Origin of the sequence: Mesorhizobium sp. WSM4307, from assembly GCF_007003945.1 — a bacterium.
Classification (GTDB): domain Bacteria; phylum Pseudomonadota; class Alphaproteobacteria; order Rhizobiales; family Rhizobiaceae; genus Mesorhizobium.
Window position 1 is genome coordinate 1 of sequence record NZ_VFTB01000021.1, and the last position, 54,098, is coordinate 54,098.

At 65.3% G+C, this 54,098-nt stretch carries 59 protein-coding genes (1 of these 59 running past the window's edge); 21 read left to right on the forward strand and 38 right to left on the reverse strand.

Translation table 11 applies throughout. The annotated features are described in order from the left end of the window. Positions 1-218: 218 nt before the first annotated feature. The 12 genes from FJV83_RS34160 to FJV83_RS34215 all read right to left on the reverse strand — a co-directional run bounded on the left by FJV83_RS34160 (position 219) and on the right by FJV83_RS34215 (position 13,198). Positions 219-545 (reverse strand): MocE family 2Fe-2S type ferredoxin, encoded by a 327-nt coding sequence (locus FJV83_RS34160; protein ID WP_095776197.1) that lies wholly within the window; start codon positions 543-545, stop codon positions 219-221. Between the two features lie 177 nt (positions 546-722). Continuing rightward, positions 723-1,733 carry a sterol desaturase family protein gene (locus tag FJV83_RS34165; RefSeq protein ID WP_095787814.1) on the reverse strand — a complete coding sequence of 337 codons (1,011 nt, stop codon included), beginning with the start codon at positions 1,731-1,733 and terminating at the stop codon, positions 723-725. An 8-nt stretch (positions 1,734-1,741) separates the two neighbouring features. Continuing rightward, entirely contained in the window at positions 1,742-2,533 is a 792-nt protein-coding gene (locus FJV83_RS34170) for a 3-methyl-2-oxobutanoate hydroxymethyltransferase (protein ID WP_142886730.1), read from the reverse strand. A 73-nt stretch (positions 2,534-2,606) separates the two neighbouring features. Continuing rightward, positions 2,607-3,611 (reverse strand): LacI family DNA-binding transcriptional regulator, encoded by a 1,005-nt coding sequence (locus FJV83_RS34175; protein WP_095776194.1) that lies wholly within the window; start codon positions 3,609-3,611, stop codon positions 2,607-2,609. Positions 3,612-3,849: 238 nt separating this feature from the next. Further along, positions 3,850-4,830 carry an ABC transporter permease gene (locus FJV83_RS34180; RefSeq protein WP_095787594.1) on the reverse strand — a complete coding sequence of 327 codons (981 nt, stop codon included), beginning with the start codon at positions 4,828-4,830 and terminating at the stop codon, positions 3,850-3,852. 88 nt (positions 4,831-4,918) lie between these two features. Continuing rightward, on the reverse strand, positions 4,919-5,887 hold the full coding sequence (locus tag FJV83_RS34185; RefSeq protein ID WP_095787595.1) for an ABC transporter permease: 969 nt from the start codon (positions 5,885-5,887) through the stop codon (positions 4,919-4,921). Continuing rightward, positions 5,884-7,443: a sugar ABC transporter ATP-binding protein gene (locus FJV83_RS34190; RefSeq protein ID WP_142886739.1), complete on the reverse strand. Its 1,560-nt coding sequence runs from the start codon at positions 7,441-7,443 to the stop codon at positions 5,884-5,886. Before FJV83_RS34190 ends, FJV83_RS34185 begins: the two co-directional genes overlap by 4 nt. 248 nt (positions 7,444-7,691) lie before the next feature. Further along, positions 7,692-8,726 (reverse strand): ABC transporter substrate-binding protein, encoded by a 1,035-nt coding sequence (locus FJV83_RS34195; protein WP_044548142.1) that lies wholly within the window; start codon positions 8,724-8,726, stop codon positions 7,692-7,694. 128 nt (positions 8,727-8,854) lie between these two features. Further along, positions 8,855-9,772, reverse strand: coding sequence for a sugar phosphate isomerase/epimerase (locus tag FJV83_RS34200; RefSeq protein WP_246691953.1), 918 nt, complete (start codon positions 9,770-9,772; stop codon positions 8,855-8,857). Between the two features lie 139 nt (positions 9,773-9,911). Continuing rightward, complete coding sequence (locus FJV83_RS34205) at positions 9,912-11,447, reverse strand: mannitol dehydrogenase family protein (protein WP_142886729.1); 1,536 nt, start codon at positions 11,445-11,447, stop codon at positions 9,912-9,914. Continuing rightward, positions 11,444-12,226: an SDR family oxidoreductase gene (locus tag FJV83_RS34210; RefSeq protein WP_142886728.1), complete on the reverse strand. Its 783-nt coding sequence runs from the start codon at positions 12,224-12,226 to the stop codon at positions 11,444-11,446. The genes FJV83_RS34205 and FJV83_RS34210 overlap by 4 nt, the downstream gene beginning before the upstream one ends. Positions 12,227-12,304: 78 nt before the next feature. Further along, the gene (locus tag FJV83_RS34215) at positions 12,305-13,198 is read right to left on the reverse strand and encodes a MurR/RpiR family transcriptional regulator (RefSeq protein ID WP_142886727.1); all 894 of its coding nucleotides are present in this window, start codon (positions 13,196-13,198) and stop codon (positions 12,305-12,307) included. Positions 13,199-13,316: 118 nt separating this feature from the next. On the opposite strand from FJV83_RS34215, the gene FJV83_RS34220 reads away from it, so the two are divergent. Next, positions 13,317-14,504 carry a Gfo/Idh/MocA family oxidoreductase gene (locus FJV83_RS34220; RefSeq protein WP_142886726.1) on the forward strand — a complete coding sequence of 396 codons (1,188 nt, stop codon included), beginning with the start codon at positions 13,317-13,319 and terminating at the stop codon, positions 14,502-14,504. 45 nt (positions 14,505-14,549) lie between these two features. On the opposite strand, the gene FJV83_RS34225 is transcribed toward FJV83_RS34220, so the two are convergent. Continuing rightward, positions 14,550-15,020: an NUDIX domain-containing protein gene (locus tag FJV83_RS34225; RefSeq protein WP_142886725.1), complete on the reverse strand. Its 471-nt coding sequence runs from the start codon at positions 15,018-15,020 to the stop codon at positions 14,550-14,552. A 186-nt stretch (positions 15,021-15,206) separates the two neighbouring features. Here FJV83_RS34225 and FJV83_RS34230 point away from each other — a divergent pair, with 186 nt between their 5' ends. Then, positions 15,207-15,737 (forward strand): sterol desaturase family protein, encoded by a 531-nt coding sequence (locus tag FJV83_RS34230; protein WP_095776186.1) that lies wholly within the window; start codon positions 15,207-15,209, stop codon positions 15,735-15,737. Positions 15,738-15,755: 18 nt separating this feature from the next. On the opposite strand, the gene rsgA is transcribed toward FJV83_RS34230, so the two are convergent. After that, entirely contained in the window at positions 15,756-16,796 is a 1,041-nt protein-coding gene (gene rsgA / locus FJV83_RS34235) for a ribosome small subunit-dependent GTPase A (RefSeq protein ID WP_142886724.1), read from the reverse strand. Between the two features lie 183 nt (positions 16,797-16,979). On the opposite strand from rsgA, the gene FJV83_RS34240 reads away from it, so the two are divergent. Next, positions 16,980-17,312, forward strand: a complete 333-nt coding sequence (locus FJV83_RS34240) for an excalibur calcium-binding domain-containing protein (protein ID WP_095776188.1) — start codon at positions 16,980-16,982, stop codon at positions 17,310-17,312. A gap of 1 nt (position 17,313) precedes the next feature. Here the strand turns inward: FJV83_RS34240 and dinB are convergent, their stop codons facing one another. Then, entirely contained in the window at positions 17,314-18,561 is a 1,248-nt protein-coding gene (gene dinB, locus FJV83_RS34245; protein ID WP_142886723.1) for a DNA polymerase IV, read from the reverse strand. Between the two features lie 208 nt (positions 18,562-18,769). Between dinB and FJV83_RS34250 the strand changes: the two genes are divergently transcribed. Continuing rightward, positions 18,770-19,483 carry a thioredoxin family protein gene (locus tag FJV83_RS34250; protein WP_179300935.1) on the forward strand — a complete coding sequence of 238 codons (714 nt, stop codon included), beginning with the start codon at positions 18,770-18,772 and terminating at the stop codon, positions 19,481-19,483. Positions 19,484-19,550: 67 nt separating this feature from the next. Here the strand turns inward: FJV83_RS34250 and FJV83_RS34255 are convergent, their stop codons facing one another. After that, a complete protein-coding gene (locus FJV83_RS34255; RefSeq protein WP_095773744.1) occupies positions 19,551-19,973 on the reverse strand; it encodes a helix-turn-helix domain-containing protein in 423 nt (140 codons plus the stop codon). A 107-nt stretch (positions 19,974-20,080) separates the two neighbouring features. On the opposite strand from FJV83_RS34255, the gene FJV83_RS34260 reads away from it, so the two are divergent. From FJV83_RS34260 to FJV83_RS34280, 5 genes are all read left to right on the forward strand, one after another. Continuing rightward, positions 20,081-20,668 carry a dihydrofolate reductase family protein gene (locus FJV83_RS34260; protein WP_095790689.1) on the forward strand — a complete coding sequence of 196 codons (588 nt, stop codon included), beginning with the start codon at positions 20,081-20,083 and terminating at the stop codon, positions 20,666-20,668. A 122-nt stretch (positions 20,669-20,790) separates the two neighbouring features. Continuing rightward, on the forward strand, positions 20,791-21,672 hold the full coding sequence (locus FJV83_RS34265; RefSeq protein ID WP_095774006.1) for an SDR family oxidoreductase: 882 nt from the start codon (positions 20,791-20,793) through the stop codon (positions 21,670-21,672). Positions 21,673-21,776: 104 nt separating this feature from the next. Next, a complete protein-coding gene (locus FJV83_RS34270) occupies positions 21,777-22,709 on the forward strand; it encodes an alpha/beta hydrolase (RefSeq protein WP_095787606.1) in 933 nt (310 codons plus the stop codon). A 2-nt stretch (positions 22,710-22,711) separates the two neighbouring features. Beyond that, complete coding sequence (locus tag FJV83_RS34275; protein ID WP_095773747.1) at positions 22,712-23,242, forward strand: dihydrofolate reductase family protein; 531 nt, start codon at positions 22,712-22,714, stop codon at positions 23,240-23,242. After that, positions 23,239-24,168 (forward strand): sigma-70 family RNA polymerase sigma factor, encoded by a 930-nt coding sequence (locus tag FJV83_RS34280; RefSeq protein WP_142886722.1) that lies wholly within the window; start codon positions 23,239-23,241, stop codon positions 24,166-24,168. Before FJV83_RS34275 ends, FJV83_RS34280 begins: the two co-directional genes overlap by 4 nt. 45 nt (positions 24,169-24,213) lie before the next feature. Here FJV83_RS34280 and FJV83_RS34285 read toward each other — a convergent pair whose 3' ends face one another. Both FJV83_RS34285 and FJV83_RS34290 read right to left on the reverse strand, forming a co-directional pair. Beyond that, positions 24,214-24,975 (reverse strand): alpha/beta hydrolase, encoded by a 762-nt coding sequence (locus FJV83_RS34285; RefSeq protein WP_142886721.1) that lies wholly within the window; start codon positions 24,973-24,975, stop codon positions 24,214-24,216. A gap of 107 nt (positions 24,976-25,082) precedes the next feature. Beyond that, a complete protein-coding gene (locus FJV83_RS34290) occupies positions 25,083-25,997 on the reverse strand; it encodes an alpha/beta hydrolase (RefSeq protein WP_095790693.1) in 915 nt (304 codons plus the stop codon). Positions 25,998-26,117: 120 nt separating this feature from the next. Between FJV83_RS34290 and FJV83_RS34295 the strand changes: the two genes are divergently transcribed. Beyond that, positions 26,118-27,020, forward strand: coding sequence for a LysR family transcriptional regulator (locus tag FJV83_RS34295; RefSeq protein ID WP_142886720.1), 903 nt, complete (start codon positions 26,118-26,120; stop codon positions 27,018-27,020). Between the two features lie 9 nt (positions 27,021-27,029). On the opposite strand, the gene FJV83_RS34300 is transcribed toward FJV83_RS34295, so the two are convergent. The 4 genes from FJV83_RS34300 to ada form a co-directional block, all read right to left on the reverse strand. Continuing rightward, a complete protein-coding gene (locus tag FJV83_RS34300) occupies positions 27,030-27,773 on the reverse strand; it encodes a 2OG-Fe(II) oxygenase (RefSeq protein ID WP_142886719.1) in 744 nt (247 codons plus the stop codon). Next, positions 27,770-28,321, reverse strand: coding sequence for a methylated-DNA--[protein]-cysteine S-methyltransferase (locus FJV83_RS34305; protein ID WP_142886718.1), 552 nt, complete (start codon positions 28,319-28,321; stop codon positions 27,770-27,772). The genes FJV83_RS34300 and FJV83_RS34305 overlap by 4 nt, the downstream gene beginning before the upstream one ends. Positions 28,322-28,466: 145 nt before the next feature. Then, positions 28,467-28,676 (reverse strand): hypothetical protein, encoded by a 210-nt coding sequence (locus FJV83_RS34310; protein WP_245437606.1) that lies wholly within the window; start codon positions 28,674-28,676, stop codon positions 28,467-28,469. Positions 28,677-28,694: 18 nt separating this feature from the next. After that, positions 28,695-29,822, reverse strand: coding sequence for a bifunctional DNA-binding transcriptional regulator/O6-methylguanine-DNA methyltransferase Ada (gene ada / locus FJV83_RS34315; protein WP_142886717.1), 1,128 nt, complete (start codon positions 29,820-29,822; stop codon positions 28,695-28,697). Positions 29,823-29,907: 85 nt separating this feature from the next. On the opposite strand from ada, the gene FJV83_RS34320 reads away from it, so the two are divergent. Then, positions 29,908-30,129 (forward strand): transcriptional regulator, encoded by a 222-nt coding sequence (locus tag FJV83_RS34320; protein WP_095773755.1) that lies wholly within the window; start codon positions 29,908-29,910, stop codon positions 30,127-30,129. Positions 30,130-30,195: 66 nt separating this feature from the next. Here FJV83_RS34320 and FJV83_RS34325 read toward each other — a convergent pair whose 3' ends face one another. Continuing rightward, positions 30,196-30,888, reverse strand: a complete 693-nt coding sequence (locus FJV83_RS34325; protein ID WP_095773756.1) for a helix-turn-helix domain-containing protein — start codon at positions 30,886-30,888, stop codon at positions 30,196-30,198. A 176-nt stretch (positions 30,889-31,064) separates the two neighbouring features. On the opposite strand from FJV83_RS34325, the gene FJV83_RS34330 reads away from it, so the two are divergent. After that, positions 31,065-31,391: a DUF1330 domain-containing protein gene (locus tag FJV83_RS34330; protein ID WP_095774007.1), complete on the forward strand. Its 327-nt coding sequence runs from the start codon at positions 31,065-31,067 to the stop codon at positions 31,389-31,391. Positions 31,392-31,512: 121 nt separating this feature from the next. Next, positions 31,513-32,049, forward strand: coding sequence for a hypothetical protein (locus FJV83_RS34335; protein ID WP_185973441.1), 537 nt, complete (start codon positions 31,513-31,515; stop codon positions 32,047-32,049). A gap of 83 nt (positions 32,050-32,132) precedes the next feature. Here the strand turns inward: FJV83_RS34335 and FJV83_RS34340 are convergent, their stop codons facing one another. Both FJV83_RS34340 and FJV83_RS34345 read right to left on the reverse strand, forming a co-directional pair. After that, the gene (locus tag FJV83_RS34340) at positions 32,133-33,203 is read right to left on the reverse strand and encodes a phosphatase PAP2 family protein (protein ID WP_095773757.1); all 1,071 of its coding nucleotides are present in this window, start codon (positions 33,201-33,203) and stop codon (positions 32,133-32,135) included. A gap of 265 nt (positions 33,204-33,468) precedes the next feature. Beyond that, entirely contained in the window at positions 33,469-33,918 is a 450-nt protein-coding gene (locus FJV83_RS34345; protein ID WP_095773758.1) for an ester cyclase, read from the reverse strand. A 228-nt stretch (positions 33,919-34,146) separates the two neighbouring features. Here FJV83_RS34345 and FJV83_RS34350 point away from each other — a divergent pair, with 228 nt between their 5' ends. Continuing rightward, positions 34,147-36,246 (forward strand): EAL domain-containing protein, encoded by a 2,100-nt coding sequence (locus tag FJV83_RS34350; RefSeq protein ID WP_142886715.1) that lies wholly within the window; start codon positions 34,147-34,149, stop codon positions 36,244-36,246. Here FJV83_RS34350 and FJV83_RS34355 read toward each other — a convergent pair whose 3' ends face one another. After that, complete coding sequence (locus FJV83_RS34355) at positions 36,247-36,438, reverse strand: hypothetical protein (RefSeq protein ID WP_179295858.1); 192 nt, start codon at positions 36,436-36,438, stop codon at positions 36,247-36,249. It abuts the gene before it with no gap. 189 nt (positions 36,439-36,627) lie between these two features. Here FJV83_RS34355 and FJV83_RS34360 point away from each other — a divergent pair, with 189 nt between their 5' ends. After that, positions 36,628-37,353 carry a 3-keto-5-aminohexanoate cleavage protein gene (locus tag FJV83_RS34360; RefSeq protein ID WP_142886714.1) on the forward strand — a complete coding sequence of 242 codons (726 nt, stop codon included), beginning with the start codon at positions 36,628-36,630 and terminating at the stop codon, positions 37,351-37,353. A gap of 13 nt (positions 37,354-37,366) precedes the next feature. Here FJV83_RS34360 and FJV83_RS34365 read toward each other — a convergent pair whose 3' ends face one another. Next, positions 37,367-38,881: an AMP-binding protein gene (locus FJV83_RS34365; protein WP_245437607.1), complete on the reverse strand. Its 1,515-nt coding sequence runs from the start codon at positions 38,879-38,881 to the stop codon at positions 37,367-37,369. Between the two features lie 38 nt (positions 38,882-38,919). Beyond that, a complete protein-coding gene (locus tag FJV83_RS34370) occupies positions 38,920-39,735 on the reverse strand; it encodes a p-hydroxycinnamoyl CoA hydratase/lyase (protein WP_095790702.1) in 816 nt (271 codons plus the stop codon). A gap of 122 nt (positions 39,736-39,857) precedes the next feature. Between FJV83_RS34370 and FJV83_RS34375 the strand changes: the two genes are divergently transcribed. Next, positions 39,858-40,298: a MarR family transcriptional regulator gene (locus tag FJV83_RS34375; protein WP_142886713.1), complete on the forward strand. Its 441-nt coding sequence runs from the start codon at positions 39,858-39,860 to the stop codon at positions 40,296-40,298. 7 nt (positions 40,299-40,305) lie between these two features. Here the strand turns inward: FJV83_RS34375 and FJV83_RS34380 are convergent, their stop codons facing one another. From FJV83_RS34380 to FJV83_RS34390, 3 genes are all read right to left on the reverse strand, one after another. Beyond that, a complete protein-coding gene (locus FJV83_RS34380; protein ID WP_095773764.1) occupies positions 40,306-40,989 on the reverse strand; it encodes a YoaK family protein in 684 nt (227 codons plus the stop codon). After that, positions 40,986-42,119 carry an FAD-binding oxidoreductase gene (locus FJV83_RS34385; RefSeq protein ID WP_142886712.1) on the reverse strand — a complete coding sequence of 378 codons (1,134 nt, stop codon included), beginning with the start codon at positions 42,117-42,119 and terminating at the stop codon, positions 40,986-40,988. The genes FJV83_RS34380 and FJV83_RS34385 overlap by 4 nt, the downstream gene beginning before the upstream one ends. Before the next feature lie 148 nt (positions 42,120-42,267). Continuing rightward, positions 42,268-43,263: an ornithine cyclodeaminase family protein gene (locus FJV83_RS34390; RefSeq protein ID WP_185973440.1), complete on the reverse strand. Its 996-nt coding sequence runs from the start codon at positions 43,261-43,263 to the stop codon at positions 42,268-42,270. 128 nt (positions 43,264-43,391) lie between these two features. On the opposite strand from FJV83_RS34390, the gene FJV83_RS34395 reads away from it, so the two are divergent. Continuing rightward, positions 43,392-43,853 (forward strand): Lrp/AsnC ligand binding domain-containing protein, encoded by a 462-nt coding sequence (locus FJV83_RS34395; RefSeq protein ID WP_019859344.1) that lies wholly within the window; start codon positions 43,392-43,394, stop codon positions 43,851-43,853. A 33-nt stretch (positions 43,854-43,886) separates the two neighbouring features. Here the strand turns inward: FJV83_RS34395 and FJV83_RS34400 are convergent, their stop codons facing one another. Continuing rightward, positions 43,887-44,396, reverse strand: coding sequence for a DUF2867 domain-containing protein (locus tag FJV83_RS34400; protein WP_095773767.1), 510 nt, complete (start codon positions 44,394-44,396; stop codon positions 43,887-43,889). Positions 44,397-44,561: 165 nt separating this feature from the next. Then, a complete protein-coding gene (gene gcvA / locus FJV83_RS34405) occupies positions 44,562-45,461 on the reverse strand; it encodes a transcriptional regulator GcvA (protein ID WP_095790705.1) in 900 nt (299 codons plus the stop codon). 127 nt (positions 45,462-45,588) lie between these two features. Here gcvA and FJV83_RS34410 point away from each other — a divergent pair, with 127 nt between their 5' ends. Beyond that, positions 45,589-46,293 carry an SDR family oxidoreductase gene (locus FJV83_RS34410; protein ID WP_095773769.1) on the forward strand — a complete coding sequence of 235 codons (705 nt, stop codon included), beginning with the start codon at positions 45,589-45,591 and terminating at the stop codon, positions 46,291-46,293. Between the two features lie 168 nt (positions 46,294-46,461). Next, positions 46,462-47,454 (forward strand): adenosine deaminase, encoded by a 993-nt coding sequence (add, locus tag FJV83_RS34415; protein WP_142886711.1) that lies wholly within the window; start codon positions 46,462-46,464, stop codon positions 47,452-47,454. A gap of 38 nt (positions 47,455-47,492) precedes the next feature. On the opposite strand, the gene FJV83_RS34420 is transcribed toward add, so the two are convergent. The 3 genes from FJV83_RS34420 to FJV83_RS34430 form a co-directional block, all read right to left on the reverse strand. Continuing rightward, entirely contained in the window at positions 47,493-49,928 is a 2,436-nt protein-coding gene (locus tag FJV83_RS34420) for an EAL domain-containing protein (RefSeq protein ID WP_246691954.1), read from the reverse strand. A gap of 160 nt (positions 49,929-50,088) precedes the next feature. Next, positions 50,089-51,369: a cytochrome-c peroxidase gene (locus tag FJV83_RS34425; RefSeq protein ID WP_142886710.1), complete on the reverse strand. Its 1,281-nt coding sequence runs from the start codon at positions 51,367-51,369 to the stop codon at positions 50,089-50,091. Between the two features lie 67 nt (positions 51,370-51,436). Next, on the reverse strand, positions 51,437-51,919 hold the full coding sequence (locus FJV83_RS34430) for an Lrp/AsnC family transcriptional regulator (RefSeq protein ID WP_095774013.1): 483 nt from the start codon (positions 51,917-51,919) through the stop codon (positions 51,437-51,439). 108 nt (positions 51,920-52,027) lie between these two features. On the opposite strand from FJV83_RS34430, the gene FJV83_RS34435 reads away from it, so the two are divergent. Further along, positions 52,028-52,561 (forward strand): alpha/beta hydrolase, encoded by a 534-nt coding sequence (locus FJV83_RS34435; RefSeq protein WP_095773771.1) that lies wholly within the window; start codon positions 52,028-52,030, stop codon positions 52,559-52,561. A gap of 6 nt (positions 52,562-52,567) precedes the next feature. Here FJV83_RS34435 and FJV83_RS34440 read toward each other — a convergent pair whose 3' ends face one another. Then, the gene (locus tag FJV83_RS34440) at positions 52,568-53,161 is read right to left on the reverse strand and encodes a DUF922 domain-containing protein (protein WP_095787822.1); all 594 of its coding nucleotides are present in this window, start codon (positions 53,159-53,161) and stop codon (positions 52,568-52,570) included. A 141-nt stretch (positions 53,162-53,302) separates the two neighbouring features. On the opposite strand from FJV83_RS34440, the gene FJV83_RS34445 reads away from it, so the two are divergent. Next, the gene (locus tag FJV83_RS34445) at positions 53,303-53,761 is read left to right on the forward strand and encodes a hypothetical protein (RefSeq protein ID WP_246691955.1); all 459 of its coding nucleotides are present in this window, start codon (positions 53,303-53,305) and stop codon (positions 53,759-53,761) included. 4 nt (positions 53,762-53,765) lie between these two features. Here FJV83_RS34445 and FJV83_RS34450 read toward each other — a convergent pair whose 3' ends face one another. Continuing rightward, positions 53,766-54,098: the 3' end of a PLP-dependent aminotransferase family protein gene (locus FJV83_RS34450; RefSeq protein WP_246691956.1), read on the reverse strand. Its footprint extends 1,041 nt past the window's final position; only the last 333 of its 1,374 coding nucleotides appear in the window; the start codon falls outside the window, past its right edge — the gene reads right to left on this strand; its stop codon occupies positions 53,766-53,768.

A 54,098-nucleotide genomic window follows, 5' to 3' on the forward strand; every position in this document is an offset into this window, starting at 1 on the left:
GAGCAGAGGGCGCTGCTGGAGGGGATTGCGGGGATGGTAAGGGGTGGGTGAGGGGTGGCGCAGGCTCGGCATTGTCCTTCGAATGTCTCGATAGGGCCGCAAGCGGGTCGGCAGCTTTGAGGTATAAGCAGCCAGAAGCGGACGATGAGGCACGCCGCTTGCCTACCAGTGAACTGACCCAAGGCAGTCAGGCGCAAGTGGATCGGTCCGCGAAGTCTTCAGACAGCTGCCACCGGCATCGCAACCAGGACGGAGCCGCCTTCCACCTTTGCAGGATAGGTTCGCAGATTTATGCAGGGCGGTGGGCGCGTGGCCGCGCCGGTGCGGTAGTCGAAGGCGCCAGCATGTTTGGGGCATTCGACCTCGTAGTCTATGACTAGCCCATCGGCGATATGGACGGCCTCATGCGTGCACAGGCCGTCAGTGCAGAACACCTCGTCGTCGGGCGAGCGGAAGACGGCGTAGGTCCGGCCTTCATGGTCGAAACGTCGGGCACCCTCCTGTTCGATGTCATCGAGGCCGCAAGCCCTGATCCAATTGGTCATTTTTCCCATCCGTAAAATTCGATCGCGGCGCACCTCCGCATAGCCTTCATAGCCGCCCGGAGACCCCGCCTTGGGATCAGTTCTTGGTAGTCGGCGGCGCCACCTGGCCGACCTTGTCGCTGTGGTGAGCGGAAGTACTGACTTCCACACCGTCGCACGCGGCTGTGCGTGCAGATGTCATTTGATGGCCGCCGCGTTGGCACGTGCTTTCTTCTTCTCGTAGCGGGCCTGCATGCGGGCCTCGCCTTCCTTGCTGCCGTCGTGGAAGGTGCCGAACCAGCGGTCGAACGGAATCAGGCCGTCGCCGTAGTTCACCTCGAAATATCTGTGGTGGAGGTAATGGATGTAGGCCTGGCTATCGACGCCGGCGCGTTCGGTAAGCTCGATCTTGTCGAAGCCGACATGGCCAGGAATGGCGCCGAAGCCGGCATAATGGAGCTGGTAGAGCGCCAAGAGCGGGTTCGACGGGATGATCAGGTGCCAGAAAGCGACGCCGAGATAGCCGAGCTGCTCCACCGGGTGCATCGACAGCGACGACCAGGGCGACGGGTTGACTGAATTGTGGTGCACCGAATGCACCCATCTGTAAAGCGGTCCCCAATGGATAGCGCGGTGCAGCAGGAAGAAATGCGTCTCGTGGATCACCGGCACCACCAGCGCCAGCAGGAAGAGGTAAACCGGGTGCTCGGCGAAGGTCAGCCACGGCACGTAGCCATTGGCGTACGCGTAGAGGATCGCCACCTCGATCGCGGTCCAGATCGGCATGCCGGTGCCGAAGGTGCGCAGCATATTGTCGATGTTCTGGTTCTCGAAGAAGAAGGCCCTGTTCTTCTGCTCCGAGGGCCATTTTCCGTTGTATTTGAAGCGGTTGCCCTGGGCTTTCAAAATGTAGAGTCGAAGCTCGAAGGCGCCGAAGAAGACGAGCAGCGCCAGGCAGTTGACGATGAACAGGCGCAGGATCCAGCCGGCGGAGAGCGTCTTCATCACCTCGACGTCGGGCAGCACGAAGCGCCACCATGCCACCGCCGAGACGGCGAAAAGCAGATTATAGGGCAGGAAATAGCTCGGCAGCCATTTCAGCACCGCCAGCGGGCGCGGCGGAAAGACGAACAGCGGCGCGGTGCCGGCCGGTTCGTTCGGAGCCCAGTCGCCTCGCTTGTTGCGCGTGCCGAATTGCAGGTCGTCCATGACGGGCCTCACAGAGACTGAGAGAGGGTGAGTAAGCGGTCATAGGCGGCATCATCCATGTCCACCTGGTGCTTGGCTTCGGGATAGCTGCCTTCGGCGACGTCGCGGGCGAAGGCGCGGAAGGCGCTGATGCGCTTTTCCTGCAGCTCGGCTTCCAGCGTGACGAAGTCGGCATAGCGCTTTGCGTGGCGCGGATAGTGGCCGGTGTGGGTACCCAGCACATCGCAGGAGAACAGGTATTGCGTGTCGCAGGCGCTGCCGCAACTCATGCCCATGGTGATCAGCGGGGTCGAGCGCGTGATGTGATCGGCGAGTCGCACCGGTACGACCTCGACCTCGATGCAGGCGGCGCCCGCATTCTCGAGGTCCTTCGCCGCGCGCAGCACGTTGAGCGCTTCCTCGGCTGTGCGGCCGATGGCGCGGAAATTCGTCCAGGTCGCGCGGTTAGGCACCAGGCCGACGTGGCCGGTGACGGGAATGCCTTCCGCCGCCATTGCCTCAATAAAGCGCGGCGAGTGTGATGAATAGACCGCATCGGCGCCGCGCTTCATCATAGCGAAGCCCAACCGCACGGCCTCCTCAGGCGAGGCGACCGCGCCATGCGGCATGCCGACGGAGAGGAACGCGTAAGGTGCCGCCTGGCGGATGGCTTCCAGATTGTGATCGGGCTCACAGGAGAGGATGACGATATCGCATGCCGCTGCGGCAGCGGCCTCGGCCGGCGTGTCGACATGGAGCTGCAGCCATTTACGGCTGCCTTTGGCGCTCTGCAGGTCGTATGTCGTCAGCCGCCTTGCCACTGGTCATCCTCCCGTTTCGCAAGGGATAGCACCGCGTGCTCGCTGTCGCCGCTTATTCCTTGATCAAATCAGATCAGACGTTTTCGGCCGTGAAGGTGATGAAGCGGATCGGCGGGTTTTCGACGGGCAAGTCATGCAGGTTGAGCGCGGCGAGCACCAGGTCAATGGCGCGGCGCGCCTGCGCTTCTGGCGCCTGGTCGAGCACGACATCCATCGTGCCCTCGCGCAAGGCCTTGGTGCTGCGCTCGGTGAGTTCATGGCCGACGAAGAAGATATCGCGGCCTCTGCCGTGCTTGCGCAGCACCTTGTTCAGCGCGGTGTTGGCGCCGCCGGCGTTGTAGAGGCCGGCAAGGTCGGGCCAGCGCTTCAACGCCTCGTGCAACTGCTCGGCATTACGATCGCCATCGTCAAAGCCGAAAAGGGCCGCGACCGGCTCGAAGTCGCTGCCCTCTTCGATCAGATAATCGAAGAAGCCGCGCACGCGGTCGCGGTGCACGCGGTAGATCTGACTATGGCAGATCGCGATCACCTTGCCCGGCCGCCGCTGCATCTTGGCCATGAGCAGCCCGGCCATGCGGCCAGCGGCGTAATTATCGATGCCGACATAGGTGCTCTTGGTACGGGAGATCTGGGTGACGATCTGCACCGTCGGGATGTTCTCCGCCTCGAGTTTCCGCAAGGCGTCGCTGACCAGCGGATGGTCGGGCACTGCGAGAACGAGCGCCGCGCGGCGCAGATCGGGTTCCAGGATGCGTTTGGCGATCGCCGCCGGCTTCGCCTCGTCGAGAAAGGTACGGTGCACGGCGATCGAGCGATCGAGCGTCGCGGCGATGCGCTCGAAGGCATCGGAAAGACGGGCGAAGAAGGTCGCGTCCGGCCTGACCAGTATCACCTCGATGCGAATGACGCCGCGATGCGCCTCCGGCAGCCGGCGCGGATAATCGAGCGAACGCGCCGCCGCCACCACCTTCTCGACGGTCTGCGGCCGCACTCCGCCCCTGCCGTTCAGGACACGCTCGACCGTGGCCGTGCCAACACCGGCCCGCCGCGCAATCTCAAGGAAGGTGGGCTTAGGAATCTTGATCCTCCGCTGTCCGTACGCCGGAGCCTAGCCGGCTGCACATGCTTTTTCCAAGACATGTGCCTCCCTTCGGCATCGAATGCGCGTGTGCGACCCTCAGCATAGTCAGCCAAAACGTCGGCTTTCGGGGTGCGGTAAGGGCCGCCTCGGTGGCCGACATGAGGCGCAAATCAGCCCTCCAGAGTTCGGGCGGCGATAGTCGACTTTGGATCAGAAGCTCTGCCACATGGCTCCGCTACCGCTCCTCCACGATCCTTAAATAAGCCGCCGTCACGAACAGCACGATCAGTCCGAACAGGATGCGCCTTGCCCCCTCCGGCATCTGCAGGATTGTCAGCAGCGTCGTCAGCACGGTCAGGATGAGCGCGCCGATGATGGTGCCGGTGTAGCCGCCGCGGCCGCCGAAGATGGAGGTGCCGCCGATGACGGCCGCCGCCACCGAGGGCAGGACCAGGGGTTCGGCGAGCGAGAGCGATGGGGCCTTGATCAGGCCGATATAGAGCAGGCCGGTGATGCCGGCGAGCAGGCTCGAGGTGACGTAGAGCGCCGTGATGACCTGCCAGTATTGCACGCCCGACAGGCGCGTCGCGCGCTCATTGTCGCCGACGGCGTAGAGCAGGCGGCCGAAGCCGGTGCGGGCCAGTGTGAAGACGATGAGCACGGCCAGCGGTATGAACAGCAGCAGCGCGTTGGGGAAGCCCCATGTCACGCCGGTGCCGAGCCAGGCGAGGAAGTCGGGGATTTTCGCGCCCGACGCGATCACCGTGCGCTGGTAGACCTGCAGGCAGCCGGTGCCGATCAGGCTGGTGCCCAGCGTCATGATCAGTGGGTGGACGCGGAAGACGCCGACGCCGATGCCGTTGATAAGGCCGATCAACACCGCCGGCATCATCGCCAGCAGGAAGGCGATAACAGGGTCCTGGTTGACGATCTGCGTGGCCATGATGAAGGCGCTCATCGTCGCCACCGTGCCGACCGACAGGTCTATGCCGCCGGTCAGCATGGTCATGGTCTGGCAGCCGGCGAGGATGGCCAGCGGAATGGCGAACTTTATCGTGTTGGCGATCCAGCGCTCGTTGACGATGCCGGGGCGCAGGATCTGCAGGATCACCACCAGGATGACCAGCAGGATGATCAGCGGCACGAGCGGCCGGTCGGCCATGAAGCGTTTCAGGCGGCGGCCGAAGGGGACGGGGGTGATCGCTGACGTGCTCATGGGGTGGGTCCGGTTCGCGATGGGGGAGATGTCCGGCAGGACAGAGGGGGGCGCCGTCGAGCGCTACGCGCTATTTTATGCCCACCCATCACTGCCGCCCTCGCATCGTGATAAACGCGCCGAACATCACGACCGCGACCATGATGGCGCCTTCGATGATGGCGGTGACGTTGGGGTCGATGGCGAGCAGGGTGAGGTCCGTGCGCACCAGCCGCAGCACGAAGACGGCGACGATGGGGCCGAGCAGGCCGCCCTTGCCGCCGCCGAGCGCGACGCCGCCCAGCACCACGGCGGCGACGCTGGCGAGCAGATAGGGGCCGGGGATGGGCGCGCCTATGCCGGTGCTCATGGTCAGCGCCAGGCCGCCAAAGGCGGCGAACAAGCCCGACAGCGCATAGGCGATGATGCGGGTGCGCTTGACCGGCACGCCTGAGCGGAACGCCGCCAGTTCGCTCGAGCCGATGGCGTAGATGGACAGGCCAAGGCGCGAGCGCCTGAGCGGTATCCAGATGACGCAGAGGCAGATGAGCACCAGCAGTGCCTTTGGCAGCCAGGCGTCGATGGCGTCGGGCAGGCCGGGGATCGGCACCGTGCCCGAGATCAGTGCCTTCAGCCATTCGGCGGCGCCGCCGCCCGGCGCGTCGAGCACCAGCAGGGCCGCCCCCTGCAGCACGAACAGCATGGCGAGCGTGACGACGATGTCGGGCACGCGGGTGACGACGATCAACAGGCCGTTGAGCGCGCCGAGGACAAGACCCATGGCCAGCACGAAGGGCACTACGAACAGCGCGTATTCTTCGGAAGCGCCAGCCATCATCGAGGCGGCGGTGACGCTGGTCAGCGCCATCATGGCGGCGACCGACAGGTCGATGCCGCCGGCGATGACCACCACCGTCTGCGCGGCGACGGCGAAGGCATAGGGCAAGACTGCCCGCGCGAGCGAGCCGAAATCGCCGCTGCCATAGCCGGGCTGGATGATCCTGGTGGCGATGAACAGCACGATGAGCAGGGCGAACAGGCCTGACACCCAGCCCTGGCGGCGCAGGAAATGGCTCATGGCTTCGTCCCCAAGGCGTCGGAAGAGGGCGCATCGGAGGCGGTGGGGTCGGCCAATATGCCGATATCGGCCTTGGCGCCGCGCGGCAGGCCGTAGGCGGCGCGCATCAGCGCCGGCTCGTCGGCCTCCTCGACCGGGAAAATGTCGACCAGGCGGCCGCCGAAAATGACGATGACGCGGTCGCAGACGCGCTGCACCTCTTCCAGTTCCGAAGTGTAGAACAGCACCGACTTGCCGTGGCCGGCGAGCTCGCGCAGCAGCTTGTAGATCTCCTGCTTGGTGCCGACATCGATGCCGCGCGTCGGGTCGAAGCACAGGATGGTGCGAGCATCCGCCGCGATCCAGCGGGCGATGGTCACCTTCTGCTGGTTGCCGCCGGACAGGCGCTGCACCTCGCCCTGGGCGCGCGTGTCGATCTGCAGCCGCTCGATGGCCCCGAGCACCTTCGCGCGCTCGCGGCGCATGGGGATAGGTCCCCAATTGCGCAGCGCCGCGCTGAAGGGAAGCGCGATGTTTTCACGCACCGAGCGCTGCATGGCGAGCGCCTCGGAGCGGTCGCCCGGCACATAGGCGATCCCGGCTCTGATGGCGTCGATCGGATGCGAAAACTTCGCCGGCTGACCGTCGACCTCGATCGTGCCGCCCGAGGGGCGGATCGAGCCGGCAAGGGCGGCGAACAATTCGTCCTGGCCCTGGCCTTCGAGCGCCACGACGCCGGCGACCTCGCCATCGCTGAGATCGAAGGAGACGTCGCTGAGCTTGGTGCCGACGCGCAGGTTTCGCACGGCAAGCCGCGGCCGGGCAGGGGCTGATACCGCCTTCTCGGCGGCGCTGCGGGCGGCGACATGGGTCTTGACGATGCGGGTGCCGAGCATCAGCTCGACGATCTTTTCCTCGACGCCCGGCACGATGTCGACGACGCCGACGGTCTCGCCGTCGCGCAGCACGGTGGCGCGGTCGCACAGCGCCGAGATTTCGACGAAGCGGTGCGAGATGAAGATGACGGCGCGGCCGGCATCGCCCTGGCGGCGCACCACTTCCAGCACTTTTTCGGCGAGGTTGGCGGGGAGCGCGGCCGTCATCTCGTCGAGCAGCAGCACGTCGGGCTCGACGGCGAGCGCACGGGCCAGGTCGAGCACGCGCAGCACGGCCAGCGGGATGTCGCGCGCGGTGTCGCGCAGGTCGAGGTCCGCAATACCCAGTTCGCGCACCCAGGCGCGGAACGGCTCGACCGGCGTGCCGGTCAGCCGCAAATTGGAGAGAACGTCGAGATCGGGGATCAGCGACGGCTCCTGGTAGACAGGAAGCAGCCCGGCGCGGCGGGCGGCGGCGGGCGAGCGTATGTCGCGCGCCTCGCCCCGGATCAGGATGCGCCCGGCATTGGCCGATATCGCGCCGGTCAGGATCTTCACCAGTGTCGACTTGCCGGCGCCATTGGCGCCCATCAGCGCGTGCACCTCGCCCGGCAGCACGGAGAGCGACGCGTTGCGAAGTGCGGCAACCGCGCCGTAGTTCTTGGCGACGCCGGAGGCGTCGAGGAGGGGGCTTTGCGGCAACGGGTTTGTTGTCAAGACGTGTTGTTCTCGATCTCTGCGGCGTGCGGCAAGCCGGACGATGTCGGCCGGAACGGCGGTTATCCCTTCTCCCCTTGTGGGAGAAGGTGGCCTCGCGAAGCGAGGTCGGATGAGGGGTGCTCCAGGGAATGCCAGCGTCTCGCTCCGCTGGAGCACCCCTTATCCGTCTCGGCGCAGCGCGCCGATCCACCTTCTCCCGCAAGGGGAGAAGGCAGAAGCGCGTCCGGCCCTTACTCCCCAGGCCCCTTGCAGGCCACGATCTGGTCCTTCGTGTACGTCGTCCAGTCCGGGATCGAGATCGAGACCGGCCATTCGGGGCTGAGCGAGGGGTCGGCGGCGGCCTTCAGCTTGGCCTTGCCTTCCTCGGTGGCGTTTTCCCAGAGCTGCGGCTGCACCAGCACGGTCTGCTGGGCCGGCTTCTTGCCGTCGAGGATCTGCAGCGCCAGCGTTACACCCGCGCCGCCGATCGAGCCGGGGTTGGTGACGGCGGCGCCGACGAGGCCCTTGACCGAGCTCAACTGGCCGACGAAGCCGGCATTGTCGGCACCGACGATCGGCACCAGCGGCGCCTGCGATTCCACCAGCGCGTCGACGATGACGTTGTCGATGCCTGAGGTCCAGATGCCGTTGATCGGCGTTCCCGTCGACAGGAAGGAGAGGATCTGCTGCTTGGCCTGGTCCTGCTGCCAGCCGGTGAAGACTTCCTGCGCCACCTTCACGTCGGGGAATTCGGCCAATGCCTTCTTGAAGCCCTTGTCGCGATCGCTATCGGCCGAAGCGCCGGCGGCGCCGCGCATGTAAAACACTTCGCCCTTGCCGCCCATCTGCTGGAACAGCCATTTGGCGCCGAGATAGGCGTATTCTTCCTGGTTGTTGGAGATGATGTAGGCCGACGGCTCGGTGACCGCCTGGTCGACGGCGACGACGACGATGCCAGCCTTGGTGGCTTCTTCCAGACCCGCCTTGATGCCGGCCGGATCGGCCGGGTTGACGACGATGGCGTCGACTTTGGCGCTGATCAGGTTGCGGATGTCTTCCAACTGGCCGGCGGCATCGGTGTTGCGGTGGGCGATGTTGAGCTTTGCCACCTCGCCGGAGGCCAGCGCCTGCGCCTTCATGGCGCACACCATCTCCTCGCGCCAGCCATTGCCCTGCACGGTGTTGGAAATGCCGATCGTGTATTTGCCGGCGGCCGACGAGACGCCGACCGAGGCCAGCAAGGCAGCGCCCGCAAGCAGCGGGACCATGGTCAGGATTTTCTTCATTTCAGTCTTCCTCCACATTGTTTTTCAGTTTCAGTTCCAAGTCGTTGAACCAAGTCGCTCGGAAAGAGATTCAGGCGGCCCGCTTCAACTCGTTGTCCTCCGCATGTCGTTGCCGACATGCTTCTTCCTCACTTGACCAGGGGACGCAGAACGTCGCGGGCGAGCAGAAAACCGCGCTTCACCTGCTCGTCACCGCCTTCAAACCGCCTGTCCTCGTGTTCGATGATGACCGACCCGTCATAGCCGGCGCGGTAGAGGCCGGAAAAGAAGCCGCTCCAGTCGACATCGCCCAGCCCCGGCATGCGCGGCACCTGCCAGCCTATCCCGGCCGAGAGGATTCCGCGCTCGTACAAACCATCATGATCAATCATCAAATCCTTGGCGTGGACATGCAGCATGTAGGGGCCGAATTCCCTGATGAAGCGGGCCTGGTCGATCATCTGCCAGACCAGGTGCGAAGGGTCGAAATTCATGCCGACATCGCCGCCCCAGCTTTCCAGGATGCGGCGCCAGACCAGTGGCGAATAGGCGATGTTGTGCCCGCCCGGCCACTCGTCATGGCTGAAGATCATCGGGCAGTTCTCGAAGGCGAGCTTGACGCCATGGCCGCGCGCATAAGCGACGATTTCGGGCCAGATTTTCAGCGCGTCCTGCCAGTTGACGTCGACCGTCTTGGCGGCGTCGCCGCCACAGAAAGTGTTGACGACGGGCACGCCCATATTGGCGGCCAGCACGATCACCCTCTTCAGATGGCCAATGACAGCCTCGCGGTGCGCGGCGTCGGGATGCAGCGGATTGGGATAGTAGCCGAGGCCTGAGATGGTCAGGTGCCTTTCCGCCAGCGAGGCGGCGATTTCCTTCGCCTGCGCGGGAGAAGTCGAGGCGGCGTCGATGTGGCTGGTACCGGCATAGCGCCGCGTCGCACCGGAGGTTTTCGGCCAGCAGGCGATTTCCAGCGCCTCGAAGCCGGCGGAGCTGGCCCAGTCGGCGACATCGGCAAGCGGCGTCTCCGCGAAGGGTGCGGTGAGCAGTCCAAGTTTCATCATGCCTCCCCTGATCTCTTCATCGTTTCGCGGAAACGCTGAAGAGATCTTCCTTTGTTTTCGCGCAATTCCGGACGCAAAACCGTTTCACACTTTCCTGGAATTGCTTGTGCCGTGTCTTCACGGCCGATGTTCATAATGCCTATTGTTTGGATCGTTTCAACCTTGCGACCTCATCCTGTTCGAGACTGTGCCGGACAGCCGCCATCGGATCGTCCGAAAGCAGCTCGCCCAGCGCCGAAGTGACGGCCGCGCGAAACGTCTCGTTCGCGGCAAGGCCGCGGTCGAAAATCGTGTCGATGGCGAGGATGGCCGAGGCCAGAGCCGGCGCATCGCGCCCGGTGGCGTCGGCGATCCCGGCAACCTTGCCGGCATAGGGGTCCGATACCGGCCAGCGTTTGCCGAAGCGGTCCGAGGCCTGGATGAGATAGGCCATCCAGCCGGCGACCGGCACCGACAGCAGGCCGATGGTATGGCCCATGGCGAGGCGGTCGCGGATCGGGTTGAGCAGGCGCTGCACGATCTTCTGCGATCCGTCGGTGGCGATCTGGTGGTTGCGGTGGCGGATCGCCGTGTTCTTCAGCCGGCCGAGGCTCTGCTCGACATAGGCCGATGGATCCATGCCGGGCACCGGCATCAGCGTCGGCAGCGTTTCCTCGACCAGCATGCGCCTGACGAAGGTGGACAGCAGCGGGTCGGCGATGGCGTCCGATGTATGCTCCAGCCTGGCCAGCACGCCGAGTGTGGCGAGCGTCGTCTGGGCGCCGTTCAGCACCCGCATCTTGAGATGCTCGAACGGCGTGACATCGTCGACGAAGGTCGCGCCGACCAGGTCCCAGCGCGGCACGCGGCCGGCGAATTTCTGCTCGATCACCCATTGCCGGAACGGCTCGCCGACGGCGACGGCGGCGTCGCGGTAGCCGAACCATTGCTCGACGCTGTCGAGATCGTCCTGCGTCACCGCCGGCGCGATGCGGTCGACCATGGCCGAGGGGAAGGCGGCGTTGAGGGCGATCCAGTCGGCAAGGCCATCGCCCCGCCGTTCGGCAAAGCGCCGCACGACGGTTTCCAGGATGACGCCGTTGGTCGGAATGTTGTCGCAGGAGAGCAGAGTCAGGGGCCGGCCATGCGTGGCCCGGCGCAGTTCCAGCGCCCGCGCGAGGATGCCGGGCACGCTGCGCGGCGCATGAGGGTTGGCGAGATCATGGAGGATGTCGGGATGATCGAGATCGAGCGCGCCGCTCGACGGGATGTGGCAATAGCCTTTCTCCGTCACCGTCATCGTCACCAGGTCGATATCGCGCGAGGACAGCACCGTGAGCGCCGGTGCGGCGCTTGCCTGGCTGTCCACCACCTTCACGATGCTGCCGATGATGCGGGCCTCGATGTGGCTGTTTTCTCGGATCAGCCTTGTATAGAGGCCGCCCTGCCGGCCGAGCGTGTCGGCAAGGGTGGGCGGACGGATGTTGATGCCGACAACGCCCCAGCGGTCGAACTGACGTGCCAGCAGGTCATCGGTGTATTCGGCCTGGTGGCAGCGGTGGAACGCGCCGACGCCGAGATGGGCCATGCCGGGGGCAAGGGTTGTCCGCTCATATCCAGGCGTCCGGACAGCTGCCGGAAGCTGGTCCAGCAAGGCCGGCCCCAGCATTTCCGGCGCTGTCGAAGCGGCGTTCACCGGTTTGCCCCGATCACCGACTGCTCCTGGTCGATCACGGCGCCGGTCATCGGCCCGGCCGCGTCGGACAGCAGGAAGACGGCAAGGTTGGCGATGTCGTCCGGCTCGAGCAGCCTGCCGAAAGGCCGCGCGGCATTGGCGGCGTCGAGCCAGCCCGGGCCATGGCCCAGCGTGTCGGCCTGCATGACGCGTTCGGCCGGCGTGTTGGTCCAGCCGACATTGATGCCGTTGACGCGGATGCGGTCGAAACGGTGGGCGTTGGCCGCGTTCTTGGTCAGCGTCGCCAGCGCACCCTTGGTGGCTGAATAGACGGCGAGTTCGGGGGAGCCGCAATGGGCGTTGATCGACAGGATGTTGACGATGGCGCCGGGCTCCCGGCGCTTCCTCATGTCGGCGATGGCAGCCTGCATCAGGAAGAACGGCGCCCGCGCATTGACGGCGAACAGCGAGGCCCAGTCATCGAGGCTGGCATCGAGGAAAGAAGCGCGGTCGGTCAGCCCGGCCGCGTTGACGAGGCCATCGATGCGGCCGAAGCGGTCAATGCAGGCCTGCGCCAGCAAGGCAGGGGTCTGCGCGTCTCCAAGGTCGGCGGCGACGAAGATGGTCGGCGTGCCGATGGCCGACAGTTCCGCCGCCACGGCTCCGCCGCGTGTGCCGTCGCGTCCGGTGATCAGCAGCCCGCCGGCGCCGGCCCGCGCGAGCGTCTCGGCGATGGCGCGGCCGATGCCTTGCGTCGCGCCGGTGACCAGCACGACCTTGCCTTGGAGATGAAGCTCCATTCCTCCTCCCGGAACAAAGTTTCTATTTTTTAAAATATGGAACGGCAATTCCCGATAGTCAATTGTGCCAGCGGCGCCTCATGCGCCGCGTTTTGCCGCCACGCCTCGGACCAGCGCCATGCCGACCGCCAGCGATGCCGCCAGCGAGCGGAAGCCGGCGAAGTCGGATTCCACAACTTCCAGCCAGCTGTCCGACAAAGCGATCAGTGGGCTGAAGGTGCTGTCCGTGATGGTGACGATGCGGGCCTTTCGTTCATGCGCCACCGCGACCAGGTCGGGCGTGATCGAATTGTAGGGGCTGAAGGAAACGGCCAGCACCGCATCCTGCCTGCCGATGCAGCCGACCTGGTCGAGTGCCGAGGAGCCGACATTGTCGACCAGCACGTTGCGCACGCCTTGCTGCGACAAGGTCAGCGACAGATAGGCGGTGACCGGGAAGGCGCGCTTGGAGCCGATGACATAGATCAGCTCGGCGGCCGCGAGCAGGGCCACCATCTTTTCGAATCTCTCGACGTCGAAGCCCGCCTCGATGCGTCCGAGCGAGGCCTGCGAGGCGCCGACCATGCCGTGCAGGAAATGCATGGCGGCATTCGGCTCCGCCTCGGTGCGCGGCTCGCCGCGCGCTTCCGGCCACGAACCCTTGACGTGCTCCTTGAACAGGCCCTGGAAATCGGAAAAGCCGGAATAGCCGAAGATCTGGGCAAAGCGCACCAGCGTCGAGGGCTGTACGCCGGCCTGCGCGGCCACCTGCGCGATGGTGCCGAGCGCGACATCGCTCGGATGCTGCCACATGAAGATCGCTACCTGGCGCAGCCGCTTGGGAAAATGCACTGTGCCGGAGGAAAGCACCGCACGCAGTTCCTCGTAGGTCTGCGGCTGGGTATAGCCCAACGCCGCCAGCGAGCGCCCGCGCTTGCGCGTCGCCGCCTCGTCGGCAAGAGATCGTCCCGAAGATTTGCCCGCCCCACTCATGATCTCAGGCTAACGTGGCACAATCGTATTACAATACAGAAATTGGAAATTATGTTCGAAAGTGGTAGCCGGGCTTGAGGCTTGGCGCGTCGCCAAGGATCTGCTCGGAGGAGAAAACATGGTCTACGCAACATCGGATGGGTCGGCGGGCAAGCGGCTGAGGGTCGGTATGGTCGGCGGCGGCCGCAATGCCTTCATCGGCGCCGTGCATCGACTGGCCATGCGCCTCGACGACCAGATCGTGCTGGTGGCCGGCGCGCTGTCGTCGGACCCTGAAAATGCCGCCGCCTCGGCCGCCGAGATCGGCATCGCGCCGGAGCGCAGCTATGCCGATTTTCACGCCATGGCGCTGGCGGAAGCCGCCCGGACTGACGGCATCGAGGCGGTCGTCATTGTCACGCCCAACCATCTGCACGCGCCGATCGCCACCGCCTTCCTCGAGGCCGGCATCGACGTTATCTGCGACAAGCCGCTGTCGACCACGCTCGGCGACGCCGAAGCGCTGGTGACGCTGGCGCGCGCCAGAAAACGCCGCTTCGTCGTCACGCTGAACAACACCGGCTACGCCATGGTCCGCCAAGCGCACGAAATGGTGGCGGCGGGCGAACTCGGCCGCATCGTCTCGGTGCATGGCGCCTACATCCAGGACTGGCTGACCAGGCCGATCGACGCCGAAGGGCAGAAGCAGGCGGAGTGGCGCACCGATCCGGCGCGGGCGGGGCAATCGGCGGTGCTGGCCGATATCGGCGTGCATGCCTTCAACCTGGCGAGCTATATCTCAGGCTGCGAGGCCGAGGCGGTGTCGGCGGACCTGTTCACCGCGGTGCCGGGACGCCGGCTCGACGACAATGCGCATGTCATGGTGCGCTGGACCGATGGAGCGCGCGGCACGATCCTGGCCAGCCAGACCTCGCCCGGCCACTACAATGATCTGTCCGTGCGCATCTATGGCGACAAAGCCGGGCTCGAATGGTCGGGCGGCCGGCCGGAGGAACTGCGTTTTTCCGTCTATGGCGAGGAAACCCGCACGCTGGTGCGCGGCGGCTATGGTTCGACCGAAGAAAGCCGGCGCGTGTCGCGCATGCCGGCGGCGCACCCGGAAGGCTATATCGAGGCCTTCGCCAATTTCTACCGCGACGCCGCCGACATCATCCGCGCGCATCGCTCCGGTGGCGTGGTCGATGCCGCGCGCGCGGCGCGGGTGCCGGATGTGGTCGACGGTGCGCGCGGCGTGAAATTCGTCGCCGCGGCGGTGGCGTCGAACGCGGCGGGCGGTGCGTGGACGGCGGCACGGTTTGCGGGGTGACAGCCGATCTCCACACGAGGAGATCGCCAGTTTTGCCACCGGCAATCACCCGGTCCCCAGCCGCTTCGCCAGATCCGACAGCATCGGGCGCTGGCCCTGCAGAATTTTTGGCGCCGCCTCGGGCAGGCTGAACCAGCCGGCCCTGTCGACCTCAGGAAATTCTTTCATCGACCCGGACCTTGGCGGCCATTCCATGGTGAAGCTGTTGCTCTTGATGGCGGCCACATCGATCTCGGTGCTGGCCTCGACCGACCAGGCGATGACGATCTTGCCGCCTGGTTGCTTGTAGTCGCCGAGGCGCGCGAAGGAGCCGTCGACCGTGATGCCGAGCTCTTCCCCGGCCTCGCGTTGCGCCGCCTTCAGTTCGTCCTCGTCCTCGTCGATGAGGCCTTTCGGGATCGACCAGGCGCCTTCATCCTTCCTTGCCCAGAACGGGCCGCCGGGATGAACCAGAAGCACCTGGATATCCCCGTCGCTTCGACGATAAATCAGCAGGCCCGCACTGCGTTTTGCCATTTTTGCATGTCCGTTTGCAGCGCCGGTGCGAGGTTTGCCGATTCTTGAGTCGATCATGCGTGCTGAACTTGCACCGGGAAATTGCGACGCTACGTCAGATGCATCTGCATTGCACCTCGTCTGCGAGTTCGGCAATCTGATAGCATCGTTTTAGGGGCGGCGTCGAAATCAGATGGGGCGTCCGGTATGCAACTCGGTCTGATCGGTTACTACAGCGATTTCGTGGTCTATCCGCTGGCGATCGCCCTGTTGGGCGTGGCCGGGCTGATCGAGGCAGGGGAAGAGAGCGCGCCGGACTGGATCGGCACGGTGCTGATCTGTCTCGGCCTGTGGACGTTGATCGAATACGTCCTGCACCGCTTCGTCCTGCATCACGTCCCCTACATCAGGGATCTGCACGACCGTCATCATATCGAGGAGCGCAGTCCGGTGGGCACGCCGACCTGGCTCAGCCTGGGCGTGCATGCGCTGATCGCGCTGCCCATCTGGCTGCTCTCGGATTTCGCGACCGCCAGCGCGGTCGGCTGCGGGCTGATGCTGGGCTATCTCTGGTACATCAGCGTCCACCACATGATCCATCATTGGCACCCCGCCCATCCCAGCTATCTCTACACGCTCAAGCGCCGCCACGCGGTGCACCACCATATCGACGACAACGCCAATTTCGGCGTGACGTCGCTGTTCTGGGACCGGATTTTCGGCACGGCGCGGCTTTGAGGGCAGTAGGGCGGTCGTTCAGCGCCGCTTGCCGCGGCCGGCGGGAGACTTGGCGCCGCGAGGTCCTGTCAGCACTGGCGTGTTGTGCTGGTTTTCGTCGGACAGTTTGCGCCAGCGGGCCAGGCGGTCCGGATCGAGCGTGCCGGCCTTTAACGCTGCCTGCACCGCGCAGCCCGGTTCATGCACATGCGTGCAGTCGCGGAATTTGCAGAGCGGAGCCAGCTCGGTGATTTCGGCAAACAGCATGTCGATGCCGTAGGCGACGTCGCTGACTTGCAGCGTGCGCATGCCCGGCGTGTCGATCACCCAGCCGCCACCGGTAATGGCGTGCAGCGACCGCGCCGTGGTGGTGTGGCGTCCCTTGGCATCGTGTTCGCGAATGGCTCCGGTCTGCTGCGCCGATCCGGCCAAACTATTGACCAGTGTCGATTTGCCAACGCCGGAGGAACCGATTAGCGCCACCGTCTGCCCCGCGCCGCACCAGGCAGCGAGTGCGCTCGCGGCGCCCGATATGCGCGGGTTCAGCGTCACGACGGCCAATCCGCGCTGCAGCGCGGCGGCCTGGCTTTGGTACGCCTCGGCGTCCTCGGCCGTATCAGCCTTGGTCAGCAGGATCACGGGGGTCGTTCCGGCCTCGTTGGCCAGCGCCAGATAGCGTTCGAGCCGGGCGATGTTGAAATCGGCATTGCAGGACGTGACGATGAACAGCGTGTCGACATTGGCCGCGGCCAGCTGTGGCCCCCTGCCGCCCTGGACGCGGCGCTCCAGAACCGTCTTGCGGGTCAGACGACGCCGCACGAGGTGGCTATGCGGCTCGACCAGCGCCCAGTCGCCGACGGCGTAGTCGCCGGTGGTGGCCTGCGGCGCCAGGGACAGATCGGTTTGTCCCGTCTGGGACAAGCCGCTCAGCCGGTCTCGATGCACCATGGCAATGCGGGTCGGGATGAGGTCTGCATCGCCCGGCTCGAGCTGGTCGCCGAAGAACTCCGACCATCCAAGGCCGGCAAGCGATAGGGATGGGGCGGAAGAGGAGGCCGTCACGGCTTCGACCGAGGGCATGGCGTCGCTGACATCGGACAGTATCCTCGGGAAAGATAGGAGAGGCGCCGACCCCTCGGAACGGGCGATCCGCCCACGCCGCTGTATGGGCGGCACGGCGAGGTTTGGCAAGCGTTGCCGGTTGTCGCGGCAGCCCGGTGAAGATAGATTTGTGTCGGGCCTGAAGCTGGGGGTGCGCCGGGAATGCTTCTGCCATTCTTGCATTGGCCTGCAACTCTTCGCCACGGCAGGCTGAAATACCTGGCTCTTTTCGCGCCATTCATCCTCTTGTCCGGCTACATCGCCTACGGCTTTGTCGGCATCCAGATTGACTCGCCGCTCGCCGCCTTAAGGCACTTTGCCGCGTTCCCCAACTGTGCTGCCGCCCGCGCCGTCGGGCTTGCCCCCGCGCGCAAGGGACAGCCGGGCTATTGGCCGACGCATGATGCCGACAGGGACGGTATCGCCTGTGAACCTTGGCATGGGGGAAGCGGTAGCGGCGTCAGAGTGCATCGCTATTCGCGGACAGGCAGATAGCTCACAATTCCTTTTCCGCCAGTTCCCTGAACTCGTCGGGCACGGAGCGTGCCGCTTCCAGCGCCACCGTGCCGTAGCCGACGGCCTGCTTGCCGAAGCGTTCGCGGATCTTGTCGATGGCGCGGTCGGCGCCGAAGCGGGCGAGGCCTTTTTTGCTGCCGGGGCGGCGCTTCTCGTCGGCCAGGCCAAGCGGCAGGTCGAGCTGCAGCTCCGCGCTCTCCTCCAGGTGCGAGACCGAGATCGCCAGCAGCGAGATGGTCTTTTCGCGTGGATGGTCGCCGAGCACGCCGCGCACCAGGTCGCCGGCAATCTCGGCCAGCATGGTGGTCGCCGAGATCGGCTGGTCGAGCGTGATCGAGCGCGTGACGGCGCTGAGATCGGCAAAGCGCACGCGCACCGTCACCGTGCGGCCCGGCCGCGCCTTGGCGCGCAGCCGGCTGGCGACGCGGTCGGCCAGATGCAGCAAGGTGGGCACGATCACCGGCGCCACGGCGGGTTTCTGGCCAAGGGCGGATTGCGCGCCGGCCGAATGCGCCCGGCGCCTGGTCTCCAGTTTCCTCGGGTCGCGGTTCCATGACAGAGCGGCGAGCTTTTCGCCGGCGGCGGGACCAAGCAGCCGCGTCAGCGCGCCGCTATGCGTTCTGGCCAGCTCGCCGATGGTCTCGACGCCGATTTCCGCCAGCCTTGCCTTGGTCGCCGGACCGACGCCCCACATCAGCGAGACCGGCAGGTCGTGCAGGAAGGCCAGCTCGGTGCCGGGATCGACGACCACCAGCCCGTCGGGCTTGGCGACCTGCGAGGCGATCTTGGCCAGATGCTTGGTGCGGGCGACGCCGATGGAAATCGGCAGGCCGAGTTCGGCCCGCACGCGGCGGCGGATCGCCGTGGCGATCTCCCGCGGTTGCCCGAACAGATGCGTGCAGCCTGCGACATCGGCGAAGGCCTCGTCGATGGAGATGCGCTCGACCACCGGCGTGAAATCGTCGAGCACCTTGATCGCCGCATCCCCCAGCCGCTGGTAGTGGCTGAAATTGCCGCCGACGAAGATCAGTTGCGGGCAAAGCTCGCGCGCCTTGCGCCCCGGCATGCCGCCGCGCACGCCGAAGGCGCGCGCTTCATAGGAGGCGGCGAGCACCACGCCGCCGCCGACCGCGATCGGCTTGCCGCGCAGCGACGGGTCGAGCAGCTGCTCGACCGAGGCATAGAAAGCATCGAGATCGGCATGCAGGATGGTGGCTGTCGTTTCCATCCGGCTGCATATCCACGTTTGCTGATGGACCGGAACAAATAGAGAACATAACATGTACATCTGTCAAGCGTCATGTCCGCGCCCGGCTGCATCGCCTGTGCTCTTCCCGCGAAAATGGCACAGCCAATGTCGGGTCGCGGTTTTCAACAACGTCCTAGAGACGGGCAAACGGGCCTGTCAGCATGGCTGAATGCGGAAGGAGCACGACATGACCGATCACATCATCGCGCCTTACTCGGACTGGTTTGAAGCGCACAAATCGCATCTCGCAAAAGAGAAGGCGCTGACGCGCCAGCGTCAACAACTCGCGGCGGAGCGGCGCGCACTGCCGTGGCTGCGCATCGACAAGCTCTACGAGTTCGACACGACCCAGGGGAGGAAATCGCTGGCCGATCTCTTCGAGGGTCGCAGCCAGTTGATCATTTATCACTTCATGTTTCCGCCCAATGCGGACTATCGCTGCACTGGCTGTTCATTCCTTTGCGACCATATCGACGCCGCCAACCAGCATCTCAGGCATCACGACGTCTCCCTGGTCGTCTGCGCGCGCGCTCCTCTGGCCGAGCTCATGGATTTCAAGGCGCGGATGAATTGGCAGTTCGATTGGGTTTCGTCATTCGGCAGCGATTTCAATTTCGACTTCCAGGTGTCGTTCACCGAGGACCAGATCAAAGCGGGCAAGGTGCTGTTCAATTTCGAAGAGGTCGCGATGAAAGGCAGGGATCGCGGTGGCGCGACCGTTTTCTACAGGGATGACGATGGCACGATCTACTGCACTTTCCAGGTGCGGAGCCGGGGCGGCGAGAACCTGATCGGGACTTATAGCTATCTCGACCTCACACCCATCGGCCGCAATGAAAACGGGCCATCGCATACGCTGGGCGATTGGGTCCGCCTTCACGACGAGTATGATGGTCGATGATGAACCGATATCGCCGCGCCGTTAAGCCCCGCCTCGGCCTTGCGGCGTCCATCAAGAGCTTCGGCGATCATGTGTTGGCCAGATGCTCGGCCCGCAACGTCGCCTTCATCCGTTCCAGCGCCGGTTCGCCGCCGGCCGCCAGTTCGTCGGCGATGCGGGCGAGCTGATCGTCGGCCTTGCGGTGCTTGCTGCCCCAGGCGCCGAGCGCGGCCAGCACCGGCAACAGGTCGATGCCGGCTTCCGTCAGCCGGTAGATCGCCTTCAGCCCGTGGCTCGGATCGTCGCTGCGGGTGAGGATGCCTTCGTCCTGGAGCGTCTGCAGCCGCTCGGCCAGCGTGCGCGAGGAGATGCCTTCATCCGATTGCAGGAATTCGCGAAAATGCCTTTTCCCGGCGAAGACCAGGTCGCGGATGATGAGCAGCGTCCAGCGATCGCCAAGCAGTTCCAGCGACAGGCTGATCGGGCAGCCGGACCTTTCGCGCGTCGACATGCCTATGGTTCCATTTTTAAATCACTTTACTCTTGACATCGTTTTTGCCTCGCGTCAATGGTTCCAAAAGTAAAGCAATTCCTTTGAGCGGAACAAATGAGGAGACGATGAAGAAGCTCATCTTGCAGATGCAGATGTCGGTCGACGGTTTTGTCGGGGCGAACGAGGACCATCGCTGGCAGCTCTGGGAATGGGGCGACGACATCGGCTGGGACGAAGAGCTGAAGCGCGATTTCAACACCGTCTTCGCCGGCATCGACACCATCCTGCTCAGCCGCAAGATGGCCGAGGAGGGCTATCTCAGCCATTGGGGCAATGCGGCGAAGAGGTTTCCGCGCGATCCCTTCTACGCCTTCGCCCAGCGCATCGTGGAGGCCCTGAAGGTGGTGCCGAGCGACAGGCTGAAAACCTCGCGATGGGAGCGCACGACGGTGGTGAGCGGCGACCTGCCGCGGGAGGTCAACGCGCTGAAGGCGGGCGAGGGGGCTGATATCGCCGTCTTCGGCGGCGCCGGCTTCGCCTCGTCGCTGATCGCCGCCGGGCTGGTCGACGAGTTCCAGCTGTTCATCAATCCGGCCGTGCTGGGCGCCGGCCGCCGCATCTTCGACCAGGGCGGTTTTCGTAACCTCCGGCTGCTCGGCTCGAAAGCCTATGCCTGCGGCATGGTGGTCAACCGCTACGCCCCGGCGCAGTGAGTGGAGCACGGCGAAGGTTCCTGTCAAAAAACCGTTTGGGCAGAATCCTTTGCCCTCGTCTCTTCGTCTTCAAGGTGCGGTCGCCGGCGTGGCGGCCGCCTCAATCCCAGACGGAGATGACGATGATCCTGGTGACAGGCGCCACGGGGCTGAACGGCAAGGCGATCATGCGCGAGTTCGCGCGGCAAGGGCATGAGGTGAGGGCGCTGGTGCGCGATCCCGACCGGGCGTCGGCGGCAGGGCTCGGCGGACTTGCCGGCGTCGAACTGGTCGCGGGCGACATGCGCCGGGCGGAAACGCTGGGCGCGGCACTTGATGACATCGACCGCGTGCTGATGATTTCGACCGCGGCCGACGACATGACGGAAACGCAGTGCCGCTTCATCGATTCCTGCAGGCAGGCCGGTGTCGCGCATGTGGTGAAGTTCTCGGGCGCCGAATCCAACATCGGCTACGACGCGACGAAGTTCCGCTTCACCCGCATGCATGAGGAGGTCGAGCGCTATCTGGAAGGGGCCGGCATGGCATGGACGCATCTGCGCCCCAGCCAGTTCATGCAGGTGTACCTGCGCGACGCGCCGACCATTGCCGCCGAGGGCGCATTCCATCTCGCGCTCGGCGAGACCGAACTGTCGCCGGTCGATGTCGAGGATATCGCCAAGGTGGCCTTCCGGCTGCTGCGCGATGGTGGCCATGAAGGCGAGAGCCTCGATATGACCGGGCCGCAGGCGCTGACGATGAGCGATATCGCCGTGCTCATATCGCAGGCGATCGGCAAGCCGGTTCGCTATGTCGACGTCAGCCCCGCAGAGCGGCGGCGCAACCTGCTGGCCAGCGGCGTTCCGGCCGGCTTCGCCGATGCGCTGGACGAACAACTGGCCGAGCGGTTGCGACGGCCGAAATCGCGGGTGCACCTGGCGACGCACGACATGTTCGGCGTGCGGCCGACGCCATTCCTTGAATTTGCCCAACGCCACGCCGCGATGTTTCGGGGTGAGGGCTAGCCGGGGCGGAAAATCGTCCGCGGCGACGTATCCTTTTTGTCGGCCCATTCGTCTTTGCTTCTCGAAAGGTCGCGCGGTCCGCGATCCGTAACCAGGAGACCATCATGGCGAGCATCGAGAGCGAGGCAAACAGGAACCACTACGCGGCGATCGCCGCCAATGCCGGCAAAATGGGTCCGCAGGCGTTCGTCGAGTTCAACGATGCCAGTTGGACGGCGCTGACCGGAGAACCCGGCGGCGTCGACTATATCGAGGTGGATGCCGGCGGCGTGCCTGCGTTGTGGGCTGTGCCGAAGGGCGCCGACGAGCGGCGCGTGCTGTTTTATGCGCATGGCGGCGGCTTCGTCGGCGGCTCGATCTACACCCATCGCAAGCTGGTCGGCCATCTGGCCAAGGCCGTCGGCTGCCGGGCCTTGCTCTATGGCTATCCGCTGGCCAGCCAGGCCAAGTATCCGGCCCAGCTCGATGCGGCGATGGCCGCCTGGAACTGGCTCATCGACCAGGGCTTCGACACCAGGCGGATCGTGCTTGCCGCGGATTCCTGCGGCGCGGTGCTGACCTATGGCGTCCTGCAGCGGTTGCGCGCGCAAGGGCGGCCGCTGCCGGCCGCCACGCTGATCATCTCCGGCTGGTTCGACATGGCGCTGACCGCTGCCAGCTATGAAACCAACCGCGAAAAGGATCCTTTCTTCGCCAAGGGCGGCGTCGACTGGCTGGTGACCAACTTCATCGGCGACCGCGACCGGCTGGATCCGGAGGTCAGCCCGCTCTATGCCGATTTGAGCGGCTTTCCGCCCGTCTTCCTGCAGGCCGGCGCCGATGAGACGCTGGTCGACGAAAGCCGCATGTTCGCCGAGCGCGCGCGGCAGGCTGGCGTCGAGACGCGGCTCGACGTCTTCGACGACATGCTGCATTCCTTCCAGATGATGGCCGGCCGGGCGCCGGAAGCCGACGACGCGATCGGCCGCCTCGCCGCCTGGGTGCGGCCGAGGTTGGGGTTGCCGGCTGCCGGGAAGACCGGCGAAAAGGCGGCGTGAGCATGCGGCGGCTGGTCGTATCGAGTTTTGTCTCGCTGGACGGTGTCGTTGAAGGACCGATGGTGTGGGCGTCGCCCTTCTTCGACGGGCAGAACCAGGCGCACGCCTTGCAGGCGTTGTCCTGCGTCGACTTCTTCCTGCTCGGCCGCGTCACCTACGAGATGTTCTCGGCGCGCTGGCCTGACCTCAAGGGGCCCTACATGGACCGCATCAACGGCATGAAGAAGCTGGTCGCCTCGACGACGCTGAAATCGGTAGGCTGGAATGCCACGCTGCTTGACGGCGACGTCGCCGAATCACTCGCCGCGCTGAAGCGGCAGCCGGGCGGCGACATCTTGAAATACGGAGTGTCGCAACTTGACCGCACGCTGCTTTGCGCCGGGCTGGTCGACGAGTATCATCTGTCGATCGTGCCGACCCGCGTCGGGCACGGCAAGCGTGCCTTCGAGGATGTCGGCTCGATCAGCCTCGATCTGGCCGGCACGCATCGCTTCGACAATGGCGTGGTGACCCTGACCTATGTGCCGCGATGAACCAGCAGATCCGCAATCCCCCTGAGACGAGGCAAGGCATCGAGCTGCGGCTTGACCCCGAAGGCCTGTTCGACCTTCGCTATCGGGCGTTCCTGGAGACGGTCTCGCATCTGCGCGTCCGTCTCCACCGCTATTGCGCTCGCATGACCGGCTCGGCTCTCGACGGCGAGGACATCATGCAGGAGGCGCTGTTCGAGGCCTATCGCAAGATCGGGCTGCTCGACGATGCGCAGGCGCTGCGGCCGTGGCTGTTCCGCATCGCGCACAACAGGTGCATCGACTTTATCCGCACCCGCCGCACGCGGCTCAAGGCCGAAGCAGGCTATGCCAGCGATGAGATCGTGCTGCCCGTCGAACCCGCCGGTGCGGGCGCCGGCCGCGCCGTCGAACGGCTGGTGGTGCACCTGCCGCCGAAGGAGCGCGCCTGCGTGCTGCTCAAGGATGTCTTCGACCATTCGCTGGAGGAGATTGCCGGCCTGGTCGGCTCGACATCGGGTGGCGTCAAGTCGGCGCTCAATCGCGGCCGGGCCAAGCTCGCCGCCTTGCCGGCGCAACCGGTCGCGGCACCCAGGCACGACCCCGAACTGGAGCGGCTGCTGAGCCGCTATGTCGAGCTCTTCAATGCAAGGGACTGGGACGGGGTGCGAGCGCTGACCAGCGCCGACGCCCGGCTGCGGGTTTCGGACTGCTACGATGGCCTGCTCTCCGACTCGCCCTATTTCGTCGAGTATGAGCGTGGCGAGCCCTGGCGCATGCGGCCGGCTGTGGTCCAGGAGGAGGCAGTGCTGGTCGTCGACAGGCTCCATGGCGAGCTCTGGCGGCCAGCCTATTTCGTGCGCATCCATGCCGACGGCGGTGTCATTGACCGCATCGCCGACTATTATGCCTGCCCGTGGATCCTGGAGATGGTGGCTGCCGAAGGATGATGGATTTGTGGGGCAGCGTCTTCTCGCTGGGATCGGCTTTCCCGTTTATTTCACCGAGTCCGCGGCCGCCAGAATGACATCGGCCACTTCGCGCGGTTTGGAGAGCATGGGGACATGGCTGGTCGCAAGCTCGGTCACCTTGGCGCCGATCGCCTTGGCCATCGCTGCTTCAGCAGCCGGCGGTATCATCCCGTCATGCTTGGCGACGATGTAAAAGCTCGGCTTGGTCTCGTAGGCCGCCACGGCGAGCTTCTCATCGAAAATACCGGCAAAGGGCGGACCTTGCGTGGCTGCGATCACGCTGATCTCCTGCGGCGGCAGGTCCTGCGCGAAATATTTGGCGACGCCTTCGGCGCTTAGCCTGACATAGCCGCCGCTGTCGGGTTGCAGGGCGCTTGCCCAGGGCAGCGCCGGTTGCCCCTTGCCAAGATCGTTCACCGACAGGCCCTTCGGCAGCGCGAAGGCGGCGACGTAGACCAGCGCCTTGACCTTGTCGTCCACGCCCGCCTGGCTGATGACGACACCGCCCCAGGAATGGCCGACCAGGATGACCGGTCCCGGCTGGGCCTCGATGACGCGCCTGGTTGCATCAACATCGGCGGCAAGCGAGCTCAGCGGATTTTGCACCGCCACCACATTGAGCCCTTTGGCCTCCAGCAAGGGAATGACCTTGTTCCAGCTCGAACCGTCGGCAAAGGCGCCATGCACCAGCACGACCGTTTTCTTCGGCACGCCGGCGGCCGAAGCCGGTGCAGCCATCGCCATGAGGACGGCGGTTCCCGACAAGAGAAGATGCGACAGCGACATAGAATGGCTCCATTTTGTCGTGACGGGCGGTCTGGGAGGGACAACCCATCGGCTTCGTTTCACGAGATCGGTTTCAGCAGGCCCGAAATGGTGGCGCCGGGCGGTTGTTACCTGGAGAGGAAATCGGTGATGAGCTTGACCGTGGCATCCGGGTTTTCTTCCATGATCCAATGGCCGGATGCCGGCACGATGGCTCCCGTCACGTCCGACGCGACGAAACGCAGTGTATCGGCCTGTGTCGTGCCCGCCGATTTCTCCGCGCCGGCTGCCAGCACCGGCATGGGCAATTTGCCGCCGGTGGAAAGCATCGCCTGGTTGTCGATGGCGTCCTGGTCGAATGCCTTGAACTGTTCGAAGGCGTCATGCATGGCATGCGGCCGCGCGTAGAGTTTTGCATAGTGGACGCGCGTGGCCTCGTCGATCTTCTTCGGGTCGGCCGACAGTTCGTTGTAGAAGCGGTCGAGGTAGATGCGCTCGCGCCCCGCGACCAGGCGCTCCATGTCGGGGCCGCGGAAGTTGAAGTGCCAGAGCAGCGGGCTTTGCTTGATCTTGTCCCAGTCACCTATGCCCGGCAGCGGTGCGTCGATGACGACCCATTTGGTGATGCGCTTGGGATATTGCGCGGCCAGCGCATAGCCGACCATGTTGCCGATATCGTGCGTCACCAGCTCGGCCTTGTCGATCTTCAGCGCATCCATCACGCCGGCGATGTCGAGCGCCTGGTTCTTCTTGGTGTAGCCGCTGTCCGGATGCGCCGAAAGGCCCATGCCGCGCAGGTCCGGCACAACCACCGTGTGATCCTTCATCAGCTTTATCGCGACCGGCGCCCACATGTCGCCGGTGTCGCCGAAGCCGTGCAGCAGCACCACCGCGGGCCCTTGTCCGCCGACGCGTACATGCAGGCTGGTGCCGTTGGTCTGGATCGTCTGCGTCTTGAAGACGGTCGGAAACGGGATCACGCGCGCCGAGGCCGGAGCGGCGAGTGACAGCAGACCAACCACGATAACCAAAGGACGAAACATGATGCATTACCCCGAGCTTTTGCCGCCGCCACATGTTTCGCGGTCTTTCCGACTATGGCACCATGCCCTTGGTTTCGTTAGGCGTCGGTCGCCTGATTGTGAATTCGGGAAAGCCGAACAATGCTAAAGCTTGAAGCCGCCGCCGCATTTGTCGCCGTCACGGAATCCGGCTCGATCAGCGAGGCGGCCAGGCGCGTGGGCCTGTCCAAGTCCGTCGTCAGCGAGCGGCTGTCGGAACTCGAGCGCAGCCTCGGCACAAGGCTGCTGGACCGCACCACCCGCAAGCTCTTCATCACCGAAGCGGGGCGCGGTTTTTACGAGCGCGCCAGGCGCATCATGCAGGAGGTGGCCGATGCGAGAGCCGAGATCGCCGAAGATCGCGGCGAACTCGCCGGACCGTTCAGGATATCGGCGCCGACCAGTTTCGGCATCCTCCATCTCGGCCCGGCGCTGTATGGCTTCCTGGCCAGGCACCCGGGGATCGAACTGACGCTTGATGTCGACGATCGTTTCGTCAGCATGGTGGCCGATGGCTACGATGCCATTGTGCGTCACGGGCCGGTCGTCGATGGCGGGCCGGTCATCGTCAAGAAGCTGGCTTCCAGCCGTCGCTTCCTGGTGGCGTCACCGGACTATATCGAGCGGTTCGGACTGCCCGCGACCACCGACGACCTGAAACGCCACAAGGGCGTCATCTATTCCATCCGCGGTGCCGCCGACTGGCGGTTCAAGATTTCGCGGCGGCTGGTGACGATCCGCCCGCAAACCGCACTGCGCGTCAACAACGGGATCTTGATGCGCGACGCCGCGCTTGCTGGCCTCGGCCTGGCGCTGCTCCCTGCCTATTTCATCCGGACCGAGATCGCCGACAAGCGATTGACGGTCATTGATGTCGGCGCCGAACCTGAAGGGGCCACCATCTATATCGCCTGTCCCGAGGACCGGCGCGGATCCGCCAAACTGCGTGCGCTCACCGCATGGCTTCGCGATGCCTTTGGCGATCCGCCCTATTGGGAGGCGTGAACCGGCACCTCACTTCGCATCGTGAAAGATGATGCCGACCGTGTGGCGCATGCCTGACCGCAGGCGGCTGACTCCGTGGCGCAGGTTGACGCGGTAGTTGCCTTTCGTTCCCTGCACCGGCCGGTTGTGGACGGCGAAGGCCACCGCATCGCCCTGGCGCAAGGGCACCACCTCGACCCGGCTCTGCATGCGCGGCCGCTGTTCGGTCAGCGCGAATTCGCCGCCGGTGAAATCCTCGCCGGGTTCGGAGAGCAGGATCGCCACCTGCAGGGGAAAGGCGAGATCGCCATAGAGGTCCTGGTGCAGGCAGTTGAAGTCGCCGGGGACATATTGCAGCAGAAGCGGCGTCGGCCTGACCTGGCCGGCGGCATGGCATTGTTCGAGAAATTCGGCATGCGTGGCAGGGTAGCGCAGGGGGATCGCCATGCGCTCGTTCCAGCGGTTGGCGACCTCGGCCAGCCTGGGATAGAGCGCGCTGCGCAGGCCGCCGAGCAGGTCCGGCAAGGGATAGCGGAAGTAGCGGTATTCGCCCCTGCCGAAACCGTGCCTGGCCATGTGGATGTGGCTGCGGAAATGCTGTTCCTGGGGGTAGAGGCCGGCGATCTGCCGGCACTCTTCGGGCGCGAGCAGCTTTTCCATCACCGCGCAGCCGAAGCCGTCGAGCTCGGCGGCCAGCGCCGGCCAGTCGTATGCGGCGACGCGTGTTTCGGCGGCTTCCACAGCCGCTGTGGCAACCTTGGCGTGGGCGTTCATATCGCGGCCTCCTTGTCGAGCAGAGTGCGCTTGCGTTCGATGCCCCAACGGTAGCCCGACAGCGTGCCGTCGGCGCCGACAACGCGGTGGCAGGGAATGCCGAGCGCGATGGCGTTGGCGGCACAGGCGGTTGCCACGGCGCGCGCGCCGTTCGGCCGGCCAAGGCGCCGGGCAAGCGCGGTGTAGGTGATGGTGGCGCCGCAAGGGATGGCGCGCAGCACCTCCCACACCCTTTGCTGGAACGGCGTGCCGTGGCGCATGTCGAGCGGCAGGTCGAGGCCGGCGCTGGGCGTTTCGATGAAGCGGGCTATCGCCGCGAGATCATCGTCGAGAGCGCCCTTGTCTTCGACCAGCACCTTGCCGGGAAAGCGGTCGGCGAGGTCCTGCTCCAGCGCGTCGGCGTCGGAGCCGATCAGGATGGCGCAGACGCCGATCGAGCTGCGCGCCGCCAGGATCTTGCCGATCGCGGATTGGCCGACGGCGTAGGCGATGGTGTCGAGGGTGGCTATCGCCGCCGGTGTGGTTATTTGGGTTTGCAAGAGGTTCATTGCCCTGACTCCTTTGTCTGTGCCGGAACCCTACAGAGGCGGCTTTCCTCGCTCACTCCGGTGCTTGCTTTCAAATTCAAATCGCCTGTGTGAAGACCTCCGTCGTCGCGTTCCGTAGAGCGCTGACTTTTGAACAGTCTACATGTCACGCGACACGAATGACGAAGAGTTCGCCGAGCAAAAACACCTCGCCTGACAACAGCCGCAGCTCGATCTCGCCACTCGCAGTACGGCCCCATTCGGCCTTACCGGCATCGACCAGCTTGCCGATGGCGGCCAAGACCTGTGACTTCGCGTCGACGGCGGCGCCGTTGGCGATCTCGATGTTCGCACCGGCGGCGGAAGACCTTGCCATCGTGCGCATCGCCGGTCGTTACGCCCGCGAAGACCGGTAGGCCCTGTCGGCGGCCTTCGCCGATCCGCCGGCCTCGCGGTCGAGCAGCGCGCGCTTGCGTTCGGCGCCCCAGGCGTAGCCGGACAGGGCGCCATTCTTGCGGATTACGCGGTGGCAGGGAATGGCGACCGCATGGGCGTTGGCGGCGCAGGCGGCGGCGACGGCGCGGGTTGCCCTGGGCGCGCCGATGCGCTCGGCGATCTCGGCATAGGAAACCGTGCCGCCGACCGGGATGTCCTGCAGGGCTTGCCAGACGCGTTGCTGGAAGACGGTGCCGCGCACGTCGAGCGGCAGGTCGAGGCCGAGCCGTGGGGCCTCGACGAAGCCGACGACGCGGGCAACCAGCGCCTCGTAGTCGCGGTCGCCGCCGATCAGCCGCGCCTTGGGGAAACGGTCCTGCAGGTCGCGCACCAGCGCGTCCGGATCGTCGCCGAGCAGGATCGAGGCGACGCCCCTGCGGCTCGACGCGACCAGTATGGCGCCGAGCGAGGTCTCGCCGACGGCGAAGCGTATGTCCTCATTGGCGCCGCCCGCACGGTAGCGCGTCGGCGTCATGCCGAGCATGCCGGTGGATTTCTCGTAGAAGCGCCCGCTCGAATTGAAGCCGGCATCGTAGATCGCCACCGTGACGCTGGCGCCGTCCGCGAGACCCTGGCGGACCCGGGCGGCACGATGCGCGGCGGCATAGTCCTTCGGCGTCAGCCCGGTGATCGCCTTGAAGACGCGGTGGAAATAGCCGGCGCTGCGCCCGGCGGCTTCAGCCAGTTCAGCCAGCGATGGCTCTTCCTCGCTCTGTTCGATCCTGCGGCAGGCACCGGCGACCATCGCGGCATTGCCGGCCCCCAGCGAAGGGCCATCCGGATTGCAGCGCCGGCAGGCGCGAAAGCCGGTCGCCTTCGCCTGGGCCAGCGTGTCGTGCAACTGGACATTGACCGGATTGGCGCGGCGCGACGGGCAGGAGGGCCGGCAATAGACGCCGGTCGTCGCCACCGAATACCAGAATTGCCCGTCCGCCGATTTGTCGCGCGCGGCAATGCGCGCCCAGCGCGGATCATCAGCGACCGGCAGCGGCGTCGATTTGAGGTCTTTGGCGAGAGTGATGAACATGCCGCATTGAAGCCGCTGGAAGACGGCCCCGCCACCCGTTTCCTGCCAACAAAGAATATGACAAGATCGACCCGGAGGAGGTGCGATGGAAAACATTCGATCCCTTAAGACCGAAGCCGATTACGATTGGGCGATCGCCGAAATCACAAGATATTTCGACAACGAGCCGGAGGTCGGCTCGCTCGATGGTGACCGCTTCGATGTTCTCGCGACCCTGATCGAGGCATATGAGAACAAGCGCTACCTGATTGAGGCATCCGATCCCGTTGACGGGTCGCGTCCAGCCGGATTCAAAGACTCGCTGTAAGCCTTTGTTTTCGCGGCATGCCCCCAAAACCGATGAGCGTTTTGTGGGCGGCATGAACCGGTTCTCCTACGCCGCCCGCTTTGGCTCCACCGCGAACGGGCTGAGCCCGAGCCAGGTCTGCATCTTCTTGCCGATAGCCTGGTCGCCGGTCAGGGAAACCTTCGCGCCCGCCTTTTCGACGGTCAGCAACCCCATCCAGATCGCCGTCATCGTGTGCAGGTCGGTGGAGACGTAGAGGTCGACATCGAAGCCCGGGTCGTACCAGCACAGGTCGACCTCGCCGTGCTTTTCGACGATCAGCCACCACGAGCGTTTGGACGCCGGGAGATCCAGATACAGAAATTGTATCACCGTGCGTCCTTCGGGCAGCGGCGAGGGGTTCAGGTTGCGCCGCATGTCCCACATCAGCAGCGACGGATCGAGGTTCTTGAGCGACAGCCGGGACTCGACCCATTTCTGTCCCCAAAAACCCATCGCCTCGACGACGGGGCGCAGATCGCGGCCGGCCTCGGTCAGCCGGTAGTCGAAGATCGCTTTCTCGCCCGGCACCTCCTTGCGCTCGACGATCCCGGCCAGCTCGAGTTCCTTCAACCGTTGCGACAGAAGGGTCGGCGACATTTTGGGGACGCCGCGGCGCAGGTCGTTGAAGCGGGTCGAACCCGCCACCAATTCGCGCATCAGCACCATCGTCCAGCGGGTGCACAGCACCTCGGCGGCCATCGATAGCGGGCAGAACTGCTTGTATCCGTGCTGGGCCATGATCGGTGCACCTCCCTCGAAGCTGGCCGAACATTAGGCCTTCATGAATGAAGCGGCCAGTACGGAAACTGTACCGCCCCAGTACAGATCGCGGACTGGTTGGCGAGGGGCCGGCCATGCGAGCCCTTTGGCCGGTCGCACGGGATAGCCCTGTGCGCCGCAACCAGGAGACGACCATGACTGCTTACGTTATCGCGGACATCAAGATGAAGGATCCGAAATGGGTGCCGGGCTACGCGGCCTCGGTGCACGACATCGTCCACAAGCATGGCGGCAAATATCTGTCGCGCAGCGGCAATGTGAAGACGCTTGAAGGCAAGCCGCTCGACACCACGCTGATCGCCCTGATGGCGTTCCCGTCGGAAGCGGCGGCACGCGCGTTCACCAACGATCCGGCCTATGCGCCTTTCGTTTCGGCGCGTCAGGGCGGCAGCGACAGCCGCTTCCAGCTGATCGACGATACCGATCTGGCCGGAACGATCCCGTATCTGCCGAAGGGATGATGCTTCCCGGCAGTCGTCACATCGATTTCGGGACCTCCAAGCAGCAACAGCCACAGCGCTTGCCTGCCGGGCCGCCGTATTTTCGGCGACCGGCCAGCTGTGCTTTTTCAAGAAGAATGGAATGGACATGATATCAACTCTTCGCAACAGGCTCGTCAAGGCGGGGGCCATGATGGCCGTCTGCGCCTCCTTCGCACAGGCGCATCAGGAAGCGGCCGGAGCCGCGTCCGGCCCCAATCCACTGGCCGACAAGGTGCGGGCCGCCAACAGCCGGTTCCTCGACGTCAAGGCGGCGACGGCCGAGGGCTACGCGCCCATACCCTGCGCCAGCGGCATCACCGGTGGCGCCATGGGCATCCACTACGTCAACGGCCAATACCTGAAGGACGACAAGATCGACATCGCCCGTCCCGAGGCCGTGATGTACGAGCCGATGGCCGACGGAACGCGCAAGCTGGTGGCGGTCGAATACATCACCTCGAAGGGGCCGGCGTCGCTGGACGGCCAGCTGTTCAACTTCAACAGCGCCCCCAACCGCTATGGCCTGGGTGAATTCTACGAGCTGCATGTCTGGGCCTGGAAGGGCAACCCGACCGGCACCTTCGCCGACATGAACCCGAAAGTGTCGTGCGAACACACGATGGCACCGAGCCAGTAGCCGGCAAGGTCAGGCGGCGGCAATGCCGCCTGATCTCTACCGAGAGACGGCGGGGTGGTTCGCCTGGCCTCGGCCAGGCCCGGTCATTGCGGTGCCGGTTCGGGCAGAGGCAGGCGCGTCCCGACGGTATCGCGACTCGCCTCCGGCAGAACGAAACGCCCGGTCAGGTACCAGATTAAGGATACGACAAGTATCGAAAGGTAGCCGTCCACGGCATAGTGCCAGCCGGTGTAGACCGAGCCGAACAGGATGAGTGCGGCGAAGGACCAGCCGGCGACGGTCCAGCGGCGGCCGAAGCCGCTCAGGAACAACGCGTTGAGCGTGACGAAGGCGACATGCATGCTTGGCATGGCTGAAATGCCGCCGCCCAGTTCGGGGCGGCCGCTTGTGTAGGCTGTGAGCAGATAGCTGGCATACATATGGACCGGCGCGGCGTAGCCGTTCCGCGCCAGGGCGGTCTGCAACCCGGCAAACCGGTCGCCACCGTAGAACTGGTCGTGAAATATCGGGCCGGCGGAAGACAGCGCCATGGCCAGAACGGTGCCGCACAGGATCGTGGTCAGCGCGAGCGCCCACAGATAACGCAAACGCGCTGCCGGGTTGTTCCAGAAGGCGACGAACAGCAAGGTGCCGAACCATTGCACGTGCCAGCCATATCCATAGCCGATGAAGATGACAGCCGAAATGCGTTCGGGGACGACGCGGTGCACCCATGTCCAGGGATCGGCGCCATGCAGCCCAACATCAAGCTCCGCCAATATGCGGTCGGCATAGAATGGCACGATGTCGGGGATGGCAATCTTGAAGGCAGTGAAGGCGGTAATGCCGAGAAAGGACAGCAGGATCACCGGTGCGGCGCCCAGCCAGCGCTGCCTGAGCATGTCGAGCATGAACCGCGTCGGGCTATGCCTGGCAAATGTCAGCGCCATCACGCCGAGGCCGGCCGCAAGAAGCATAGGCAGGAAGACGACGAATGGCTCCGCGTAGGATTGCGCCAGGTGCAGATAGCGGCCCGGCTGCAGGCAAAGCGCGGCCAGGGCATAGGCCAGGCACAGGGCGGTCAGCATCCACCCGCTCCTGGTCGCGGCGATGTCCAGGTCAAAAACGCCAAGCGGCCGGCGCTCGCCGTTCCGCTGCGCGGTGTGCGCACTCATTGAGGAAAACCCGCCAATTGCCCAAGCATTAACAGGGGTATTTCGCCGATGAAGTATTACTATTCAATTACACTTTGGGTTGATAAAAAATACAAATATTGGATGGTTATATTTCTTCCCTTTCCGTCAAGGATTCGTTGACGAAGATGTCATCGTCGAATGCAGAAGTAGCGACCGCGCCGAAGCGGTTTCCAAACCCGAAAGGTTGCCGGGCTTCGGCCGCAGTCGAAGCGGGCCACCGCCTGGCCGGCGATGGCCCTGCGGATCAGGCGGCCCTGATCAGGCCGAGATGGGTCAGCGCGGCGACGCCGTCGTCGAGGCCGATCTCCTCGACGATCCTGCCGTCGATCACTTTCAGCACCGTGGTGCCGGTGAAGCGCATGGCGCGGCCGGTAGCGGCAGGCAGCGAACCGGCGAGGAAATCGCCGAAAGCCGGGCCGGTATGCGTGCCGCCGCCCTCCCACTGGCCGACGACGTAGTCGCCCTCGGCGATGAGATCGGCGGTGGCCCAGAAGTTGAGATCCGGGAAGGCGGCGCGGAAATCGGTCATGAAGGCCTTGATGTCGTCTCGGCCCCGGCGCGGCTCGTGCAGCGAATATTTGAGCAGCATGTCGGGCGCGGCGATGTCGTCGACGACGGACAGGTCGCAGGTTTCACCCCAGAAGTCGGTGAACCATCTGACGACGACGGCCTTGTTGTCTTCCTGTTTGGTCATTGGGAGCGTCCTTTCGTGTTTGGCTGGGGTCATCCGCGGTGCCGCTGATGACCTTGGCCATCCCTAGGCCCATCGGGGGAGCGCAAAACTCCGGTTCTTGCCGGCCAATCGAAAGACGGGGTGCCAGGAATATTGCAGGCGGGAAGGCATGCCTGCCGCGTCCCGGTAACGGTTTCTTCTCTGGTTTTGTCGCAGATTGCCCGCAGGTGGAGCAGGCGAAAACAGACGATGACGGGTCAGGACAAGAAAAGCCGCAATGAAACGTTCTGGGCCACGGCCCTGGAGCGGGCCCATCTTGGCGTCTGGGACTGGGATCTTGCGACCGGCGACTGCTTCTATTCCGCGACCTGGGCGCGGATGCTGGGTTATGATGAGAGGGAGCTTGCCAACACCAGCGATTTGTGGCTGCGGCTCGCCCATCCCGACGACCGCGAGCGGGCGCTGGCCAGCGGCGACCGCCACATTGCCGGACAGACCGACGCCATCGAGACGGAACTGCGGCTGAAGCACAAGCAGGGCCACTGGGTGTGGGTGCTCGACCGCGGCGGCATCGTTGAGCGCGACGAGGACGGGAAGCCGGTGCGACTGATGGGCGTGCAGACCGACATCACCAAACAGAAGACGGCCGAAGCCGAGCTCGAACAGGTCAATGTGCGCTTCCGCCTGGCGCTCGCCGCCAGCGGCACCGGCATCTGGCACCACGACATCGCCACCCACAAGAGCTATTGGGACACCCGCACCAGGGACATATTCGGCCTCGTTGCCGACACCGACGAGGTGACGGCCGACCTTTGGCACACCTATCTGCATCCCGACGACAAGGAAGCCACCGAGCGCGCCCACCAGCCGCCGCCTGGCTCAAGCGGCGTAACCGCCTCGCAATACCGCATCATCAAGCGCGACGGCGAGATCCGCCATGTCGAATCGCTGGTCCGCTTCATCGCCGCCGCGGGTGCCGCCGGCCAGATCCTCGGCACGGTGCGCGACATCACCGAGGACAAGCTGCGCGAACAGGAGCTGGCGTTTGCCGCCCGCCACGACGCGCTGACCGGCCTGTGGAACCGCGCCGCCTTCGACCGGCTGCTCGCCGAGCATATCGCGGCGGGTGCGCCGCTGGCGGTGTTCTATGTCGATCTCGACTACTTCAAGGCGCTCAACGATTTTGCCGGCCACGCCGCCGGCGACATGGCACTGAAGAGCGTTGCCGCCGGCATCCGCGCCTGCCTGCAGCCATCGGCGCATGCGGCGCGGCTCGGCGGCGACGAATTCGCGCTGCTGGTGCCGCATTGCGACGCAGCGCAGGCCGAGCGGCTGGCTGGGGCCATACTGGCGGCCGTGCGCGGCGCCGATCTGGGCTCTGCCGCGGCCGCGCGGCGGCTCGCGGCAAGCATCGGCATCGCCATCGTCAACGACCGGGTGACCACAGTCGCCGATGCGCTGGCCTGCGCCGACGACGCCTGCTACGCGGCCAAGGCCGCCGGGCGCGATCGCTTCGCGGTGTTTTCGGCCGAGGCCGCCACCGGCGGCCTCAACGCGGCGCGGCTCGCCGCCGACACGGTCGACGCCATGGAGGACGGAAGGCTGAAACTGTTCGGCCAGGAGATCCACCGGCTGGGCCGGCCCTGGCAGGAAAGCCGCCATGTCGAGGTGCTGGCGCGGCTTGTCGGGCGCGGCGGCAAGCTGATTCCGCCCAGCGAATTCATCCCGGCGGCGGAGCGTTTCGGCATAGCCGCCAGGCTCGATCGCTGGATTATCCGCACCGCGCTGTCGCGGCATGGCGCGGCGATGAAGTCCGGCGCGATCACGCTTGGCTTCAACCTGTCGGCGCAGACGCTGAGCGATCCGGGACTGTGGGACTTCGTCGACAGCATCATCGAGGAGACTGGGGCGCCGCATTCCGGTATCGGCTTCGAGATCACCGAAACCGCCGCCGTCACCAATTTCGATGCCGCCGAGACGTTCGTGCGCAAGGCGCGCGAGCGGCGCTGCAAGGTCAGCCTCGACGATTTCGGCGCTGGCATGAGTTCGTTCGAATATCTCAGGCGCTTTCCGGTCGATGCCATCAAGATCGATGGCTCCTTCATCGAGCACATGGCCGAGAGCCGCTTCGATCGCGAGATCGTCTCGGCCATATCAGGCATTGCCCGCAGCGTCGGCTGCGCCGTCGTGGCCGAGAAGATCGAGCAAGCCGAGACGCTCGTCATGCTGCAGGCGATGGGCGTCGATTTCGGCCAGGGTTTCCTGCTGCACCGGCCCGAGCCGCTGGAGCGGATCGTCGCGCCCGCCATCGGGCCGGTAACCGCAGCACCGGCCCGCAAGGCGTCCTAATCAGATTTGCCGCACCATCGCTTGCGGAAATTCCAGCACAGCGGTCTCGGGTCGCCTGTGCTGGGCTTCCGCCACCGTCTCGATCAGGAGGTCGAGGGCCTCGCATGCCGAGCGGCTCGTCTCGTCATTGCCGCGCAGATAATGATAAGCGCGTTCGAGATGGATGCGGGCGGCTGAAAAATCGCTGGTCAATGGTTCCCTCCATGATCCCGCCCTAATTTATCTTGGCCGGCCCGGCGGAATTTGGGGTAAATATCCACAGGCGGTTTTTATTCAAATGCCGATTGATCTTGGCCGCGCTGTCAGGAGAGGCAGCGCGCAGCGCTTTGCCCTGCCTTGTCGGGCGGCTAGACTGCCACCTCCCTGTCCGAGGTGATATTGATGATCGTCCAGGCCTGCATCAACGGCGCGCGTCCGCGCGACTTTCATCCGAAGCTGCCGCTGACGGCGCAGGCCATGGCCAGCGATGCGGCTGCCTGCGTCGCGGCCGGTGCCGGCGAACTGCACATCCATCCGCGCGGCCCCGATGGGGGTGAAAGCCTGGCCGCCGTCGATGCGACGGTGCTGGCCGTGCGCGGGGCCTGCCCAGGCACGCTGGTCGGCGTGTCGACCGGCGCCTGGATCGAGAACGATGTCGCGCGCACCCGCGCGGCGATCGCCGGCTGGCGCGAGCTGCCCGACTATGCCTCGGTCAATCTCTCCGAGGCCGACGCGCCCGCCGTGATGGAGCTGCTGCGTCAGCGCGGCGTCGGCATCGAGGCCGGGCTCGCCACGATAGAAGACGCCGAGCGGTTCGTGGCGCTCGCCGATCACGACCGGGTGCTGCGCATCCTGATCGAAATCGACATACCGGACCTTGTAGCGGCCCTCGCCGAGGCAAACGGCATCGCCGCCGTGCTCGAGCACGCCGAAGTGCGGCGGCCGATCCTGCTGCATGGCGTGGACGCCACCGTCTGGCCATTCGTCGAGCTGGCGCGCCAAAAGCGGTGGTCGACGAGGGTCGGGCTGGAAGACGGCAAGACGCTCGCCGATGGAATCGTGGCCAATGACAATGCGGAAATCGTCGCGGCGGCGGTGGCGGTTTTCCGCTCCGCGTCCGCCGGCTGACCTGCGGTCTGCCTCAGCTCCGCCGGCGGGCCGGTGCCGTCCACGCGCGCAAAATGTGTTTCTGGATCTTGCCGGATGCGGTGCGCGGCAGCGTATCGGTGAGCAGGAACTCTTTCGGCACCTTGAAGCGGGCGATGCGCGCGCCGCAATGGCTTGCCAGATCGGCCGGATCGACGACGCATCCGGGTTTCACCACGACAAAGGCGCGCCCGACTTCGCCCCAGCGCGCGTCGGCGACGCCGATCACGGCGGCTTCGGCGATGCCGGGATGGTCGAGCAACACGGTCTCGATTTCGACGGGATAGACGTTCTCGCCACCGGAAATGAACATGTCCTTGCGACGGTCGACGAGGGTGACGAAGCCTTCCTCGTCGCGCCGCGCGATGTCGCCGGTGCGGAACCAGCCATCGGCGGTGAAGGCGCGCTCCGTCTCTTCCGGCCGGTTCCAATAGCCTGGCGTGATCGAGGGGCCGGAAAGCCATATCTCGCCGGGCTCGCCGGCCGCGACGTCGCGGCCATCGTCGTCGACGAGGCGCAGGCCGATCGTCGGCGCCGGCAGGCCGGACGAGCCTGCCTTGCCGGCGATGCGGTCGGCCTCGACCGGCATGCCAAGCACCGTGCCTGCCTCGGTCATGCCGAAGCCGTCGGCCATGCGCACGCCCTGGGCCAGCCACCATCTGATATCCGTGGCCGGGTTGGGCGCGCCGCCGGTGAAGATGGCGGTGAGCGCGGTCCAGCGCGACGGCGTGAAGTCGGGATGTTCACGCAGCATCCTGGCCATCTGCGGCACGCAGAAATAATGGGTGACGCCAAGAGCCGGATCGGCGAGGCGGCGATTGGTGGCGCCGGCATCGAAGCCGGGCGAGATCAGCACGGTGCCACCCTGAAGCAGCGTCGGACGCAGGCTGGTGATGAGGCCGATGACATGAAACATCGGCGCGTCGCAGAGGAAGACGCTGGCATTGCCGACGCGGCCCAGCACGCCGAAATTGACCGCCGTGGCGAAAGCGTTGCGCTCGGTGACGATGACGCCCTTTGGCCGGCCCGACGTGCCCGACGTGTAGAGGATGATCGACGGCGCATCGTCGGCGGGCAGGGGACGGCGCGGCGCCGGCGCCTCTGCCTCGACCGCCGCCGCGAAGGCGGCGACATCGACAGGGATGCAGCGCCCGGGCAATGCCGCCTTCGGGACAGCGTCATGCAACAGCAGCACCGGATCGCAATCGGCAACGATCGCCTGCTGTTCGGCACTGGCAAGCCGCCAGTTGACCGGCACGAAGATAGCGCCGAGCCGCATTGCGGCCTGCTGCAGGATCAGGAGATCGGCGCTGTTGCGGGCAAGCGTGGCGATCCGTTGCCCGGGCTTGACGCCGTAGCCGGTTTCGAGAACGCCAACGGCTCGCTGGATGGCTTCGTCAAGCGCGGCATAGGTCCAGCGCCGGCCGGAGGCCAGGTCGACGCAGGCAACACGATCCGGCTGCGCGCCGGCATGCAGGGCCACGGGGTCTGAAATCGTCAAGGCCGGCATGCGCATCTCCTCCCAGATTGCGTCGTTGGCTTATCGCGTCATCTGGCCTTGTCGTAAGCGCCGAGGCCGGGCTTGTAGCTCTTTTCGTCGATGAACTGGCGGATGCCTTCCTTGCGGCCCTCATTGTCGTGGGAGTTGGCCGCCTCCTGGGCGCGGACCAGATAGTCCTCAGCATTGTCGTAGGTCATTTCGCTCACGCGGCGGATGGCGTCCTTGGTTGCCTTCAGCGCGATCGGGTTCTTCTTCAGAAGGATGTTGGCGACCTCGGTGACCCGTGTCTTCAACTCAGCCAGCGGCAGGCTTTCATTGACCAGCTTCCAGGCGGCGGCCTTCCTGCCGTCGATCAGTTCGCCGGTCAGCGCGTGATACATGGCGTCACGCATCGACAGCAGGTCGACAACCACCTTGGTGGCGCCGCCGCCGGGCAGGATGCCCCAGTTGATCTCGGACAGGGCGAACTGCGCCTCGTCGGCGGCGAAGGCGAGATCGCAGGCGAAGAGCGGGCCATAGCCGCCGCCGAAGCACCAGCCATTGACCATGGCGATGGTCGGCTTGCCGTACCAGCGCAGGCGCCGCCACCAGCCATAGGCTTCGGATTGCGCCTTGCGGACGGCGCCGAGCCCCTTGGCTTCGGTCTCGCGGAAATACTCCTTGAGGTCCATGCCCGCCGACCAGGCGCTGCCTTCGCCCGACAGCACGAGCACGCCGACATCGGCGCGGTATTCGAGTTCGTCGAGAACCTCCATCATGCGCCGGTTGAGCGTCGGGTTCATGCAATTGCGCTTGTCCGGCCGGTTGAAGCGCACCCAGGCGATGCCGTTCTCGACGTCGAAGGCAACGGTCTCATCGGTCATGGTCGGTCTCCTCCCGTTCCACCACTGCTATGGAAAATTGCTATGGGGCATAGCTATCTTGATTGCTATGTCGCATAGTCTTTTTCGCTTGACAAGAGCCGGCATCGCGGCGATCGGTTGGCATGGACGAAACCCAGCCTCACGACGCGCTCGATGCGCAGATCGGCTACAATCTCAAGCGTGCCTCGGCTTTCGCGCTCAATGATTTCACGGTCGAACTGACCGAGGCGGGCCTGCGCCCGGTGACCTATGGCATGCTGGCGCTGATCGATGAGCGGCCAGGCATCCGCGCCGCGGAACTGTGCCGTCTCCTGGGCATGAAGAGCGCCAACATGGCGCCGCTGCTGGCCGAACTGGAAGAGCGCGGGCTGGTCGAGCGTGACGACCATGCCGAGGACAGGCGCGTGCGGATACTGACCCTGACGCCGGCGGCCAGCCAGGCGATGCCGGGCTGGCGGCGACAAGTTCGCCGGCACGAAGACAGGTTTCTGCAAAGGCTGACGAAGAAGGAGCGGGCGACGCTGCTGCGCCTGCTGCGCCTGATCTGGACGGACGAAGGTTGAGGGCTGCCTATTTGGCTTCGCCGTCCGGCGCTGAAAGCCGCAGCAAGAGGGCGAGCAGCGCGATCACTGGCGGGACGATGAAGCACCAGACATTGGCGTAGGCAAAGCCGAGGGCAGCGGCCGCGCAGCCGGCGGCGAAGACGGCGACCGCCGCCGCCATGCGCCGCAGGCGGGCAATGAGCGCCGGGCGGGCTTCCGGGGCCGTGCCGCCGATGAGATCGGCGAGGTCGATCATGATCTGGGTGGTGGTGCCGGTCATCAGCGTCGAAGGCGGGGCGGCCGCCAGATGGACCCGGTGCACCGCGTTCTGGATCGCCATGGCGGCGACCAGCACCATGCCGGTGACGATGGCGGCCGCGCCGTCACCACTGGCGAAGGGACCAAAGCGGATCGCCAAGGCGGCGCCGACGACGAGCAGCGCCAGTTTGGTCGCCAGCAGCACTCCGAGCGCCTGATGTCCGCGCCGGCGCAAATGCTCGCCGGCCAGCCGGGTCAGGATGACGACGATGCAGAACACCGGGAGCGCCAGCAGCTTTGCCAGCACGCCCGAAATGCCGAGCACCAGCGAGGCGCCGAGGGTGACGAAATTCCCGGTCACGTGCGCGGTGAACAGGCCCTGCAGCGCCAGGAAGCCGGCCGTGTCGACATAGCCGCCATTGAGGCTCAGCAGCAGCGGCAGTGCTGGTTTCATGGCGTCGTCGCCGGGACCAGGAAACGGTCGGGCGCCAGCGCCGCGGCGGTGACGCCGCGTGCCGTGACATCCTCCGGCAGGGGCTCGCCGCGCATCAGCGCTGCGCCCAGCCTGGCCAAGGTCAGCGACACCTGGAAACCATAGCCGCCCTGGCCGCCGAGCCAGAAGAAGCCGGGCAGGCGGGGGTCGAAGCCGGCGACCGGCGTGCGGTCGGGCGCGAAGGTGCGCAGGCCCGCCCATGGCGTCGACGGACGGCCGATGCGCATCGACGTCGCCTGCTCGATGCGGTCGACGGCGATGGCGACATCGATGTCTTCCGGCCAGGCGTCGCAAGGCTCGGAATCGGTCTCGTCGGCGAGCGAGCCGATCAGCCTGCCGGCATCGGGTTTGAAGTAGAATTGTTCGTGCAGGTCGACCACCAGCGGCCAGCTGGCGATGTCGGTGCCGGCGGGCGCATCGAACAGGAAAGCGGTGCGGCGTTTCGGCTGGAAGCCGAGGCCGGAGAGCCCAGCCAAGCCAGCGACGACATCGACCCAGGCGCCGGCGGCGTTGACGACGATGTCGGCCGGATAGACACCGGCGCTTGTCTGCACGCGCAGGCCGCCGCCGCCGGGCGAAATGGCGCGCACCTCCTCGCCGGTGCGAATTGCGCCGCCGCCGGCCTTCAGCGCCGAGGCGCAGGCCGCCAGCATCTTGCCGGTGTCGATATCCAGGGCGTCCGGCTCATAGACGCCGCCGCAAGTGGCTTCAGTGGCGATGGCGGGAACCAGCGCGTGGAGCTCGGCCGCCGACAGGCGACGCACGCTGGGCACCAGCGCCTGCAATTCATCGGCCAGCTTGTCGATCGCGGCGCCGTCGCCTTTCCAGCCGACATGCAGCGCGCCGCGCCGATGGGCGACGAAGCCGCCCTCGACGATTTGCTGCCGGCTGGCCAGCGTCAGCGCGCGCACCAGCCGGTTGCCGTAGGTCTCGGTGAACAAAGCGGCGGAGCGGCCGCTGGCGTGGTAGCCAAGATGCGGCTCGCGCTCGAGGACGGTAACGGAGGCCCAATCCCGCACGGCCGCCGCAAGCGACAGGCCGGCAATGCCACCACCGATGACGACGATTTTTCTGGGAGGATTCGACTGCATCCAGCAGTCGTAAAAATGATTTCGTATCCAGTCAAACGGCGCGACTTTCCCTCGGTCGTTCGCGCAGCCATTTCTTCCTGTTCTACGGGGGAGAAATGGCCGGCGGGGCAATGAGGGCAGCGCCAGCTCCGACGATCGGCAGCGTCCTCTACAAGGTCACAGTCCGCCCCAGTCCTCGCCGCACCGCCTCGCGATAAGCGAGATCCGACGCCACCAGATCCTCCATGGCGACACCCATGGCCTTGTAGACGGTGATCTGGTCGGCGCTGATCCTTCCCGGCCGCAGCCCAAGCAGCATTTCGCCAAGCTCGGTTCCGGTTTGCGGATTGATGCCATCGAGTTCGCAAGAGCCGACCGGAGTAGGTGCGAAGGCGTCCCTGGTCTCGACGAACAGGCTGGCCCGGCCGACAAGCTCGACCGGCAGCTCGCCGCCGGGTGGTGCTACGCCCACCGACGAGACATGCGTGCCGGGGCGCAGCCATTCGGCCGAGATCACCGGCTGGTAGGAATGCGTTGCCAGGCACACGACATCGGACGAGCGCACCGCTGCCTCGAGATCGCTGACGGCGACGACGCCCGGATGCTGCGCTGCCAGCGCCCGCGCGTCCGCGAACTCCTTCGAGGCGACGCGGATCTCGGTGAAGTCCCGCACCAGCGGCAGCAGGTGCAAGTGCTGGCCGGCCTGCACGCCGGCGCCGACCACCGTCGCGACCCTGGCGTCGCGGCGGGCCAGTTCCCGCACCGAGAGCACGGCGGAGCCGGAGGTGCGCACGGCGGTGATATAGGTGCCGTCCATGACACAGACCGGCATGCCCGTTTCCGGGTCGAACAGATGGATGGTGGCGAGATGGCTGGGGATCGCCCAGGCTATGTTGCCTTCGAAGACGTTGACGATCTTCACCGACAGATGCATGCCCGCCATCCAGGCCGGCATCGCCAGCGAATAGCCGGCCCGCGGAATGTCGAGCTGTGGCCGCGCCGGATTGACGATCTCGCCGCGGGACAATGCCTTGAAGCCCTCCGCCAACGCATCGAGAAGCCGACGCAGGTCGATGCATGTTCTCACCTCGCCTTCGCTCAGGATGAGCACGGCCGTGTCGCCCTTGGTAAGGGCATTGCGGGAGGTCCGTATGGTCGATGTCATGGGATTTGCCTTGGTCGGATTGCGTTGCCCGCCAACGGTATTGCCACTCGACAGCGTGATGAAATATGCTGTTTTCGCGATTTTTGCGTGATAATCGCGCAATCTGTGGTCAGAAAGTGTGAATTCAAATGGATGATCTCGACCGCATCGACCGCTCGCTGTTGCGCTTGCTGCAGGAGGATGGCCGTCGCACGACGCTCGATCTGGCCCGCCGCGTCGGCCTGTCGCCGACCGGGGCGGCGCAACGCATCAAGCGGCTGTTCGCCGAAGGCTTCATCCGGGCGGTGCGGGCCGTTCTCGACCCGGCCCGGATCGGGCAGGCACAACTCGTCTTCATCGAGGTGCGGCTCGATCATACGGCGCCGCATGTCTTCGACCGCTTCGCCGAGGCGGTCGTGCGGGCGCCCGAGATCATCGAATGCCACATGGTGGTCGGCGGCTTCGATTATCTGGTCAAGGCGCGCATCGCCGACATGGCGATGTTCCAGGATTTCCTGCAGCGGGTGATCCTGCCGCTGCCCGGCGTCAGGGAGACGCACACCTACGCCTCGATCGCCAATGTGAAGCCGGACGCGTTGCTGCCGATCTAGGACGTGGACTTATTAGCGCCGCGGCGCGCGACCTCACAGCTCGGCTGGCCAGCCCGATCGCTCGGCTCGACGCAAGGACGATTTTACGATCAGGCGATGGAAAGGCGCAATTCCCGCGATATAGGCCCGCCCTCCCAGATGATTGAAGGTCACGACCGTTGTGGCGACAAGCCGGCGGCACAAAGCGGACTCTTCAACCAAGACGGACAAACGGAAGTCGAGATGGCGATCATCCTCGCCAAGAATAATCTCATGACGCCGCCGATCGTAGACCCGAAAGAAATCAATCCTGTCGGTCGCAACGTCATCGCGCAACTCAGACGATGTCTTAAGACCAAACCCCGCAACCAAAGTGTCCCTGAGAGCTATCAGCCAGCCAACCCACCGCGCCTGACCCATCAGCATATGGGCGGCGAGGCGTTCGGCGTCGCCCGTCGCATGGCTCGGCAGATCGATCGCGAATGCGTCAGCGAAGCCTGCCTCGGCATAGAGCGGCCTAAGCGCGGAATGTTGCGGCAAATCGACTCGAGCAACGCGCGTCATGGATGGTCCGCCCCGGACTGAATGGAAGCGAAGAGGTGGTGCACTGCAATAGCACGAACGGGCTCTCCATCAAACGTATCACGGAACTTCTGCTGTTGACCCTTCCGCGACCTCGGGCAACGTCCACTCTTCCGCGGTCGGCAAGCTGCTAAGTGAGTACACGCCCTAGACCGGCGGCCGTTCCCCCGCGTCCAGCAGCCATTGCCGCACGGCCTGTGTCGGTTCGGGGTGGCGCTGCTTTCTCGGCATCACGACATGAAAATCCTGCGTGCCGCGCATTTCGCAGCTGACCGGCTGGACCAGGCGGCCGGCGGCGAGGTCGGCGGCGACGAGGAAGCGGCTGGCCAGTGCTATGCCCTGGCCGGCGATGGCCGCGTCGATGGCGAGGCTGGTCTGGTTGAAGCGCATGCGCTTGAGCTCGGCCGTCATCTTCAGGCCGACTGCCTTTTCCATGAATTCGGGCCACAGATTGTGCGCGTCGTGCAGCAGCACGTGATGCTGGATTTCGGCCGCGGCGATTTCGGTTGCGCCGGCCGGCAGCAGGGCCGGGCTGCAGATTGCGATGATCTGCTGGGGAAACAACAGGTCGACGATCAGGCCGGCCCCGAAGGGCGGGCGGCCTTGCCGCACCGCGATGTCGACGCCGTCGGACTGGAAACTCGACAGGCTCTCGCTGGCCAGCACGCGCAGGTCGACCAGCGGATTGTCGGCCATGAAATCCTGCAGCCTTGGGATCAGCCATTTGGTGGCGAAACTCGGCGTCACGCTGATCGTCAGGCGTGCCGGCGCGGGACGCAGCAGCAAGGTTGCCTCCGAGATCAGGTCGAAGGCGCGGCGGATGTTGGGCACATAGGCGCGGCCCTGATCGGTCAGCGCCAGGCCGCGCGGCAGCCGCTCGAACAGTTTCGTGCCGAGATGGGTCTCCAGGCCGCGAATGTGCTGGGCCACCGCGCCCTGGGTCACGTTCAGCTCCTCGGCGGCGACGCGGAAGTTGAGATGGCGCGCCGATGCCTCGAAGGCGCGCAACGCGTTCAGCGGCGGCAGGCTCAGGAAGGCTTCAGGCATGCAGGAGTTTTTCTACTGGTTGATTTCAGGCATTCTGGTTCGAACCGAGCGGCAGAACCAGCTATATCACCGTTCAAATCCCGAAAACACCGGTTGCGGTGCCTGCCAACCCTGAGAGGAAAATCCGATGAGTGTAGAAAAAGTGGCTGTTGTCGTGGCCGGCGGCAGCGGCATGGGGGCGGCGGCGGCCAAGCGCCTGGCGGCGGATGGGTTCAAGGTCGCCATCCTGTCGTCCTCGGGCAAGGGCGAGGCGCTGGCCAACGAGTTGGGCGGGCTCGGCGTCACCGGCTCCAACCAGTCGAATGACGACCTGCAGCGCCTCGTCGACCTGACGCTGGAGCATTTTGGCCGCATCGACGTGCTGGTCAACAGCGGCGGCCACGGGCCGCGCGCGCCGATCCTGGAGATCACGGACGAGCAGTGGCGCACCGGCATGGACGTCTATCTGATGAACGTCATCCGGCCGGTGCGCATCGTGGCGCCGCAAATGGTCAAGCAGAAGGGCGGCGCCATCATCAACATCTCGACGGCCTGGGTCGCCGAGCCGAACGCGATGTTCCCGACTTCGGCCGTGTTCCGCGCCGGTGTGACCGCCTACACCAAGATCTTCGCCAACACTTATGCATCAGACAATGTGCGCATGAACAATGTGCTGCCCGGCTGGATCGACAGCCTGCCGACCGTCGAAGAGCGCCGCGACAACGTGCCGATGCAGCGCTACGGCACGATGGAGGAGGTCGCCGCGACGATTGCGTTCCTGGCGTCCGAGGGGGCGGGCTATATCACCGGCCAGAACATCCGCGTCGATGGCGGTGTTATCCGGGCGCTGTGAGGCGTCGACCGGGCTTGGGTTCCTCGCCTCCAGGGAAGTGGGCGAGGAACGAGGTTCGGGGAGGCGCTGCCACCCTCGCGGCCGATGCGCAATTCTTTCAATCATTTCTTGAAGCCGGCACCAGCCGTTTCATGGTTTGATGATTCCGGCCAAGAGGGGGAGGCGTCATTGACCGATTTCATCGGACTGCCGAAAGCCGAGGTGCACATCCACATCGAGGGCTGTTTCGAGGCCGACGATGTGATCAGGAACTGCCAGCAAGCCGGCATTCCGCTGCGCGCGCCGCGCGACAGGCTTTTCGAAGCCCATGATCTCAAGAGCTTCCTCGAGATGCTCGACTGGCTGTGCGGGACTTTTCGTACGCGCGAGCAGCTCGCCACCACGGCCTACAAGTTCGCGCACCGCATGGGCCGAAGCGGCGTGCGCTACGCCGACGTCATCGTCAACCCGACGCACTGGCCGCACTGGCACAAGGACATTGCGGGGATGATCGACGCGTTCGACGCGGGTTTCGCGGCCGCCGAACAGGATGGGCACCCGCCGGTCGGGCTTTGCGTCAGCCTGCTGCGCACCCAGTCGGCGGCGGAGGCGATCGAGCTGGTGGAGTTGCTGGGCGGGATCAGGCCCAGGCGTGTCGTCGCCCTGTCGATCGACGGCAACGAAGCGGCTGCCGGCCGCACCGGCCCGCGCTTTGCCGAGGCGTTTCGCCGGGCCGGCGCGGCCGGTTTGCGGCGCACCGTTCATGCCGGCGAGTCGAGCGGCCCGGAAGGTGTTCGCGACGCCATCGATCTGCTGGGCGCCGACCGCATCGACCATGGGGTGCGGGCGATCGAGGACCCGGAACTCATCGACTTGCTGGCGCAGAGGCAGATTCCGCTGGGCATCTGTCCGGTCTCCAATCTGGTGCTCGGCGTCTATCCGTCGCTTGCGCAACATCCGATCGATGCCTTGCGCAAGGCCGGTGTCCCGGTCTCGATCAACACCGACGATCCGTCGCTGCTCGGCACCACGCTCGAAGCCTCCTACGCGGCCTGTGCCGAGGCTTTCGCCTGGGACGACGAAACCATCCGCCAGCTCGCCGCGACATCGGTGCAGGCGAGCTATGCCGACCCGGCGCTCAAGGCGCGGATCCTGACCGATCTGGCGGCCTGGCGGAGCTAGGGGCCGCTGCCGATTTCGCCATCGTGCCGTCTGGCAGATTACGCGGTCAGGGCTTCCGGCTGGTCGAAAAGCGCATGAAGCTCGGAGACCGGCATAGGGCGGCCAAAATACCAGCCCTGGACATCCGTGCAGCCATTCTCCTTGACCAGCCTGTACTGGTCCTCGGTCTCGACGCCTTCGGCGGTCGTCGTCATGCCAAGTGTGGTGCCGAGTTCGGCGACGGCCTTGACGATCGCCCGGCTTTCATTGCTCTCGCACATCAGGCTGACGAAGCTGCGGTCGATCTTGATGCGGTTGAACGGGAACGACCTGAGATAGCTCAGCGAGGAATAGCCGGTGCCGAAATCATCCATGGCGATGGAGATGCCGAGGTCGCGCAGGCTGTACAGCGTGTTCAGAGTGTTTTCGTTGTTGGCCAACAGCACCGACTCGGTGATCTCCAGTTCGAGCCGTGACGGCAGCAGGCCTGACGCGGCGAGCGCCGCGGCAACCTGAAGCGACAGCCCCTGCTGTTTGAACTGGGCCGGCGAAAGATTGACCGCAACCTTGACGGGCTGGGGCCATTTCGCGGCGTCGGCGCAGGCACGCCGCAAGATCCACTCGCCAAGCGCGTCGATGGCGCCTGTCTCCTCGGCCAATTGGACGAACTCCGACGGCGCCAGCAGGCCGAGGCGCGGATGGTTCCATCGCACCAGCGCTTCGAAGCCGGTGAGCTGCGAGGTCTTTGCGTCGTGCAGCGGTTGATAATGCAGGACGAACTGTTCGTTCTTCACGCCGAGCGCGAGTTCGGATTCGAGCTGGCGCCGCTCCTGCAGTCTTGCGTCCATTCCCGGCTCGAACGACCTGCAGGTGCCGCGGCCCTCCATCTTGGCCTTGTACAAGGCAAGGTCGGCATTGCGGATAAGGGTTTCCGAATTTCGCCCGTCGTCGGGAAAAACGGCGATGCCGATGCTGCCGCCGATGTTGATCTTGTGGCCATGGATGGAGAATTCGTCGGACAGGGCATGAATGACGCGGCTTGCCAGCACGCCGGCCTCGTCGTTGCCGTCGAGCAGGAGCTGAAGGATGACGAACTCGTCCCCGCCAATTCGGGCCACCATGGCGGTTTCGCCGGCATGGTGTTTCAACCTTTTCGCCACCGCCCCGAGCAGCTCGTCGCCGACCGGATGGCCGAGCGTGTCGTTGACCGGCTTGAAACGGTCGAGATCGACGCAATGGACGGCCAGCTTCTCGTCGTCCCTGAGGCTTCGCAATGCCTCGTCCATCGTGTCGGCCAGGAGGCCCCGGTTGGGCAGGCCGGTGAGAATATCGTGCGTGGCGAGATGCTGAATCTGGGCGGTGCGTTGCTCGACCCGACGCTCAAGGGTCTCGGCGGCCTCGACCTGCATCGTCATCGTGCGCCCGATCGCGTACCAGCAGGTCAGCGCCAGCAGCGTGACCACCGCGACCGCCGCATAACCGGCCAACTCGAATTCACGCACGGACTGGACGTCCAGGTTGTCGTCGAAGCGGCTGTTGGGGAACCCGGCCCAAAGACGCCATGCGCTCCTGGGATCGTTGAGCGAGAGCGGGATGACTTCGGAATAGATCAGATTGGGGTCGGCCGCCGTGAAGGCACGGGAATCCGCCGCCAGGGCTGTCGACATCTTGTGCTGGTCGGATTCAAAGCCGTAGCCTGAATTGACGATGACATAGTCACTGCCCGGCAATAGTTTCCGCAGCGCCGAGGTAAGCATGATCGCCGAAACGGAGCCGCGCAGGCTGCCATCCTGGCCGAAGACAGGGACCGAAAGGATGAAGCCTGAGCGGTCGGCATCATTGCCGGTGTGGATGAAATCGGTGTTGTCGCAGGTGATGAGCTCCTTCGTGCCGATGATCGGCACGTTCAACCCGTCGATGGCGCTCGAATTCGGATAGTTCGTCTTCAGCCAGGCGAGCTGTTTGGCCAGCTCATGGTATTCATAGGTCTCGACCTCTTCCGGGGGGCGGATCAGGGCATTCTCGTCCAGCTTCGCCTGTTTGGCGCCGCCAGCGGCATCAGATCTCGCCTTGGCATTCACGATCAACTGGTCGAACTGGAGGATCGGCTCCTCGGGCTTGCCGGTCACCGTATCGAAGCGGTCCGGGTTGAAATCCAGCGGCAGGAAGTAGACCTCGGAAATCGAGACATTGTTGGCGAGGTTGTTGTAAATCTGCTGGATCGTCGCGCGGCCCTCATCGCCAAGGTTCGTGCCATGCCGGTCAAGGTTCCGCACGCTCGGCAGATAGCTCAGGGTGCGCACATTCTCGTAGACGGCCCGCAAGGCGTCTTCGACGGTCTTGGCGGCCGCTCTGGAAGCCGCCTGGGAGTTCTCGACATAGCGCTCCTTGGCCAGCGCGAAGTTTCTCTGGGCATCGATGTGCAACGCCGCCAGCGTCGCCGCCCCGGTCAACAGGATCACAACAAATCCGGCCGCTCGCCTGAATGCGTTCATCTGCGTCCCACCATCGAGTGACGAGGAATACCGCAAGGCGGTTTAGGAAGCGCTAATGGGATATGTCTTTCTTTACCGGTCCCAGGCATTGCGGCGCGTCCAATCCGGCAAGATCGAGGCACCTTCTTTTCGTCGGCGGACAGGCACCGGGCAAGGCGGTTCAGTTCGCTGGCCCCGCCCGCTGGTCGGCGTCGGTGAGCGTGCCCAGGAAGGCGACGATGTCGTCGATCTCGGCGGTGTTCAGCGCCGGTCTGTCGCCGGGCTTCTTGCCGTCGAAGGGCGGATCCTGATTCAAGTTTCCCCAGTAAGCCTTTGGCAGATCGTCATATTTCCTGACCGTGCCGTCGACGTTCCTGGGGTACCAATGGCTGGGATCGGTGTCGCGGCTGGCGTAGAAGGCGACCGCGTCGCGCAGCGTGTGGAAGGCGCCATTGTGGAAGAAACTCTTGCGCAGCGCGACGTTGCGCAGGGTCGGCGTCCTGAAGAGGCCGCAATATTCGGTCCGCGCCTTGAAGTCGGTGCGCAGCGGGCCGCACAGGCCGAGATCGACATAGGCGGGGTCGGCATTGGCGGGAAGCGCCGCATTGCGCGGCACGGCGATGGCGATCAGGCCGAAATCGGTGAATTGCGGCGGCTCGCCGTCATTGGCCGGTTCGCTCAAGTGGCAGCTGGCGCAATTGCCTTTGGTCTCGTCCTCGAACAGCGCGCGGCCGCGCAATTCCTGCGCTGTCAGTTGCGCCTTGCCGGCGAGGAAGGCGTCGTAGCGGCTGGAATAGGGATAGAAATCGGCAGCGCTCTGCTCGAAGGTGCTGAGCGCCTCGGCGGCGGCGTCGAAGGCATCGCGCGCGCGGTCAAACACGTCGTCGCCGAAGGCCGCCTTGAAGTCGCCGGCATAGGCCGCCTTGCGCAAGGCCGCGGCGACGGCGGCCTCATCCTTGTTGGCCATCTCGAAGGGCGAGAGCAGGGGGATTTTCGCCTGGTCCTTGCCATGGTCGGCGCGGCCGTCCCAGGTCAGGCCGCCGGTCGGGCCATTGTCGACGCTCTCGTCGCCCTCGTCCTCGGAATCGTAAAAATGCTCGGTGAAGGCTGGCGCCGCCTGGAGATAGCGCAGCGACGGCACGGCGCGCACGCCCGGCCGGTCGAGGTTTGCACCGCCCATCTCGACGGGTGCTGCAGAGGCCGGACCGAAGGCATGGTGCGGGTCATGGCAGGACGAGCAGGCCTGCCTGCCGGAGGCCGAGAGAGCGGGATCGAAGAACATTTTGCGGCCAAGCGCGGTCAGCGCCTCGGCTCGGGCGAAGGCGTCGGCGCGCGATAGCGGGCCGGGGTGGACGCTGCCTGGTCCGGCGCGGACAAGGCTTGCCGGCAAAGCGATGGCAAGGCCGAACAACGATGCGGCGGCGGCCGCGATCATCAGGCGTTTGCCTCGTCCTGTCGTCATGAATTCCATGTCCATTTCGCTCAGCAGTTAGGTTCGCACTGCAACGGATTGATGACTGGTTCGACCCTCACGAAACCGTGTTCGCGCGGATCAGCTCGCGGCCGATCGGCTTTGGCGTCTCGCTGCGCAGCACCAGCGCCGTGGTGACCGCGCCATGGCGCGCCACGGCGTCGACGATGGTTTCAAGGTGGGCGGGCGAGGGCACCACCACTTTCAGGATGAAGCAGTCCTCGCCGGTCAGCCGGTGCACCTCGGTAATCTCGGGCATTTCGGCGAACTGCTTCAGGCAAGGGCGGATGTGCTCATGCGTGGTGCGCACGCGGATGATGGCCATCATGCCGAGGCCAAGGGCCGCCGGATCGATCACCGCGGTGTAGCCGGCAATGACGCCGCGCTCCTCCAGCCGCTTCACCCGCTCGGAGGTTGCCGGCTGCGACAGGCCGACCCGGCGGCCGAGCTCCGATATGCCGATGCGGCCGTTCTCCTGCATGGCCTCGATGATGGCGATGTCGGTCGGGTCGAGCGGCGCGCGCTCATCGCTGGTCTTCATGGTCACCTTGAATCCATCGGCGAGGAAATGACTTTTCCGATGATTTCCCATTCCCGATGCCAGCGCAAGCCGCCACCATGCAGCTGTGATCGATAGGAGCAAGGCGACATGACGTATTTCATCATCCTGCCGGGCAGCGGCGGTTCCGGCCCGGCGCATTGGCAATCGCGCTGGGAACGCGCCGATCCGGCGATGCGGCGCTTCCAGCCCTCAAGCTGGGACCTGCCCGATTTCACCGACTGGCTGGCGGCGCTGGAGGCTGCCGTGATCGCGGCGCCCGAGCCACCTGTCTTGGTCGCGCACAGCCTGTCCTGCCTGCTTGTCGCGCATTGGCAGAAGATTTCGCAAAGGCCCGTGAAGGCGGCCTTGCTGGTCGGCGTTCCCGATCCGGCGTCGGCGGTCTTTCCCGGATATGGCATGGCCTTCGCGCGGATTCCGCAGGGCAGGCTGCGCTTTGCCTCGCTGGTGGTGACCAGCACCAACGACCCCTATGGCTCGCAGGAGTATGCCGAGGCGCGGGCGACGCAATGGGGCAGCCGCCTGGCCGTGATCGGGCCGCTCGGCCACATCAATGCCGAAAGCGGCCTGGGCGACTGGCCGGAAGGTCTCAAACTTCTCGACGGACTGGTTTGCGAGGCTTGAGGGCGCTCAGCCGCCATTCACCAAGGCAAGGATAAGCTTCTGCAGATTACCGCCCGGGCCGAGTTCGACACGGTCGAAATCGCGGCTGGCCTGGCGCTGCGCCTGCGAGAGCGCGGACAGGCGCTTGGTCATCTCGGCGCGGATCTTGCTGCATTTGGCGTCGTCGGCGACCGTCAGGCCGACGGTCGCAGCCTCGATCTTGCGCACCATGTCGACAATGGTGGCGCCATGCACCTTCTCATGGGCGCTGACGCCGGCGAGGAAAACCTCCCAGTTCTTCTGGATGGCAGGCGGCAGCGGCGCGGAGGGGCTGGGCAAGGTGTAGGTGATGATCAGCTTCGGCTTGGCCGACACCAGCACGCAGGCTCCGGCCCGCGCCTGATAGTCCCTGGTCCAGGTCAGCTTGAAATTGGTGTGGGCGATGGCGCGGGCGACGCCGACATTCGGCCCGTTCTCGCCGATCGAGCGATAGAGTTCCGGCCCGGACTGGCCCGAAATGGCGTAGGTCTCGACCTTCTCGACCGGCTTCCACTGCGCATGGGCGGTGACAGGCAAGGCCACCAGTGCGGCCAGCAGAAGACACAGGCGAACTCTCAACACAACGCTCTCCAAGGCGGGACCGACCTTGCCACAACGGGCAATGCCACCGGCTCGCTTTTCCTATATGCTGCCGGCGGACGCCGCAATTGTCAGGGGGAACTCATGAGAGCTGGATATCTCGTCGTCGCCGGTGCCGTGGCTATGCTGCAGGCCGCGCAGCCGGCTTTTGCCGCGTCGTGCAGCGGCTGGGGCGCGAAGATGGAGGAGGACGAGGGCGGCAGCGTGCTGACCGCCTCGGTCTGCGGCGGACCAAAAGGCGACGCGCATCTGATGCTGGCCTGTTTCGACAAGCCGGTGCTGAGCTTAGACCTCGGTGCCAGCGGCCAGCAACTCGAGCCCGGCCTCAGCGGCGCGTTCGATTTCAAGGCCGACGGCAAGACGGTGACCAGGACGCTGCAGCTGGAGGCCATGTACAATTACTTCGTGGTGGACCTGGCCAAAGCCGATCCGCTGCTCGATCTGCTGCGGGGGAAGGGGGATGTGACGGTCAGTTCGGCCAAATATGGTTCGAGCAGTTTTCCGCTGAAGGGTTCGAAGGGGGCCATCGGCAAAGTGCTGGCGCAGTGCGGGAAGGCGAAGCCTGCCGCTGATGCGGATTGAGCGGTTACCGCATCACTCCGCCCAATCGCATCGTCGCTCCCGTCAACTGCTCATCCGAAAACCCGGAAAAACCCAGCACCAGCCCATGCTTCGGCGCGCCGTCGAAGAACATCGCGGACAGCGCTCGCGCGCCGACGCTCACCGCCTTCGCCGCCTCGACGATCGCCGTGTCCGGCCCGTTGCCCCTGAGCATCGCCATCAGGTGCAGCCCCTGTTCGGGCACCGTCACATCGAGCCTGTCGCCGCAATGCGCCTGCAGCCCCGCCACCAGCACGTCGCGCGCGGCTTGCACGCGGCGGCGCACGCGCCTGAGATGCGCGGCGAAGTGGCCTTCGTT

Bases quoted from the DNA above. Each gene is read 5' to 3' on its own strand.
- FJV83_RS34160 (WP_095776197.1), bottom strand. From the start codon at position 545: ATGACCAATTGGATCAGGGCTTGCGGCCTCGATGACATCGAACAGGAG.
- FJV83_RS34165 (WP_095787814.1), bottom strand. From the start codon at position 1,733: ATGGACGACCTGCAATTCGGCACGCGCAACAAGCGAGGCGACTGGGCT.
- FJV83_RS34180 (WP_095787594.1), bottom strand. From the start codon at position 4,830: ATGAGCACGTCAGCGATCACCCCCGTCCCCTTCGGCCGCCGCCTGAAA.
- FJV83_RS34185 (WP_095787595.1), bottom strand. From the start codon at position 5,887: ATGAGCCATTTCCTGCGCCGCCAGGGCTGGGTGTCAGGCCTGTTCGCC.
- FJV83_RS34195 (WP_044548142.1), bottom strand. From the start codon at position 8,726: ATGAAGAAAATCCTGACCATGGTCCCGCTGCTTGCGGGCGCTGCCTTG.
- FJV83_RS34200 (WP_246691953.1), bottom strand. From the start codon at position 9,772: ATGATGAAACTTGGACTGCTCACCGCACCCTTCGCGGAGACGCCGCTT.
- FJV83_RS34210 (WP_142886728.1), bottom strand. From the start codon at position 12,226: ATGGAGCTTCATCTCCAAGGCAAGGTCGTGCTGGTCACCGGCGCGACG.
- FJV83_RS34215 (WP_142886727.1), bottom strand. From the start codon at position 13,198: ATGAGTGGGGCGGGCAAATCTTCGGGACGATCTCTTGCCGACGAGGCG.
- FJV83_RS34220 (WP_142886726.1), top strand. From the start codon at position 13,317: ATGGTCTACGCAACATCGGATGGGTCGGCGGGCAAGCGGCTGAGGGTC.
- FJV83_RS34225 (WP_142886725.1), bottom strand. From the start codon at position 15,020: ATGGCAAAACGCAGTGCGGGCCTGCTGATTTATCGTCGAAGCGACGGG.
- FJV83_RS34230 (WP_095776186.1), top strand. From the start codon at position 15,207: ATGCAACTCGGTCTGATCGGTTACTACAGCGATTTCGTGGTCTATCCG.
- rsgA (WP_142886724.1), bottom strand. From the start codon at position 16,796: ATGCCCTCGGTCGAAGCCGTGACGGCCTCCTCTTCCGCCCCATCCCTA.
- FJV83_RS34240 (WP_095776188.1), top strand. From the start codon at position 16,980: ATGCTTCTGCCATTCTTGCATTGGCCTGCAACTCTTCGCCACGGCAGG.
- dinB (WP_142886723.1), bottom strand. From the start codon at position 18,561: ATGGAAACGACAGCCACCATCCTGCATGCCGATCTCGATGCTTTCTAT.
- FJV83_RS34250 (WP_179300935.1), top strand. From the start codon at position 18,770: ATGACCGATCACATCATCGCGCCTTACTCGGACTGGTTTGAAGCGCAC.
- FJV83_RS34255 (WP_095773744.1), bottom strand. From the start codon at position 19,973: ATGTCGACGCGCGAAAGGTCCGGCTGCCCGATCAGCCTGTCGCTGGAA.
- FJV83_RS34260 (WP_095790689.1), top strand. From the start codon at position 20,081: ATGAAGAAGCTCATCTTGCAGATGCAGATGTCGGTCGACGGTTTTGTC.
- FJV83_RS34265 (WP_095774006.1), top strand. From the start codon at position 20,791: ATGATCCTGGTGACAGGCGCCACGGGGCTGAACGGCAAGGCGATCATG.
- FJV83_RS34270 (WP_095787606.1), top strand. From the start codon at position 21,777: ATGGCGAGCATCGAGAGCGAGGCAAACAGGAACCACTACGCGGCGATC.
- FJV83_RS34275 (WP_095773747.1), top strand. From the start codon at position 22,712: ATGCGGCGGCTGGTCGTATCGAGTTTTGTCTCGCTGGACGGTGTCGTT.
- FJV83_RS34280 (WP_142886722.1), top strand. From the start codon at position 23,239: ATGAACCAGCAGATCCGCAATCCCCCTGAGACGAGGCAAGGCATCGAG.
- FJV83_RS34285 (WP_142886721.1), bottom strand. From the start codon at position 24,975: ATGTCGCTGTCGCATCTTCTCTTGTCGGGAACCGCCGTCCTCATGGCG.
- FJV83_RS34290 (WP_095790693.1), bottom strand. From the start codon at position 25,997: ATGTTTCGTCCTTTGGTTATCGTGGTTGGTCTGCTGTCACTCGCCGCT.
- FJV83_RS34295 (WP_142886720.1), top strand. From the start codon at position 26,118: ATGCTAAAGCTTGAAGCCGCCGCCGCATTTGTCGCCGTCACGGAATCC.
- FJV83_RS34300 (WP_142886719.1), bottom strand. From the start codon at position 27,773: ATGAACGCCCACGCCAAGGTTGCCACAGCGGCTGTGGAAGCCGCCGAA.
- FJV83_RS34305 (WP_142886718.1), bottom strand. From the start codon at position 28,321: ATGAACCTCTTGCAAACCCAAATAACCACACCGGCGGCGATAGCCACC.
- FJV83_RS34310 (WP_245437606.1), bottom strand. From the start codon at position 28,676: ATGGCAAGGTCTTCCGCCGCCGGTGCGAACATCGAGATCGCCAACGGC.
- ada (WP_142886717.1), bottom strand. From the start codon at position 29,822: ATGTTCATCACTCTCGCCAAAGACCTCAAATCGACGCCGCTGCCGGTC.
- FJV83_RS34320 (WP_095773755.1), top strand. From the start codon at position 29,908: ATGGAAAACATTCGATCCCTTAAGACCGAAGCCGATTACGATTGGGCG.
- FJV83_RS34325 (WP_095773756.1), bottom strand. From the start codon at position 30,888: ATGGCCCAGCACGGATACAAGCAGTTCTGCCCGCTATCGATGGCCGCC.
- FJV83_RS34330 (WP_095774007.1), top strand. From the start codon at position 31,065: ATGACTGCTTACGTTATCGCGGACATCAAGATGAAGGATCCGAAATGG.
- FJV83_RS34335 (WP_185973441.1), top strand. From the start codon at position 31,513: ATGGACATGATATCAACTCTTCGCAACAGGCTCGTCAAGGCGGGGGCC.
- FJV83_RS34340 (WP_095773757.1), bottom strand. From the start codon at position 33,203: ATGAGTGCGCACACCGCGCAGCGGAACGGCGAGCGCCGGCCGCTTGGC.
- FJV83_RS34345 (WP_095773758.1), bottom strand. From the start codon at position 33,918: ATGACCAAACAGGAAGACAACAAGGCCGTCGTCGTCAGATGGTTCACC.
- FJV83_RS34350 (WP_142886715.1), top strand. From the start codon at position 34,147: ATGACGGGTCAGGACAAGAAAAGCCGCAATGAAACGTTCTGGGCCACG.
- FJV83_RS34360 (WP_142886714.1), top strand. From the start codon at position 36,628: ATGATCGTCCAGGCCTGCATCAACGGCGCGCGTCCGCGCGACTTTCAT.
- FJV83_RS34365 (WP_245437607.1), bottom strand. From the start codon at position 38,881: ATGCCGGCCTTGACGATTTCAGACCCCGTGGCCCTGCATGCCGGCGCG.
- FJV83_RS34370 (WP_095790702.1), bottom strand. From the start codon at position 39,735: ATGACCGATGAGACCGTTGCCTTCGACGTCGAGAACGGCATCGCCTGG.
- FJV83_RS34375 (WP_142886713.1), top strand. From the start codon at position 39,858: ATGGACGAAACCCAGCCTCACGACGCGCTCGATGCGCAGATCGGCTAC.
- FJV83_RS34380 (WP_095773764.1), bottom strand. From the start codon at position 40,989: ATGAAACCAGCACTGCCGCTGCTGCTGAGCCTCAATGGCGGCTATGTC.
- FJV83_RS34385 (WP_142886712.1), bottom strand. From the start codon at position 42,119: ATGCAGTCGAATCCTCCCAGAAAAATCGTCGTCATCGGTGGTGGCATT.
- FJV83_RS34390 (WP_185973440.1), bottom strand. From the start codon at position 43,263: ATGACATCGACCATACGGACCTCCCGCAATGCCCTTACCAAGGGCGAC.
- FJV83_RS34395 (WP_019859344.1), top strand. From the start codon at position 43,392: ATGGATGATCTCGACCGCATCGACCGCTCGCTGTTGCGCTTGCTGCAG.
- FJV83_RS34400 (WP_095773767.1), bottom strand. From the start codon at position 44,396: ATGACGCGCGTTGCTCGAGTCGATTTGCCGCAACATTCCGCGCTTAGG.
- gcvA (WP_095790705.1), bottom strand. From the start codon at position 45,461: ATGCCTGAAGCCTTCCTGAGCCTGCCGCCGCTGAACGCGTTGCGCGCC.
- FJV83_RS34410 (WP_095773769.1), top strand. From the start codon at position 45,589: ATGAGTGTAGAAAAAGTGGCTGTTGTCGTGGCCGGCGGCAGCGGCATG.
- FJV83_RS34420 (WP_246691954.1), bottom strand. From the start codon at position 49,928: ATGAACGCATTCAGGCGAGCGGCCGGATTTGTTGTGATCCTGTTGACC.
- FJV83_RS34425 (WP_142886710.1), bottom strand. From the start codon at position 51,369: ATGACGACAGGACGAGGCAAACGCCTGATGATCGCGGCCGCCGCCGCA.
- FJV83_RS34430 (WP_095774013.1), bottom strand. From the start codon at position 51,919: ATGAAGACCAGCGATGAGCGCGCGCCGCTCGACCCGACCGACATCGCC.
- FJV83_RS34435 (WP_095773771.1), top strand. From the start codon at position 52,028: ATGACGTATTTCATCATCCTGCCGGGCAGCGGCGGTTCCGGCCCGGCG.
- FJV83_RS34445 (WP_246691955.1), top strand. From the start codon at position 53,303: ATGCTGCAGGCCGCGCAGCCGGCTTTTGCCGCGTCGTGCAGCGGCTGG.